This window comes from Thiocapsa marina 5811 (assembly GCF_000223985.1).
Taxonomy (GTDB): domain Bacteria; phylum Pseudomonadota; class Gammaproteobacteria; order Chromatiales; family Chromatiaceae; genus Thiocapsa; species Thiocapsa marina.
In genome coordinates, this window is the sequence record NZ_AFWV01000016.1 from 1 (window position 1) to 55,736 (window position 55,736).

The following is a 55,736-nucleotide window of genomic DNA, read 5'->3' on the forward strand; positions in this document are numbered from 1 at the left end:
GCTCGTCCAACAAACGGTTCAGATCGTCGCTCGCTTCGCTCGGACGATCTAACCTTATTCGTTAGTCGGCGACATCTCTTGGCCGTGAACGGTCACGAGCCGCTCCACGCTGTCGCGTTGCTCCGGCGTGGCCGCTCGGTCGAGCAGATGCTCTTTAGCCACCGACAGCATGCCGCCGGTCCCGCAGGCCGGGTCGTAGATGGAGATATGCCGCTCGGGGACAGGGATATCCAGCAGCTCCACCATCAGCCGGATCACCTCGCGCGGGGTGAAGTGCTCTCCGGCCTCCTCGCCGCTTTGCTCCGAGAAGCGCCGGAGCAGCTCCTCGTAGATGTAGCCCATCTCGAGCGGCGAGAGCTTGTCGGGGCCGAGCTCCAGCTCCTTGTACTGGTTCAGGATCGGGGCGAGCCGGTTGTTCTTGACCATCTGCCCGATGGTGCCACGGTAGTTGAAGTGCTCGATGATGTCGTCGACGTTGGGCGAGAAGCCGTTGATGTAGTCCCGAAAATTCTCTTCGAGGAGGGTGTGGTCTTCCTCGTAGACACTGCGCAGCGTCTTGTCGGTCCGGTTCCAAAACGGAGCGGTGCTGATCTCCAACCCCTTCACCAGCTTGGCGAGCGCGCGCTCGGTCAAGGTGGGCCGGTTGGATAACACCTCGGCCGCCTTGTCGTCCCGCCACTTGATCAGAACGCACTCCAGGCGACGGATGACGATGATCGGCAGAACAATGTTCTGGTACTCGTAAGCCTTGAACTTGCCGCGAAGGCGTTCGGCCGACTTCCAGATGTCGCCTGCGAGATTGTCGAGCTTGGGTTTGTTGAGGGACAGCGACACCGAGATGACCTATGGGGTGGGTTTCGAACAATGGGGTAGAGAACGGGGTGCCGAGGTTCAGGCCCGTCGATCCCAGAGTCCCTCAATTCTGCCAGGTTTCACCTTGCATCGGGGAACGCGATAAAGGACAGAGTGCGTGTCGTTCCTTGGGAGCATCCGGAAACGCGGTATTTCCTGACCAAAGGCACCGAAAGGAGAAATCGTTGAATCGATCCGATCGGACGGACCCGCCCTCGACGCCGGCGGACGGCGATTGCCGCGACGACTTGACAGCGGATAAATCGCGCCATAACCTTAATAACAACGATTCGCATTTGTAAACCGACTCACGCGGAGTGACGGCCATGCCGAGAGAATCCCTGTCCGAGAGCCCGAGTCAACGCGCACAGTCCGCCGCCGCGATGCACGCGGACCTGCCGCGGATCGACAGCAACGCCCTGCTGCGCGGGAACAACCTGTTGTTGATCGATCACGCAGGCGATCGTTACATCCTGAGGATGACGCGAAACAACAAACTGATCTTGACGAAATAGGCGAGCGGGAGAGTCATGCCGAATTGGACCGACGGCGACTCTTCCACCAGAGCGCCAATCCGGTGAGACCTATGATGTAGCCGATGCCGCCGAGGATGTCCTGGAGACGGACCCGATCCTGCGCGGCGACGAGCTGCTCGCGCAACGGGCGAATCTGGCGCGCAACGGCGCGCTCGATCGCCGACTCCAGAGCAGGATCAAGGTCCACAGCCGACCTTCTCGCAGCGGTAGATGCGTCGGGGTCGGCGATGACGGACACGGGGATCTGATCGGGGTTTGCACCGTCGCCGACGACCGTTCCCTGCGAACCGAATCCCGCCGCCAGCTCGGCAGCCGAGACGCGCCACTCGGCTTGGTGGCCATCGCCCGTGATGGCTCGGATCAGATGATCGACGGGGGCCTGCGCGGAGTAAACGAACCTGCCCTCGCCGTCCGGCGCCAGCTCGGCCAGCTTGGCCCCGTCTGCGTCCAGGACCTCGATCCGCGCCCCCGAGGCGGCACCGCCGCCGGCGAAGTAGGCCGATCCACCGATGCGCGGGCCTTCGGCAAAGGCAAAGACCTGAAGCTTATGAGCCAGCGCAGGCGAACCCAGCATCGACAACGCGATGGTGGCGGCAAGGCGAAGGGTGCCGCGTCTCGATGGCATCGCGCTCCGTGCGGATTTCGCCGTCCCATTGCCCGGAACCGCAATCCTCATCAGCGCATCTCTCGCGTATAGATCCAGATCAACGCACCCAGCTCGACCGGAACCTGTTCGCCGTCCGGATTCTTCATCGGCTCATCGCCCTCGAGCAGCGCGGCGAATCCCCACCAGCCGGCTCGGGGCATCGCATAGCTGAAGACGCCGTTCGCATCGGCCTTGATGACCTGCGTGATGTAGGGATCCGCGGGCGGCGTGATCGAACCGTCGTTGCGCCACTCGACCTCGACCTCGGCAAAAGGGACCGGCTTGCCGTCTCGTTTGACGATCCCTTGAAAGAGATTCCCGGCCCAGAGTCCGTAGGGACGAACCAGCGGCTCGATCTCGACCGGCAGACCGACATCCGAGTCCCAACCCTCCTCCGCGCCGAAGGCATCGACGACGACCTTGGTGTAATGGACGATCATTGCCCTCTCGGCCTGCTCCCAGTAAGGCGCGGGCTCCAGATAGAAGACGTAGTCCCCCGGCTGCTTGATCCTGTAGTCGAGACGGTAGGTCCCCTTGCCGTCGATCACCTGCTCCCGGAGGCTCGACTTGAGGTCTTCCCGCCCCCCCGGGCTCAGGACCCCGACCTGAACCGGCTCCCCCATCGCCATCAACGGACCCCCTTCCATGGGATGCGTGAAACGCATCTCCAGCGTCAGCGCGTTGCCGCTCGCGGCGTCGACGATATCCGTCGACGGGATGAGCTCTTGGAAGTGTGCATGTGCAACGGCCGCGCCCATGAGCGCGATCGCGAGAGAGACCCGGATCGGGCGAGATTGGCTGGACAAAGGCGTCATGATGGACTCCGGCGATAGTTTGCGGATCAACGCTCGTCTAAACCGCGCCCCGCGAGATGCACACCCTGAGGTGCTTTCGGCCCCGCCGTCCAGCAACTGGCTGAGCGCGACGCGGTTCAGTAGATTGCTCTTGGACTCATGAAACCGCGTCGACTCCGGCGCTCGTTGATGTCCGCAAGGTGGAATAACCCGACAAGAGGACATGACGCCACCGGACGCTGTTTCATCACGGTTTCATCAAAGCTCCGCCACCAGACGCAGTCCGAAGATCCAGCCCTCGATGTCCTCGCCGCTGTCGTAGGCGTCGGCCATATACTGAACGTCGGCGGTGAGAGCGAGGAAGTCGTTGGCGGCGAAACGGTAGTAGATTTCGGCCACGTTGGTGTTGGCGATCCCGGTGTTGGCGCCGTCGAGGTAGCCGTAGGCGATGCCGACGTTGTCGGCTTCGCGGCCCCAGAGACCGCCGCCGATGTTCAGGCCGCCGGTGTAAAGCCCGCGGTAGTCGAGAATGTCCTCATGATCGGTCCAGCTCATGCGCAGGAAGGCACCGAGACGATCGCCGAGGGCCTGGTCGAAGGACAGCCCGTAGCCCATCAGATCGGTCTTCTCCGGGGTGTCCTCGGCGGCGAGCGGCGACCCGTCCTCGGTCCCTTCCGGCTCCTCGCCGAGGGGCGCGCCCGGCTTGAAGAAGGCCGAGGAGGTGCCGGTGATCACGGCGCGATAGTTGCCTTCGCCGAGTGCGGTATCGAGACGATAGCCGAGCTGTGCGCCCCAGAAATTGTAGTTGTTGCCGTCGTCGTTCTCGCCGATGTTCAATGCCGCGGCGGTGATCTCCCAGTCCCCCAGTGCTAGCTCGAGCGCCGCGCCGGCGTCGTAGGAGGGCAGATTGAAGCCGCCGGAGTTCACGAACGCCTCGTTCATGAACTGGGTGAACTCGTCGTTGGCGTAGGCGTTCTCGTCGAGATAGCCGGTGGAGTCGATGATGCCGAAGGTGGCGCCGAGGGTGGCGTCCTCGCCCAGCGTGAAGGTGTGCTTGTACCAAGCCTGCAGCAGATAGTCGCGGCCGCGCCCGTTGATGTCCTGCAGATCGTCCTCGAGATCGACCGCCCAGGGCGCGAGCACGAAGGGCGAGACGGCGTTCAGGCCGTTGTCCACGGCGAAGCCGAGCAGGGCGTAGAGCTCGTCGCGCTCGCTCGGGCGAAAGCTCATCTCGAGCTGAAACGGCATGCCGCCGCGGCAGGTGTCTCCCTCCAGCGACTGCCCGGCCTCGTCGACCAATCCGCCGAGCCCCTCCTGGCACTGACCCGCCGCGCCCAACACCGCGCCGATCGAGAAGCTGTCGGTGACGTCGTAGGCATTCGCGGAAACGGCGAGAAAGGAGAGCGCAGCGGCGCCGACCAAGCGAATATCCATGCAATGGTTGTCCTTCAATTCAGGAATCCGGGGCTCGGGAGGTTTTGCGATTCGGGGGTCTTGGAACCTGAACCTGGCGGCCAAGGACGATGCCGCAGCCAGATCGTATGAAGGATTGTAAAAAGATATTACGGAGTGTTGTCAAGCATGGGGTTCGGCCCACCACGGAAGCGGCCAACCAGTCGAGGACGCGCGCCGCAGGTTTCCCGTTGACAAGGATCAACCTACCGATTATCTTTAATGCGAACGATTCGCATTAATAAACTATCAGAGAATCGGGTCGGGTATGGGGCTTGCCGAATCAAAAGCCGACCGCTCACGACATGTTCCACTCCGGTTCGATGCGGGACTCCCGTCAGCCAAATTCCGGACGCTTCGTCCGGATCGCCAGCGGGGCATTGTTCGACAACCGCTTGATGCCTCAGGAGACACACCATGCCCGTCGACTCCCCCTTGGTTTCAAACTCCGATCTCTCCCGACTCAAACCGGAGGATCTGGAGCTGCATCTCGGAGAGCTGATTCGCCGTTACGTTCGGCACCGGTCGGCCGATCTGGCCGAACGTGTCGTCGAATACATCGAGGCGCTCTACCTGCATCCGGATCTCGGGCCCGATGCCGAACGGTTTTGTGCCTATCGCCGCCTGGCGCGTCATTGGCGCTGGCTCGCGCAAGAGGCCGCCACCGTCGCGCATTGAGCAGACCTCGCGGGGCGAAACCGCCGACCTTCCCGAATCACTCGAATCACTCTAAGGAGCGCGCAATGCCGCCCTACATCGAGCTTGAGAACATGCCGAGCGCTGCCGTCATACCGGCGCTCTCACCACGCCCTCAACTGGAACAGGGACTCACCGCGCGCAACGTCCACTCCTGGACTGTGTTCCTCGGGGAGCTCGTCGCTGCCGGACGGATCCGGATCGGCACCAGCCTGCCTGCGGTCACATTGGAGCACCACGGCAACTGGCCGGGCATACACATCGAAGACTCATTCGGGATCGCGTCCGGCTGCCGGTTCACGCTTCGAATGGCGCTTGATCGCTGGTCCGAGATCGATCGTTCGAAAATGGATGCCGTCGGCCGAGACCGCCATTCGGATGTCTCCATCCTGGGTCGGGACGGTGCCCCCGTGCTCGATCTCGGTTTCGGCGAGGACCATAACGGGATCGCCTCCGACGTCCCGGCTCGATACGCTGCCAGGTGCCGGACCCCTTCCTGGTCCGAGCCGGCACCGAAGCGCAATGGCGACGCCGAGGCGCTCGATCACGATCCGGCTCGTGGATGGGCGGCGTCGCCGGGCAATGCGGCCGATGTCGTCGATCCCGACGAAGCGATGGGACAACTCCTGCTCAGTCCCGAAAGGCTGCGTGAACGCGGGTGCTTCAGCACCGTGGACGCCGCCCTCGTCCCCTGTTTCCTCGAAGCGCTCGCGGAGCAGGCGCTGCCGATTCGTATCGATACCGGAACCGCGGGGGTCGCTCACAGCCTCGACTGCACATTCTTCTGTCATCGACGCGAGGGCGCATGGCAGACCCTGAAGAGCGACTCGGCCCGCTTTCGAATCGACACATCGAAGATCGACTCGGCTTGGGTGTTGACGGTCTCCCAAGCGGCTCGTGAGCACTCCTCGCTCCGTCTCTACGATACGCGAGGACGATTGCTGGCGAAGATCGGGGCAGTACCCGGATTCGTCGCCATTGAGAATCCGATCTGGCGCACCCTCGTCAACGCGCTTCAAGACTAAACCGCGTCCAGAGCGAAATGCTGACTTTCGAGTCGATTCGACGTTTGGTGCATCCACAGCCCCTAGCGAGGACGCGGTTTAAAATAATATATTTTTTAATATCTTAAATCGCCCCCACTCCAGCGGTCAGCAGGTCTGCAGGGGCCGATCCCATCCAAAAACATCGCATACCGCGCCGGGCGCGGTTTAAGAGGGAGACTCCATGCAGCGGCTTATTTTAGAGGTCGCCGACCAGGCTTCACGACTCGCGATCTATGACTTCGAGAGCCAGGAGCTGCTCGCCGAGGTCGAAGGTGCTTCATGGCATCGCATGTTCGAGGAGCTGCGAATCGGCAACGGGCCGCCCAAACACCCCTGCTGCGCGCGACATTCCGAGGGTCCGACGGATGAAAACATCCAACAGGCCCGACGCGCACAGAGCAAGATCGCGCAGGCCCTCTTCCCGGAAACGGATGGGCTCGCGTCGCCGCCGATCGCACGCTCGCGCTCACTGCGCCCATTGATCTCGGCCACAGCTTCTGCGGCGACAGTGACTGTGCAGCCCGACCCGGCGAGCCGTTTGCCGACCCTGAAATCGACCGGGCGGCGCAAGCTCTGGGATGTCCCGCACAAGTACCATTGCCCGATAATCGGAACCTGTCTCACGGTGGACGAGCTGCGGCGCATCGCCGACCGGACTGCCCAGCGGCCCGATACGCCCTTGTCGGAGTTCGATATCCACGTGAGCTTTGTCGCGGCGGCGGCCGAGAAGAATCCGTTGTCGCTGGCGACACACAAGACACTGGAGAAGAAATTCACCCCGAGCGTTCGGCGCTATGCCAAGGCGCGCGACGCCGACGCGCTCCTGACGCTCTGGCGAGAATCGCTCGACACCGGGGAGGTTCCCGGCGGACTCTGGGCACTCATGACACACCCGCGTGCCGACATCCGGGTCATGACACGGGCATACGAGGAGATCCACATGCTGTCGCATCAGATCGGCGCCGGGCAGCGTGCAGATCTCAAGCGGCTCACCGAGACCCGCACCCAGCTCGAGCAGCTGCAACGCGATTTCGATCGCCTCTACACACGCACCCGTCAACAGGCGGACCTGCGCGAAGCGAGGATCCGCGCGCTCGAGACCGCTCTGGCGAGCCGCGAGAGCGACTATGCCGAGTCTCGTGCGCAGGAACAGGCTCTACGCGAAGAGCTCGACCTGTTGACGGGTCCGCGCCTGAAGGACAGGCTCAAGGCTCTTGCCGATCGCGTCGCAAACCTGGACGCGGAGCGCAAGCGGATCCGCGAGGAGAACAAGAGCCTTCGACACGCAGGCACAATCGCACGACAGGAAGCCGACGCGGCGGAGTGCGCCAGGAGTGCGGCCGAAGCTCAATGCCGGGCGACCGAGCGACTGCTCGAGCATCTTCTGTCGGATCGGTGCGACGGCTGTACGTCGGAGGCGTGCGTTCGGCCCAAGGATCTTGCGGGGCGACTGGTACTCTTTGTCGGCGGGCGCAAACAGCTCGTCGAGCAGTACCGGGCCATGGTGGCGGGCTGCAACGGTCGCTTCGACCACCACGACGGCGGCATGGAGGACAGCCAGCACCGGCTCGAGGCGATGCTGGCCTCGGCCGATATCGTCGTCTGCGCAACCGACTACGTGAGTCACGGCGCCTACTATCGAACCAAACGGTTCTGCAAACGCACCGAGAAGCCGCATGCCCTGCTGGGCAACTCGGGGCTGTCCTCGTTCGCCTTGGCGATCGAGAACTTTGCGGCCTGAAGCGATCGCCCGCCTCGGCGAGCGCCGAGCTGCTCCGGAGGGTTGCCGAATCGGGCGAGGCAGGACGCCTAGCCGCCCGGCGAGTGGTCTCGCGAGTCGAGGCAAGGGCCTCAGGGCATGTGGTCGAGTCCGATCTTCGAGCCGGCTCGGGTGTTGGCATCTCCCGGACGGAGTACCAGCGGGAGAATGACGACGAGCGTGCCGACGAGGAGCAGGATCTCAAGGGCATATACGACATCGTAACCCAGCCCGGGCCACGCAAGGTCTGCTCCGAAATCGCCTCGGTTGGCCATGCCCATGACGACGTCACGCAAGATCCCGCCGGCGGCGAAGGCAACACCCATCGCCGTCGCCTGGACGGCACCCCAGGCACCCAGCGCCAAACCGCTGAACCCGCCCTCGGCGAGCGCCATCGCAGCGGTCAAGGTTGCCACCATGAAGAGGCCTCCACCGAACCCGATCAGCCCGGCACCGGTTCGATAAAGCCAAACCGCATCAAGCGGAGCGGAAAGAATGACCGCAGCAAAGGCGAGGATCCCGATCAGGGCACCGATCGCCGCAATGCGATAGGGCTCGCTACCACGCCCCATCAAGCGCGCGGCCAACACGAAGGCGAGCAATGAACCGGCCGCCCAGATGGCGTTGAGAGCGGTCGTCTGGGAGACGCTGAGCCCGAGGATCTGGCCGCCGTAAGGCTCGAGCAGGATGTCCTGCATCGTGAAACCGAGCGTCCCGAGACCCACGACGACGAGCAATCGGCTCGCTCGACCGCCACGGGTAAAATTCCGCCACGTCTCCATGAAAGGCGGGCGCGGAACCGGATGTGCCGCACGCTGCTGGTCGATCGCCTCCTGCTTCCAGAGGGCGACGACGTTCAGAATAATCGTCGCCAGGGCGACACCCTGAATGACCTGAATCAGCAGCTCGTTGCTGAAGTTGGTGAGCAGCTGCCCGAACAGGAGCGAGCTCCCCGCCCAAGCGGCCAAGAGGGTGACGTAGAGCAATGCCACGACGCGCGGACGCTTCTCCGGCGGCGAGAGATCGGTCGCAAGCGCCAGACCAGCCGTTTGAGTCGTATGGAGTCCGGCACCGACCAGAAGGAAGGCAAGCGCCGCACCCATCTGACCGAGAACATTGAATTGGTTATTGACATCCGCGAGCAGCAGCAGGGCAAACGGCATCATCGCGAATCCCCCGAACTGCATCATGCTTCCGAGCCAGATAAAGGGGATGCGGCGCAGACCAAAAGCGGAATGGTGGTAATCGGAACGATGGCCGATGAGTGCGCGCAGCGGCGCAAAGACAAGCGGCAGCGCAAGCATCAGCCCGACCAACGAAGCGGGAACGGCAAGCTCGACGACCATCACCCGATTCAGGGTTCCTTGCAGCAGCACCATCGCCATGCCGACCGAAACCTGAAACAGGGACAAGCGCAGGATTCGGCGCAGCGGAAAATCGGCCGAAGACACATCGGAAAAAGGCAGTATCCGAGGCAGCAGCTCGCGCCAGGCTTGCGCCCAGGGATCGTCGTTACGACTCATGCCGGGATCAGCTCCACAGGTGATTTAGGCTCGGAAGGAAGAGCGATGTCGTCAAGGCGGGGGATTATCGCACTCGGAGCGTCAATGATCCACCATGCCCGGCAGGACCTCGAGGCGATATGCCCGAGCATGCCCCGTGCGGCTAACTGCAGGGCAAGGAGCTCCCGAAGATGGTGAAGGTGTTTCGACAGGGAAATAGGTTCGGAAGGGGTAGCAATCTCGACCTCGGCCGAAGGTTCACCGAGTATCGCGCTTCCGAAGGACGGGGCTGCGAGGTAGTGACAGCCCGCCCTTCGGCCACGATGGGCGCGCTTTGGAGCGCTGGCCCATCGTTACCGGGACTCATCGAAGAGAGTCCCGCCATGCGCAGGTATCAAGCCCAGCCGAATCCCATCTGGAACACGACGGCGTGCAGCACCAGCGCGATGATCAACAGCATGAAGAAGATCGGCATCAGCCAGGTTGCGGGGTTCAGAACCAGCCATACCTTCCAATCGTCTTCCGGGTTTTTCGGTTTTGCGATTTCGCTCATGATCTTGCTCTCGTCGAAGTCGGGTTAATTAGAACCAAGGATTGGCGGCGATAATGAACAGATGCACCAGCGCGGCAAGGCCGACATACGCGGTGTAGGTGATCTTGAACTGCTCCTGGAATTCCTTCGCTTGTTGTTCGGTCAAACCCGACAAGGATTGCTCGGCCATCGATGTATCTCCGATAGAGAGGTGTAATTAGGGCGCGGCCTCAAGAAGGCGGCAGCCAAGTGTCTTATTGCGCAGGCGCTTCGACAGCGACCGGAGCAGCCGGCGTCCAGGCATTGCCCGGCAGCGAGAAGGCATAGACGTGAACGGCAAGAGCGATAACCAGCAGCGCGGCGAACATCGGGATCAGCCAGGTTGCGGGGTTGAGCACCAGCCAGATGCGATAGTCCTGCTCAAGAGGTTTGTAGTCGAATACGTTCATGGGTCTCTCCTCTTAGAACCAGGGGTTGGCGGCAATGATGAACAGATGCACCAGCGCGGCAAGGCCGACATACGCGGTGTAGGTGATCTTGAACTCTCGTGAAACTCTTTCGCCTGCTGCTCGGTTAAACCCGAAAGGCTTGCTTGCTCAGCCATGGTTTAAGCTCCGTCGTGAGAATGAGTAATTGCGCCGCCGATATCGATCGGGGTGCACATCGCGTGGCACCGACTACCTCCACGAAACACGCTTGCGTTCCTTTGACCCGGAACGTTCGGACTGACTTGCTGCCCGCCCGCGGCTCGGCCTGTGCGAGCTGATATGGCGAGGTATTGGCGATCTTGAAGAACTGGATCTCAGCGTCCTCGCCTTCCCGTTCAATCACGACCAACTCGGTTCCCAGCCCAAGCCCCTGATCGGCAGCGAACTCCAGAGCGAATGCCTCGGGCGTTTCCGCCTCGCCCTTGGCCTCCCAAGATTTGGGCTTATCCGGCCAGGTTCTCTTTGCAGCATATTTCACAGATGTCTTCTCCCGACAGACCGACGTTGAATCCGGAAGGCGCCGCGGATGGGCGTCTCCCCAAAGACTGCGGGGAATTGTATGGCTGGACCCCACGCTTGTCACCGACCCGCCGCGCGGATCGTCGCCGCCGATTTCGGGCGGGGATCCTCGCGCAGGGCCGAGAAGGCACGGAGGGCGCCACCGACGAGAGGGTGTCCGTTCCTAAACCGCGCCCGGCGCGGTATGCGATGTCTTTGGACGGGATCGGCCTCGGCAGACGTGACGACTCTTGGAGCCGGCGCGGTTTAAGGCATTAGAAAATGTTAAATGTTAAACCGCGTCTTACCGAGACCGAGGACGTCTCCAGAACCAAATGCAAAATGGAAACGGCGCATGTCGCTCCGGACGCGGTTTAGGCGCCCCGGAACACCCGCGAAGAATCCGGTTCCGCTTAGGCCGGACCGCTTAAGCCGGACCGACGTCGTGCATCTGAGATTGGAGGTAGTTCTCGAGCCCTACCCGCTCGATCAAGCCCAATTGTTGCTCGAGCCAGTCGGCATGGTCCTCCTCGGTGTCTCTGAGAAGTTGGAGCAGAACGGTACGGGTTTGGAAATCCTTGTGCTGCTCGCAACAGGCGATGGCCTCCTTCAACGCGGCTGCGACCTCGTACTCGACCTGGAGATCGTTGGCCAACATCTCCGGCACACTCGAGCCGACGTGCAGACCGTCGCGCTGGCTCAGATCGGGCGTCGCCTCCAAGAAGAGCATGCGCCGGATCAACAGCGAGGCGTGCTCCTTCTCTTCCGTCGCCTCGTGCTCGATACGCGCGAACAGCTTGGCGAAACCCCAATCCTCGTACATGAGCGAGTGGATGAAATACTGATCGATCGCAGCCAGCTCGTTGGAGAGCAGGCGCTGAAGATGGGCGATGACTTCAGGGTTACCTTTCATGTTTGGGTCTCCGGGGCTGCGGTGGTCAGATGGCCGACTCGAGATAGTTGGGCAGTCCGACGCTCTCGATCAGCGACAGTTGGGTTTCGATCCAGTCGATCCGCTCCTCGCTCGACTCCTGGATCTCTTCGAGATGGTGCCGGCTCACGAAATCGCCCTGCTGCTCGCAGTGGGCGATGGCGTCGGCAAGTGCTGCGCGGTAACGCAGCTCCATCGTAAGATTGCCGTGCAGGATCTCTGGAACATCCTCTCCGATCAGTAGCTTGCCGAGATCTTGGAGGTTCGGCAACCCTTCCAGGAAGAGGACGCGCTCGACGATCTTGTCGGCCTCTTTCATGGTCTCGATCGAGGCGTGATAAATCCGTTCCTCCAGCCTCTTGAAGCCCCAGTTGCCGAGCATCCGCGCGTGCAGGAAATACTGATTGATTGCGGTCAGCGCTTCCTTGAGCACCGCGTTGTGATGCTGATTGACGGAGGGTTGGGATTTCATCTGAGCTCGACCTTTAATCGATGAATGAAGAGGTGCCAAAAGACATCTTGACACAAATACGAATCATTCCTATCCTTTTTTTACCAACGAGAGTCACGGGGAAGTCTCATGTACGTGTGCGTTTGCCAAGCCGTAACCGAGCGCCAGATCATCGCGGCGGCGGAGCGAGGGACGGAACGACTCGCCGATCTGAGGAAAGAGTTAGGCGTACCGGGCGACTGCGGTCGCTGCGGGAGCTGCGCGAGAGCATTGTTGCGCAAGGTGATCGAGAGCCGCCGATCGGGATCCGGCACAGCCGCTGCTTTCTCGTGATCCCGACGACCGTCCAACCTTGCGCTTAGAGTGCTTCTCACCCCATGCCAAACACCGACCCCTCGCACCCGCTTCAGACTCGACCGCGTAGCGAACGCTTATGGGTCGCTCTGACGCGAATCGGCCGCGCTCTGCCGCCGAGTCGGAGACAGCAGCGATGGTTGCTGATGAAGCGGTTTGTTCAAAACGATCGCGAGCAGGAGCGCAATTAGCCGCGCCAGGGAGGAGGTAACGTCGAATCGCCTCGCTTCAAGGGCTCGGCGCCGAAACCGAAGATCTCCGACGCTGCGAGGGCCGCAAACGGCACGACGTCAGGGAAGTCTGCGATGCGTGGACAGACGCAGCTTCGCCGCGTTGACCGACGGGGAATACCGGCGCAGCGCGCGCCGCACCGGAATTGCCGTTTTATCCAGTGACGGCGACGCGATCGCGTCGCCGTTCGCCGACAACCTCGCCCCCGAAACCGGGTCCAGAGTGCAATGGGGCACTTTCATCTTGTGTCGGACTCGAGGATTTGTCCGATTTTCGTAGTGACGCGGTTTAGAATTCAACAATTTTCAATCTGTTAAACCGCGCCAGCTCCGACACCTGTCGGAGCTGGCGCGGCCAAGCCGATCCAACAAACAACGCATACCGCGCCGGGCGCGGCTTAGTTCGAAACGGGTAACGCCGAGAGATCGGGCCGCGGCGTCTCCGCCGTCTCTACAGGCAGGATCGGATATTCGATCGTCGGCTGCTCCCCGGTCAACGCGTGCAGGAAGGCGACGATCCGAGCCGCCTCTTCATCCGAGATCTCGGTTCCGAGCTGCGCGGTTCCCATCAGCGCGACGGCCGCCCCCAGATCCCAAACCGCACCCGAATGGAAATACGGCGCCGTCAGAGCGATGTTCCGAAGCGGTCCGGCACGAAAGACGTACTCGTCGGACACCGTATTGGTGACCTGGAAACGGCCCTTGTCGCCCGGCGGAAGGATATCGGCACCCGGCTTCGTGATAAGACCGAACGGGAAGTAGTCTTGCCCCCCGAAGTTGACGCCGGAGTGGCAGGCGCTGCAGCCCTTCTCGATGTAGAGATCGAGACCCTGCTTCTGCTCGTCCGTCATGGCCGCGTCGTTGCCCTCGATCCAATCATCGAAGGGCGATCCGGGCGTGACCAAGGTCACCTCGAACGCCTCGATCGCCTTGGCCATGTTGTCGAAGGTCACGGGGTCGGGCTCGTTCGGGAACGCCTTGGTAAAGCGCTCGACATATTCGGGGATGCTCTTGAGCGTCACGACGACGTTTTCCGGCTTGTTCGCCATCTCCACTCCGGCCTGAACCGGCCCCTTGGCCTGGGCCTTCAGGTCCTCGGCCCGACCGTCCCAGAACTGCGCCGCGTTGAACACGGCATTCAGCACGGTCGGTGAATTCCTCGGGCCGGTTTGCCAGCCGTGACCGACCGACGTCGGGAGGTTGTCGTCGCCGCCCATGCCGAGGTTGTGACAGGTGTTGCAGCTGATGACCCCGCTTGCCGAAAGACGCGGATCCATGAACAACATACGTCCGAGATCGATCTTCTCCCGCGTCACGGGATTGCCGGCCACCTCGGGCACGCCTGCGGGGATCGGGAGAAGTCCCGCGGATTTCGCCTTCTCGCGCAGAGCCGAATCGTCCGCCGCAACCAGGGTCGCAACGAACCCCATCGAAACGGCCAAGGCGATCATTGTCTTCTTCATCGTGAATGTCCTCTCCAGGGTTTAGAGTCGCCGGGGGGCGCGTCGCCATTGTGGATCTCGGGGCATTTGCCGCAATCGATCGCAACCAAGGGCGGACTGACCCGACTCGGCCGGCGTTCCGGCCGTTTGTCGCGGCAACGTCGACGATCGCCTCTCGGGGCTTGGAACGGCCCCGTCGGGGCTCGGCACCGAGACCGTGATCGCGCTCCGAACGCGGTACTCGGGGCCAACGTCGTCTTTTTCGCTCCGCGTCGCGGCGGAGTCTAACGCCATTGCGGTAGGCGACAAAGTCGGACGCCGGTCCGACGTCGGCCCGAACCATCTCATCACCCACAACCAAATCGCGTTATCATCCCGCCGCTGCACCCCGAGTCGAAGACACCTCGACTCTCGCTTGCGCACGATGTCCAGGCGCGGTCTCGATCTCGAATCGGTCGTCTTCGGGGGACCGGGTCGTACCGCCTCTTCAATCATCAAATCCCGGCCGCATTCAAAGCCTCCTTCGGTGGCGGCCAACCCGGCCACGACGTCCGACGAGCCCCGTGAGACATTCGAGCAACATCCTCATCCCCGTGCTGATCGCCCTCTTGACGGTTGCGGCGTGGGCCCTGCTCAACCGGCCGGCGGAGGAGCCGCCTTGGCCCAATCGCATCCAAGGCTTCTCGTTCGCACCCATGCGTGCGCACAACGATCCGGCGTTCAAGAACTTTCCGACCGTCGAGGAGATCGACGAAGACCTGGCCCTCCTGCAGGGTACCGTCCACGCCGTACGCACCTACACCGTGGAAAGCACGCTCGCGGCAATCCCGCGCTTGGCCGCGGCGCGCGGCCTGAATGTGACGCTCGGCGCCTGGATCGGGTCGGACTCAGACGCCAACGAGGTCGAGCTCGCCCGTTTGGGCGAGATACTGAGCAAGGGTTATCGGAATCTCGTTCGTGTGATGGTCGGCAACGAGGCGATCCTCCGTGAGGACGTCTCCGTCGCCGAGCTGACCGCCTACCTGGACCGTGTCCGCAAGATGACCTGGCTGCCGGTGAGCACGGCGGAGCCGTGGCATGTCTGGTTGAAACATCCCGAGCTCGCGGAACACGTGGATTTCATCACCGTCCACTTGCTGCCCTACTGGGAAGGCGTCCCCGTCGACGACGCCGTAGACTATGCTGTCAGCCGCTTCAACGAAGTGAAAAAAGCCTTTCCGACCAAAGATGTCATCATCGGAGAGGTCGGCTGGCCGAGCAATGGTCGGCGCAATCGGGGTGCCGAGGCGTCGCTGACAAATCAAACGCGGTTTCTGCGCCGCTTCCTTGCGCATGCCGAGCAGGCAGGCTACGTCTACTACGTCATGGAGGCCTTCGACCAGACCTGGAAGGCCAGGATCGAAGGTGCGACAGGCGCCTACTGGGGTGTCTACAACACCGACCGAGAGCCCAAGTTCGTCTTCACTCAACCGGTGGTGCGCATCCCGCACTGGCAAGAGCTTGCCGGTCTCTCGGTCGTCATGGGCATCCTGCTCCTGGTCTTTCTTTATCGGGACAGCTCGAGCCTCTCAAGCAAAGGCAAGGGCTTTCTCGCGCTTGTGATGTACGGCATCTCGACCGCGGCGGTCTGGATCGTCTACGACTACACCCGGCTCTACATGACGCCGGCTACGGCCATCGTCGGCATCCTGCTGCTCGTCGGCGGGGTCGGCGTGATCGTCCTGATCATGGCCGAGACGCACGAATGGGCGGAGGCGTTGTGGCTGCGGCGGTGGCGGCGGCCGTTCCCCTTGCGCTCGGTACCGGACGAGGAGCTGCCGTTCGTCTCCATCCACGTGCCCGCCTACAACGAGCCGCCCGAGCTCCTGATCGAAACGTTGGACGCCTTGGCTGGGTTGGACTATCCCGGGTACGAGGTCTTGGTGATCGACAACAATACCAAGGATCCCGCCGTCTGGGAGCCGGTCGAGGCACATTGCCGGCATCTGAATGAAACCGACGGCCAGCACTTCCGATTCTTCCATGTGGATCCGCTCGCGGGCTACAAGGCCGGCGCTCTGAACTATGCGCTGCGCGAGACCGACCCGCGTGCCGAGGTCATCGCCGTCATCGACGCGGACTATAGCGTGCAGCCGCTCTGGCTGAGGCACCTGGTGCCCGCCTTCCAAGACCGCGAGATCGCCATCGTGCAGGCCCCGCAGGACTATCGCGACGCCGATCAGAATGCCTTCAAAGCCATGTGCATGGCCGAATATCGGGGCTTCTTCCACATCGGCATGGTCACCCGCAACGAGCGCAACGCCATCATCCAGCACGGCACCATGACCATGATCCGCCGCCCGACGCTCGATGCGGTCGGCGGCTGGGCCGAGTGGTGTATCACGGAAGACGCAGAGCTCGGGCTGCGACTCTTCGAGGCCGGCCACAAGGCGCTCTATATCCCCTGCACCTACGGGCGCGGCCTGATGCCCGATACCTTCGCCGACTTCAAGAAGCAGCGTTACCGCTGGGCCTACGGAGCGGTGCGCACCCTCAAGCACCACCGCCGCGAGCTTTTGGGGATCCGCAAGACCACCCTCTCGGCGGGCCAACGCTATCACTTTGTCGCCGGCTGGCTGCCTTGGTTTGCGGACGGCTTCAACCTCCTGTTCAACTTTGCGGCACTGGCGTGGTCAGTCGCGATGGTTATGTTTCCTCTTCAGGTCACGCCCCCTTACCTGACGGTCGCCGTGGTGCCTTTGGTATTGTTCGGATTCAAGATGTCGAAGAGCTTCCTGCTCTATCGGCGCCGGGTCACCGCCACGCTTCGCCAGAGCTTCGCCGCCGGCTTGGCCGGACTCGCCCTTTCGCACACCATCGCCCGCGCCGTCTTCGGCGGTTTATCCTCGGGGGGACTCGGTTTCTTCAGAACCCCCAAGCTCGCGCAGGCCCCCGCCTTTATAAGAGCGCTGGCCGATGCGCGCGAAGAAGGTCTTTTTGTCATCGCCTTCTGGCTTGCGGCCGGCCTCGTCATGCTCCGAGACGACGCCTACATGCTGGACGTACGAGTCTGGGTCGCAGTCTTGATCGTCCAATCGATCCCTTATCTGGCGGCCGTCGTGGTGTCCTTGATCAGCGCGGCGACGACCTTGCCGGCAAGCCTGGTAGGGCCAATGCCGGCGATGACGGGCGCGGGATCGACCGCCAAGATCGAGACCGGACGATAGAGCAGGCGTTCGACCAACGGCGGGGTGAGCTTTCGGGCTTCTCCGTCGCTGGCCGCCTGCCTTCACCCTTCACCCTTCAGCGGTTCGATCTGTTGGCAATGTGCGCGTTCCACCTCCACCTGCCTGAGCGCAAACGTCCGTTCCCATCCGAAAACATCGCATATCGCGCCGGGCGCCGTTAGCCGACTCCGCTTCCGCCCTCCACTTATCCGAGCAACAGCAGACCGGGATCGAAGAGCGACTCGGGTTTTCCCTAACATTAGGGTTTACCCTATAGGTGATTTCCCCTATACTCGCGGCCAGGTTATCAACTGACCGGCATCCGATGCGGCCACAGCTGCATGAGCCGGCCGATTCAAACTGGTTTGCCTTATGAATAAAACGCTGATCTTCGCCTCTCTCGGGGTGTTTCTTCTTGTCTCCGGTCCCGATGCCGAGGCTCGCGTGAAGCCCGGATTCGAGCAAAAGGGCATCGCGTCGTACTACCACGACAGCCTGCATGGCCGGAAGACCGCGAGCGGTGCGATCTACAACAAGAACATCCCCAGCGCAGCACACAAGACCCTACCCCTCGGCAGCAAGGTCCGCGTGACCGACACCAAGACCGGCAAGAGCATCGTCGTGAAGGTCAACGACCGCGGTCCCTTCGTGAAAGGCCGCATCATCGATCTCTCCCGCAGCGCCGCACGCGAGCTGGGGATGATCAAGAAAGGGCTGGCGAAGGTCGAGGTCGAGGTCCTGAGCGTACCCAAGCCAAGCGGCTCCTGATCCAATCGCGTCCGCCGCGTCACTCCCAACGAAACAACCAGGCCGCCAAGGTCAGGAAGAGGAGCGCGAGACCGGCCAGTAAGCCGATTTGGGGAAGCACCTGCAAGACGCCGGCGCCGTCGATCATGACCGCCCTCGCAGCGTCCACGACATGGGTCAGCGGCAGGAAACCGGACAGGATTTGGGCCGCGCCGCTGGCCCCCTCCATCGAGAACCACACGCCCGACAGCAGCAGCATCGGCCAGGAAATGAGGTTGAGCAGACCGTCTGCGACCTCCTCCGTGCGCAGGCGTGACGAGACGATCAGCCCGAGGCTGATCAGACAGAGCGCGCCGGCTACATAGACCAGCAGCAGCGCAAGGTAGGAGCCGCGCATCGGGAAGTCCAGCAGAAGACTGGCCCCGATATAGACCACGAGGCTCGCACCCAGAACCACCAGCAGGCGCGAGAACACCTGCGCGGTCAGAAACTCCCAAGGACTCAGCGGCGTTGCCTTCAAGCGACGCAGCACGCCGTTCTTACGGTAGCGAACGATCACCCAACCGACGCCCCAAAGACTGGAGAACATGATGTTCATCGCCAGCACACCGGGCAGCACCCAGTCGACATAACGCAAGGCGGCACCGCTCACGGCCATTCGCTGCGGGGTCGCCCCCGCGGATGCGCCCTGATCGCCGTCCGATCGAATACCGAGACCTTGCGCGCCGAGCAAGAGACGCTCGACGAGGTAGCCGTTGGCCGAATCCGAATTCACCCAATAGCGCGGTGACTCGTTCGGATCCACCAGAAGATCCAGCTGATGGCGCTCCACCTTCCCGATCGCCGCAGCCGGATCCGTCACCGGGATAAACTGGATGTGGCGGGTCTCCAGGAAGGGGAAGGCCGCGGCCGCCAGCTCGGCGCCGTCCGAGATCACGCCGACCTTGAAGACATCTCGCGAGGTGTCGGTGAAGATGAAGGCAAAGGCCAGCACCATCATGATCGGCATCAGGATATTCCACGACAGCCCGGCCCGATCGCGATAAAACTCGCGGTTACGCGCGATAAGGATGGTCAGGATACGGCGCCACATGAGATGTTCCGGGTGTTTAAACCGCGTCCAGAGCGAGACGCTGACTTTCGAGTGAGCTCGACGTTTAACGCATCCACGGCCATTCGTGGGGACGCGGTTTAAAATGATATCTTTTTAATGCCTTAAACCGCGCCGTCTGCTGCGGTCGTCGAGTCTGACCGAGCCAATCCCATTGAAAAATATCGCGTACCGTGCCGAGCGCGGTTTAAGAGCGCAGATCATGTCCGGTCAGTTTCAGAAAGAGATCCTCCAGATTCGGCGTCGCCACCCGCAGATCCGTTAGATCGGCGCCGATGCGTTCGATCTCGGCCAACATCGGCGGGACCTCTTCGGCAAAGATCTCGATCCGACCGTCGCGCCGATCCGCACCCGCCGGCAGTGCGACACCGCTCGGCCATGCCGTCTCGGGCAGGCGGATGACGGTGGCCGGGAAATGATCCCGCACCAAACGTGCGGGCTGACCCTCGGCGATGATGCGTCCGTGGTCGACGATCGCGATCCGATCGCAGAGCCGCTCGGCCTCTTCCATATAATGCGTGGTCAGAACGATGGTCTTGCCGCGCCGGCGCACGGTCTCGATCAGGCCCCAAAAGTTGCGTCTCGACTGCGGATCCAGACCGGTTGTCGGCTCGTCGAGAAACACCAGATCCGGGTCGTTGACCAAGGCGATGGCCAGCAGCAGGCGCTGGCGTTGGCCGCCCGAGAGCTTACGCGTATCCCGATCCAGGATCTCCGCGAGATTGCAGAGCCGGATGAGCTCCTCGCGGTCCGCGGTGCGTCGATAGAGGGTCGCGAACATCGCGAGCGACTCGCGAACCGTCTGAAAGTCCTGCAGCGCGGTCGCCTGAAACTGGATGCCCACCGATTCGCGATAGGCGCGATCCAGCGGCCGACCACGATAAAGTACAGTGCCCGAGGTCGGAGTCTGGATCCCCTCGAGCATCTCCAAGGTCGTCGTCTTTCCGGCCCCGTTCGGACCCAAGAGGCCGAAACACTGACCGGCTTCGACACGAAAACCGATACCGTCCACGGCGCGCACGCCAGGATAGACCCGGACCAAATCATGGGCTTCGAGCAGGCTGTTCACAGGCGCAGAGTATACGCCGTTCGTCCCGGACACGGCGGGAAGAGAGCGGACCCCGTCGGACGCCACCTCCGAGCGCATGTCTCCGGCCGAACCAGCGTCGCATCGACCTGGAGCAAGGCGCTCGCCGCCCTCATCGTCATGCTCATGCCCGTGCTCATGCCCGTGCTCATGCCCGTGCTCATGCTTAGTGCCTGCGCCTCGCCCGACATCATCGAATCAAACCGCCCGAGCCAGCGCTCGCCCGAGCTCGGCTCCGACCATGCGTGGATGGACGACGGCTATCGTCTGCCCTTGCGTGTCTGGACCGGCGCCGAGCCGCCGCAAACGATCGTGCTCGGACTGCATGGCTTCAACGACTACGCGAACGCCTTCGCGCCCTTGGGTCGGGCCCTTGCCGCCGCGGGGATCACAACCTACGCGGTCGACCAGCGGGGCTTCGGTGCCGCCGCCTTGCCCGGTCGTTGGCACGGCAGCGAGCGTCTCGCCGCGGATTTGCGCAACCTCGTCGGTCTGCTGCGTGCGCGCCACCCCGGTGCCCGTCTCTATGTCGCGGGCGAGAGCATGGGCGGTGCGGTCATCCTGACGGCAACGGCACAGGGGCCGCTGGCGGTCGACGGTGTCATCCTGATCGCTCCCGCCGTCTGGTCGCGCGACACCATGCCCTGGTATCAACGCCTCGCCCTGGACGGTGCCGTACACACGCTGCCTTGGCTGAAGCTGACCGGCGAAGGTATCCGTCTGCGCCCGTCCGACCACATCGAGATGTTGCAGGCTATGGGCGCAGACCCGTTCGTCATCAAGGCGACCCGGGTCGATGCACTCTGGGGGATCACCGACCTGATGGATCGGGCGCAAGCCGCAGCTGGCCGGCTGCAGACCCCTGCACTGCTTTTATACGGCGAGCATGACGAGATCATCCCCAAACATGCCTTTTGCCGATTTCTGGCGAAACTACCCGAGACGGATCCGGGTCTGACCTTCGTTCTGTACGAGCACGGCTGGCACATGCTCCCGCGCGACCGCCAAGGTACTCGCGTACGCGCAGACATCGCCGCCTGGCTCGAGGATCCGACGATCCCTCTGCCGTCGGGCGAAGCGACAAGCCTGCGCGGCCCTCGGGCGAGCGCATTTTGCGGCGACTCCGGGCTGCGCTGACGCTCGTGCAGGCACGGCCCGCGACAGGGAGGTGACCGCGACCCGAAGCTCAACATCCGGTTCGGCGGCGAAAAGTTGCGCCTCGCACGGCTCGGCACAACCTACGACTGAACCGAGAGTCGTTACTGACACGAGCCGCGCCGGGGACATATCATCACCGGCGAAACAGACCGATAAGAAACCAATCACCACCTCGATTATTCCGAGCGGAGATCCACTATGGCCTTCACACGTCGTCGCTTTACCCAAACCATGATCGGCGCACTCGGCGTCGCAATGCTGCCGCTGCGCCCCGCCGCCGCCAACCTGGTCGAGGGTCGCGACTGGCGCGCCGTCTCGCCGCCGCAGCCCGGCGCGGCTCCCGACAAGATCGAGGTCCTGGAGTTCTTCTCCTACGGGTGCCCGCACTGCATGGACCTGAACCCGGTCATCAAGCCTTGGGCCGCCAAGCTGCCGGAGGACGTGACCTTCCGCCGCATCCCGGTGACCTTCGGCCGGGCCGCGTGGTCCAATCTCGCCCGACTCTTCTATGCGCTGGAATACAGCGGCGACCTGGATCGACTCGACCAATCGATCTTCGAGGCGCTGCATCACGACCGGACCAAGCTCTTCACGGAGAAGGATGTCCTCGCATGGGTCGCGAGCAAGGGCATCGACGTCGCAACCTTCGAGCCCCTGTTTAACTCCTTCGCGGTCGAGGCTCAGATCAAACGCGGCGACACCCTGGTCGAGCGTTATCGCGTCGATGCGGTGCCCATGATCACCGTCGGCGGTCGCTATGTGGTGGTGGGCCAGCAGGCCAAGGGCTTCCCCGACATGCTCGCGATCGCCGATGATCTGATCCTGATGGCACGCGAGCAGACCGCGCAGAGTTGACCGAAACGCCGCACCTGATCGTTCTGCCTGGCGCCGAACAAACGGGGATCTCCTCGAGGTGACGCCGTGACCGACGCCCCGGAGCCCTCTCGATCGGGGCACAAATTCAAGGGGGAGGAATCTGCCTTGACGGTTGCCGAGACGGCTCGGCCGAACACCGAGCGCGTCTCGACCGGACTAGCCGGTTTGGACTGCGTCCTCGATGGTCTGCGTACCGGCGACAACGTCGTCTGGCGAGTCGACGACATCGAGGACTACCGCGGCTTCGTCGAACCCTTCGCAATCCGGGCGGTCGCGGGCGGGCGCGCCGTCGTCTATCTGCGCTTCGGCCGCCATCCACCCCTGGTCGCCCCGGGACCCGGCATCACGATCGTCTCGATCGACGCCCTGCGCGGCTTCGAGGCCTTTACCCGCCGTGTCTATCAGTTGATCACCGACTATGGCCGCGGCGCCTTCTACGTCTTCGACTGCCTTTCCGACCTGCTCTGCGCCTGGGCCACCGACCTGATGGTCGGCAACCTCTTCCAGGTCATCTGTCCCTATCTCTATCGGCTCGATACCGTCGCCTATTTCGGGCTCCTCTCGCGGGATCACTGTCATGCGACGATCGCGCGCATCCGCGAGACCACGCGCGTCATGATCGACGTCCGACGCGCGGACAACGCCTGCTACGTGCAGCCCGTGAAGGTGTGCGAGCGCCAATCGCCGACCATGTTCCTGCCGCACGCACACGAGGGCGAGACCTTCCGCCCGGTGATCGACAGCAGCGCGGCGACCCGCCTCTATGCCGATCTCGCGCGCCGTCACAGCCGGACCGCACACCGGCAGCTCGATTATTGGGACCATCTTTTTCTGGATGCCGCACAAGCCATGAACGGGACCGACGACGCCGAGCGCCGCCGCGAGGTGCTCGAGCGGCTCTATCCGGTCCTGATCAGCCGCGACGCGCGCATCATCGCACTCGCCCGCCGCTATCTCGATCTGCCGGACCTGATCGAGATCCGTGCGCGGATGATCGGCAGCGGCTATATCGGCGGCAAGGCGGTCGGGATGCTGCTTGCCCGGCGGATCCTGCTCGAGAACGACCCCGAGCGCTGGGGCCGACATCTCGAGCCGCACGACTCCTTCTTCGTCGGCGCGGACGTCTACTACTCCTACCTGGTGCACAACGGCTGGTGGCCCAGGATCATGCGCCAGCGCACCGTGGCCGGCTATTTCAGCGAGGCCCGGTCACTCCACGAGGAGATGCGCGGCGGCCAACTCCCCGAGGAGGTCCGCGCACAGTTGGAGCGCATGCTCGACGACTTCGGCCAGTATCCGATCCTGGTCCGCTCGAGCAGCCTGCTCGAGGACGGCTTCGGCAACGCCTTTGCCGGCAAATACGAGAGCCTCTTCCTGGTCAATCAAGGTTCGCCCGAACAACGCCTCGAGCAACTGGAGTCCGCAATCTGCCGCGTCTTCGCGAGCACCATGAGCGAGGACGCACTGACCTATCGGCACCAACGCGGGCTGGCCGACCTCGAGGAGCCGATGGCCCTATTGTTGCAGCGCGTCTGCGGGCGCTATCACGGGCGCTGGTATTTCCCGGATGCCGCCGGCGTGGGCGTCTCGCGCAACACCTTCGTCTGGGACGAATCCATGGACCCGAGCGCCGGCATGGTCCGTCTGGTGATGGGGCTCGGCACGCGTGCGGTCGACCGCATCGAGGGTGATCACGCCTGCGTGGTGGCGCTGGACCAGCCCCACAAACGCCCCTTCCGAGATCGCGAGGACGCCGCACGCTTCTCGCAACACGATGTCGACGTGCTCGATATCTGCGACAACCGCCCGCGCACGCTCGCCCTGCGTCATCTGACCGAAGCGGCGCAACTGCCGCTGCGCTGGTGCGGCGAGATCGACCGCGAGGCCACGCAACGCGCGCGCGAGCTCACCGGTGCCCCGCCGGTCTGGCGACTGACCTTCACGCCACTGCTGCGAGAGACCGCCTTCGTCCCCCTGATGCAGCAGCTGCTCAGGACGCTCGAAACCGCCTACGCCTATCCTGTCGACGTCGAATTCACCGTGCATCTCGCCGCCGACGGAACGCCCTCCTTCAGCTTGGTCCAGTGCCGCCCGCTGCAAACGCTCGGCCTGAGCCCGCGCGTCGAGCTGCCGCGCAAGGTGCCGAGTCGGCGACTCTTCTTCGCCACCGACGGACACTTCATGGGCGGGAACATCGACCAACCCGTCGCCCGCGTCATTCAGGTCGAGGGTGCGCGTTACAGCGCCCTGACGCGCGTTCGGAAGTTCGCCGTCGCCCGGCTGGTCGGACAGCTCAACCGTCGGATCAGCGATCGCGATGCCTGCCCCACGCTGCTGATCGGACCCGGCCGCTGGGGCACCAGCACACCCGAGCTGGGCGTACCGATCCGCTTCGCCGACATCAGCCGCGTCGCCGTCATCGTCGAGGTTGCCGACCTCGGCGACGGCATGGAGCCGGATCTCTCCTTCGGATCGCACTTCTTCCAGGACCTCGTCGAGTCGCGGATCGCCTATGTCGCGCTCTTTCCGACCCGCAACAAGGCGCGCTACAACCCCGGCTGGCTCAGCGCCCTGCCGGCGTCGGCGCGCCTCCCCCTCGACCTCGAAGACCCGCCGGACGAGGCCGTCGCACAGGCACTCACGGTCTACGACGTGCGCGAGACCGGCCTGCGCGTCGTCGCGGATGTCTTGCGCCAGCGGTTGTTCTGTTATCAGGCGCGGGAGTGAGCGTCTCTGTCGTCGGCGCGGCCTTGGGCCTTGTGCGGCGACGCCGACTCGAGTCGGCTCTTCGCTGGACCGGTCATCGGTGCCGGAAACACCTCGCGGTTGGAGTGTGGGCGGACATCGTTTCTAATCAGGCCTCCACATGATGACCTTCAGGCTCCGACCATGCGAACCATTTAATACATTAAACTGTTCCAGCTCAGACAGTTATCGGACGTGACGCAGCCGAGCGAAGCCAACAAACGACGCATACCGCACCGTGCGCAGTTTAGATCAACCCCATCGCCGACATGGCGTGCCCGACCTTCAGGAAGCCGGCGATATTGGCCCCGACCACATAGTTGCCGGGGGCGCCGAACTCCTCGCTGGTTTCATGGCAGCGACGATGGATGGCCACCATGATGGTCTTCAGCCGCTGCTCGGTGTAATCGAAGGTCCAGGAATCGCGGCTCGCGTTCTGCTGCATCTCGAGCGCGCTGGTCGCAACCCCGCCGGCATTGGCGGCCTTGCCCGGTCCGAACGCGATGCCGGCATCCTGAAAGACCCGAATGCCCTCGGGCGTGGTCGGCATGTTGGCGCCTTCGGCGACCGCGATACAGCCTTGCTCGATCAGCGTTTTGGCATCCTTGGCGGTCAGCTCGTTCTGGGTCGCGCAGGGCAGCGCCACCTGGCAGGGGATGGACCAGATGCAGCCGTTCTCGAGATAGGTCGCGCTCGTCTTCTCCTGGACATAGGCGGTGAGACGTCGGCGCTCGACCTCCTTGATCTGCTTGAGCAGACCCAGATCGATCCCGTCTCGATCAACCACCACCCCGTTTGAATCCGAGCAGGCAATGACCCGGGCGCCGAGCGCCTTGGCCTTTTCGATGGCATAGATGGCCACGTTGCCGGAACCCGAAACCACGCAGGTCTTGCCGACGAGCGAATCGCCCCGGATCTTGAGCATCTCCTCAAGGAAATAGATCGTCCCGAAGCCGGTCGCCTCGCGACGGGCACGGCTGCCGCCCCAGCTCAACCCCTTCCCGGTCAGGACACCGGACTCGTAGCGGTTGGTGATGCGCTTGTACTGACCGAAGAGATAGCCGACCTCGCGTTCACCGACACCGATGTCGCCCGCCGGTACGTCGGTGTGATCGCCGATATGACGATACAGCTCGGTCATGAGACTCTGGCAGAAGCGCATGATCTCGCAGTCGGACTTGCCCTTGGGGTCGAAGTCGCTGCCGCCCTTACCGCCGCCGATCGGCAGTCCGGTGAGCGCATTCTTGAAGATCTGCTCGAAGCCGAGAAACTTGATGATCCCCAAGTAAACGGACGGGTGGAACCGCATGCCGCCCTTGTAGGGACCGAGCGCGCTGTTGAACTCGACCCTGAAGGCGCGGTTGATCTGAATCTGTCCGCGATCGTCCTGCCAGGGCACACGAAAGATGATCTGACGCTCCGGCTCGCAGATGCGCTGGATCATCTTCTGCTCGGCGAATTCGGGGTATTTCACCAACACGGGACCGAGTGTCTCGAGCACCTCGCGCACCGCCTGATGGAACTCGGTCTCGCCGGGATTGCGGCGCAAGACATCCTGATAGATGGGCTCCAGCTTCTCGTCGAGACCTGCGACCATGGTGAGTGCTCCGAAACCGCTCCTGTCGACCGATCGACCGGCAGGCGTCCGACGTCAGGTGATGCGCGATAGGACCGCGTTGTGTCAGGCGCCAACATAATGCGTCGGCGATCGGTCCGCAATGTCCAGTCGGCGCGCTCTCGCGCGAATGCGGCGCCAATCCTCTTTGCGCGCGGCGCGGAGCGCCAGGTGAGGTGCAACACCGCGGAGCGGTGTCACAAGAACAGGTAGGCGATATCGCGGAGCAGTTCTCGAGCCCGCAGCCGTCAGCCGTCAGACCAACACCGGTTCCGCGTAGCTCGTGACACCCGCTCAGCGGTGTCACGCATCCCCTGGCGCTCTGCGCCACGTCCGCCGCGATTCAGCTCATCACGGGACGAACGATCGGCTAACATACACGAAATGATATACTCATGGAGCACCCATGGCCCGGACACGCTATCGGTTCGCCTCGCCTGATCAACCCCATTTCATGACCAGCACCGTCGTCGAATGGCTGCCGATCTTCACTCGCCCCGAAACCGCGCAACTGGTATTCGACTCCTGGGCATATCTGCAGGCGCATGAAGGGCTGCGTATCTACGGCTTCGTTGTGCTGGAAAACCACCTGCATATCGTGGCTCAGGCGCCGAACCTACCGGATGTCTGGCGGCGCTTCAAATCGTACTCGGCCCGCACGCTCATTGATCTGCTTGAGGAGCAGGGCGCAAGACGGCTCTTGGATCGCATGGGGTTCACGTTCAAAGCGCGGCGCGGCGATCGCGCGTATCAACTCTGGCAGGAGGGGTCACATCCACAATGCATCGAGGGTGAAACCATGTTGCGACAGAAGCTGGAATACATCCACAACAATCCGGTCAAGCGAGGGTTTGTGGATGATCCCGAGCATTGGTGTTGGTCAAGCGCTCGTTCTTATGCGGGACGCGCAGGGGTGGTGGACGTGTACCGGGATTGGTGAGCTGGTCTCGGGGCGCGGAGCGCCAGGGGATGCGTGACACCGCTGAGCGGTGTCACGAGCTAAGCGCTCGTTGTTACGCGGGACGCGCAGGGGTGGTGGACGTGTACCGGGATTGGTGAGCTGGCCTCGGGGCGCGGAGCGCCAGGAGATGCGTGACACCGCTGAGCGGTGTCACGAGCTAAGCGCTCGTTGTTACGCGGGACGCGCAGGGGTGGTGGACGTGTACCGGGATTGGTGAGCTGGCCTCGCGCCGCTGAGCGCCAGGGGATGCGTGACACCGCTGAGCGGTGTCACGAGTTACGGGCTGGTGGCTGGGTGGCTGGGTGGCTGGGTGAGTGGCTGGGTGGCTGGGTGAGTGGCTGGGTGGCTGGGTGGCTGGGTGGCTGGTGGCTGGTGGCTGGTGGCTGGTGGGATATCGCGTAACCCACATCCCCATTCTTGTGACACCGCTCCGCGGTGTCGCACCTCTACTGGCGCTCCGCGCCACGTGCCTAAAATCAGGAGTGTCTCAAGCAAGTCTCGCGGAGTGTCGGCGTCATCCCACCGGCATACGCGGCGGCGCGGTGCGCCGGATCAGGTCGATGTCGTCCTCGCTCAGGCGGTAGGCCTGACTCACCAGACCGGAGAGACGGCGTTCGAGAGCGCGGATCTCGGCGGCGCGCTGTTGCATGGGACCGGCGTAGCAGGCGTGGGTGTCGGTCAGCTCGCCGATGCTGGCGGAAGTCAGCCTGGGCGCACCCTTGGGTCGACGCTTGCGGACCTCGGCGACAAAGGCTTCGCCGCTCAGGTTGGCGAACCCTTCGAGCTGTTGGCCCGGTTTCTCGACAGCGAATTCGTAGCGCAGCCAGTTGAGCAGCTCGCAGGTTTGGGTGCGGGACTCGGTGGCGCGGGCGAACAGCGTGGCGACCTTGTCCTCGGTCTCGGCGCGGAGCTCCGGTGTGGGCTCGGCGATGGGGAGTGATGCCATGAAGGTTCCGAACAGACGCAGCGCCTCGTCCTTGCCGTGCCGCGCAGCCGTCCCATCAGCGCCTCGACCTCGGGCGATTCCAGGCTCCAGGGGCCGGCGTCGTATCGGCTCCAGGGCACCGGATAGGTGTGCTCGTGGACATAGTGCTCCAGCGACAGCTCGGTGGAGCGGTCGCGCGGAACCGGGCAGACGCTCACCATGGGCGGCTCGGCCGGAACGGCCGCGGTCCGCGGCCCCGCGCCCGAACCGCCGCCGTCGTCCGCCCCGTTCTCCGATGGCGCGGATCTCGGCCGGGCGACGATGATGCAGGGGAAGGTGTCCGCATCCTCGAAGATGGGCGCATGGCCGAAATCGAGGATCTCCTCCAGGACGGCGCGCTCGCTGAAGAGACGTCGCAGCGGCTCGCCGTAACCGGCGCGCAGCCACTTGTTGGTCACGATGTAGCTGAGCGCGCCGCGCGGTCTTGAGCCAGAGACTCAGCTTGGTGATCTCGACGGATTCCGGGTTGAGGTCGACCCCGAAGACCTTCCAGCCTGCTTCGACATTGCATCACATGGCCCCTGATCGTACAGTTACCTGTACAGTAGCGAGAGGCAATCCGCATGAATACGATGACCTATACCGAGATCCGACGCAGGCTGGCCGAGACGATGGAACGGGTCTGCGACGACCATGCCCCGATCATCGTCACCCGGAAGAACTCTCGTTCGGTGGTCGTGATGTCGTTGGAAGACTTCGAGGCCCTCGAGGAAACGGCTTACCTCTTGCGCAGCCCGACCAATGCACGCCGCCTCCTGGAGTCGATCGCGGAGCTCGAAGCCGGCGGCGGAACCGAGCGAGCGCTCGCGGAATGAGGCTCGTCTTCTCCGAGCGCGCATGGGAAGATTATCTCTATTGGCAGGGCGCCGATCGCAAGATCCTCCTTCGGATCAACAGACTCATCGGCGACATCCAGCGAGCGCCCTTCGCTGGCTTGGGCAAACCCGAGCCGCTCAAGCACGGTTTGGCAGGCTATTGGTCACGACGTATCAACGACGAGCACCGTCTCGTCTACAAGGTCGAGGAACACACCCTGCTACTGGCACAGTTGCGTTACCACTACTGACTCTTGCCTGGCGAGCATGGTCGATCGACGGAACGCGTGGCGCGGAGCGCCAGGGGATGCGTGACACCGCAGAGCGGTGTCACGAGCTATATATCCACTTTCGCGAGCTATATATCCACTTTCGCGAGCTATATATCCACTTTCGCGAGCTATATATCCACTTTCGCGAGCTATATATCCACTTTCACGCGCCATATCCCCACTTGCGACACCGCGGAGCGGTGTCGGTAGTCAAAGGCATTGACGCTCCGCAAAGGGTTGCGGGCATCGGGTGTCGCCATCTCACAGTGTCAAATCGATCCCCGACACCAGAAGACCGGGCAGCAGCGCGCTGTCGGTCGAGCGTCCGTCGTAGGTCTCGGCGGAGAGCAGCAGCTCGCGCTCCCGGGTCAGGTCTTCCAGGCGATCGCCGAGCAGGTGATAGAGGCTGTCGTCGAAGCGCATGACCTTCACCGGGGCAACGATCTCGCCGGCTTCGACCCAGTAGGTACCGAAGCGGGTCATGCCGGTGACGCGGCAGTCGTTGGGGTCCGACCAGTTGCAGTACCAGAGGTTGCCGATCCACAACCCAGTCTCGAGGTGACCCGGGACATCGGCCGTATCGAGCGTCCCTGCATCCAGGCCGAGCGAGCCGGGCGCATCGCTCGCGGCGTTGACCGTCTCGCCGTATTCCTTGCCGGAGCGGGCATCAACCAGGCATTCGGCGAAGCGACCGCCTTCGACCAGAGCAACCCGCGGGGGCGTGGGAAAGCCCTCGGAGGTAAAGCGGGGTGCGAGGCCGCGATCGTGTTCCTCATGAATCCCGATGCGCGGGTCGAAGCTGCGCTCGCCGCGTGCCATCTTGAGCAACGGTGTTTGATGCGTGCGATGGCTCTTGAGGTCGAACCCGCCCCAACAGAGCATACCCATCAGCTCGGCGACGGCGCTCGGCGCCAGATAGGCCCGGTAGCGCCCCGGCTCCAGGATGCGTGCCGGACGAGACATGACGTGCAACCCCTCGCGCATTGCCGCGAGCTTGGCGCGCAGTGTCGCGGGATCCCAATCGAACCCGCTATAGGCGGATTTGACCGCCTTGTCCGCCTCCAGGTAACAGCTCCAATCCAGGTTGAAGCTGGCGCTTGCGTGCCAGTGGCGATGCCCGATCGAGCTTGCGAGCCCCTCGGCGAGGTCACCGCTGGCCCAGATTCCGACAAGGTCCATCCCGTCGGCGGCCGCGACGAGCTCGCCGATGGACTCGGCGGCGGGCGGAAACCGGGCGTCGCCGCGACGGTCGCTTTCGGACCGCTCCGAGGAATAGCTCAGATAAGGATCGTCCGGGACATGGCCCAAACGCTCGCGCAGCCGCATGAGCAACCGCCGCGCGCGGACCTGATCTTCGGTCGGATCGCCGCTTAAGTCGCAGCCGCCCTCGACCTGCCGGGAACCCTCGATCAGGGTCAAGTCCAAGGCCGTCGAGCGCACATGACCGGCCTGACGGACGCGGTTGCGGTTGAGTCGCACGAAGTCCGACGACTCGTTTGCGAGGTTGGAAAAGAGGATCTCGGCACCGTGCAGCTCGGCGTTCAGATGGTCGGCCAAGGCGAAAAAGGCATCGGCGTTCATTCGCCACCTCCGAAGACCGCGACGTCACGAAACAGACAGGGCGGCGCCGCATGGCCCACGTAGACGGATTGATTCGGCTCGCCCTTACCACAGTTGCACACCCCGCGGATCTCCAGGCTCTCCGGCCCGCCCACACCGTCGAGGCTGCGCCAGAAGCTCGCCGAGATGCCGCGATAGCCGGGGTTGCGGACCAGCCCCTTGAGCTCGCCGTCCTCGATCAGCCGACCCAGCTCGCAGCCGAACTGGAACTTGTTGCGGCTGTCGTCGATCGACCAGGAGCGGTTGGTGTCCATCAGTATGCCTCGCTCCACTTGTGCGATCAGATCGGCGAGACTGCCCTCCCCCGGCTCGAGGTTGATGTTGCCCATGCGATCGATCGGCGGGCGATCCCACCCGCTGGCACGCGTGTTGGACGTACCCGGCAGACCGGCGCGCGCCTGGGACAAGGCTCCGCCGAGCGGACGCTCCAGGATGCCGCGTCGGATCAGATACTCGCGTGTGGCGGGCGCGCCCTCGTCGTCGGCGACACCCGAGACGAGCTCCATCGGCACGGTCGGATCGAAGGTGACATTCAGCAGCTCCGAGCCGTAGCGATAACGTCCGAACATACCCGGCGTGACGAAGCTGGTGCCGGCATAGTTGCGCTCGTCGCCGAGGATGCGATCGAGCTCCAACGGATGGCCGATGCTCTCGTGGATCTGCAGCACCATCTGACTCGGCAGCAGCACAAGATCTCGTGTGTCCTGCGGACACTCCGGGGCATCCAGGAGGGCGAGCGCCTCCTCGGCCACACGCGGGGCGTCCTCGAGCAGACGCACGGCGACAATCCGCTCCAGCCCACCCTGCTGCGAGCCATCCGAGCCGCCGCCATGCCTGCGCTGAGTCTGGCTCCCTTCATTGGCGACCGCGACCAACCCCGGATGCACATAGTCCAGGACCTGGGAGACACGCCCCCCGTCGCTCGTAATCAGAAGCTGCGACACCCGGCGGCGCGCCAACCAGGCCGACCAGTCGACAATGCGATCGTCGATCGGCAGCGCAGCGTTGGCCGCCTGCAGGATGTCGAGTTTCTCGCCGATCGGAAGCGTCGACCAGGGTTCCTCGATCGGCGTGCGATAGTCTGCACGGGTGCTGCTGCGCGGATACAGGCCGGCCTCGAAGAGCCCGAGCCGGGCATGCACGCGAGCCCAACCGCCAGCCCGCTCGGCGGCGGCACGCAACCCGGCGGCGCTCAGATCGCTGCTCGCGCCGTAGCCGATGCCGCCGTCCTTGACGAGGGTCACCATGGCGCCCGAGCTGTAGGTCAGCCGACTCGGCTCTACCACGCCCTGACGAACCTCGAGATGATCCTGCTCTTCCTCGACCAACCGCAACGTCCAGTAATCACAAGCCGGCGCCCTGCTCGAGAAGAGATCGGCGATGTCGAAAAGGTGCTGCATACTGAGATCCTGCCGTTTCAGAATCGAATGACGGCACTCTGGTCGAGCGGCGCTCCCGCTGTCAACCGTGCGACGAGCGCTCCCCGGCCTGTCACCGTCCCGATCTGCGGCCGCAAGGCCGCTCGGGTTCGACAGCGCTGCGATGCGCCTCGATCCGATGGTGATAACATCCGCACGGCAGCATGAGGAGACGCCTGGATGCGACAACAGGATCGGGGGCTTCCGCCGGCCAAGACGTGCAGGGAATAGCCTTTCGGACGGAGCCCGATACCTCGGACGTCTGTCCCGCACCGGCCGGACACGCCCGCCGGTTTACCACGTCAACTGCCCAGTCGAGGATGATGACTCAATTCAATCGTCGGCGATCCGATCAAGGCTCCACCGATCCGAAACAAGATCAGCGCACGCGTCTCGGTGCCCGGGGACTCGCCCTGATCGGCGGCGCGACGCTGACAGGCGTCGGCATCCTCTTGTGGGACCTGAACGCGCAGGTACGAGCGCTCGGGTCGAATCCGGAGCTCTGGTCCAACTTCGTTCGAACGGGCCTACCGACGCAGACCGCTCTGCTGCTCGGCACGGTCGTCGTCTCCACGGCGGCGTCGATCCTCTGGTGGATCCTGAGAAGTCGCGAAACGGGGCGCGAGATCGCTTTTCTGAGCGAAAGCCGCGCGCGGAATCGGGCGATCGTCGACAACATGGCCGACGGTGCCGTTCATATCGACGGGGCCGGCCGACTCGTCGCCATGAACCGCGTCGCCAAACGCATGTTCGGATACGACACCGCCGAGATCCGCGGCAAACCCATGTCGGTGATCTTCGCCGAGCCCTATCGCCGAGAGTACGACGAGCGGATGCGCGAGGCGCGCACGCTCGGCGACGCGCACGCCCTGACCGAGATCCGCGAGATCGAGGGACAGCGCAAGGACGCAACGGTCTTCCCGCTCTACCTGGCAATGAGCCGGGTCGATATCGGCACCAGCCGCGTCTTTACAGCCGTCGTGCGCGACCTCACCGAGACCCGCCGGCAAATGGACGCGCTGGCCCGCGCGCGCGACGAGGCGCTGTCCGCGGACCGGGCCAAGAGCGAGTTCCTGGCGATGATGAGCCACGAGATCCGCACCCCGATGAACGGCGTCCTGGGCATGCTCGAGCTCCTGCGCGACAGCCAGCTCAGTCACCAACAGCAGGACTTCATCGCCACCGCCGAAAAATCGGGCGGTCTGCTGCTCACGGTCATCAACGACATCCTGGATTTCTCCAAGATCGAAGCCGGCAAGCTCGATCTGCAGGAGATCGAGCTGGATCTGCGCAACACCGTGGAGGAGATCACCGGATTGGTTGCCTCGGGCGTGCGTGCGCGACCGATCGAGGTCGCGAGCTTCGTTCACTCGGACGTGCCGCGACTGCTGGTGGGCGACCCCTATCGCATCCGACAGATCCTCATGAACCTGATGGGGAATGCCGTGAAGTTCACCGACTGCGGCGAGGTGGTGGTGCGCGTCGGTTTGGATCGACAGACCGCGGAGGGTTGGGTGGTTCGATTCGAGGTCTCCGACACCGGAATCGGGATCGATCCGCAGACCGTCGCAACCCTGTTTCGTCCCTTTACCCAAGCGGACGCCTCCACGACACGCCGATTCGGCGGCACCGGATTGGGTCTGGTCATCTCCAAACGCCTTGCCATGCTGATGGGTGGCGACATCGGCGTGGAGAGCACGCCGGGCGTCGGGTCGCGCTTCTGGTTCACGCTGAGCTTGAAGAGCGCGGAATCGGCACCCGTGTACGAGGAAACCGACCTCAACGGCATCCGCACCCTGATCGTCGACGACAACGCCACCAACCGTCTGATCCTGGAAAACCATCTTGCGCGCTGGGGCGCGCGAACCGAATGCGCGGAAGACGGACCGCAGGCCTTGGAGGCACTTCAGCGCGGCCTCGAGCAGGATCGGCCGTTCGATCTGGCGATATTGGATATGCAGATGCCGGGTATGGACGGGATCGAGCTGGCGCATCGGATCAAGGGCGACGATGCATTCGGCGCGACCCGGCTGATCATGCTCAGCTCGCTCGGCTATCCGGGGCCCGAGGCGCGTCGAGTCGGGATCGAGGTGACCCTCCTCAAACCGGTCCGCGAGATCCTGCTGCACGATGCAGCCGCCAAGGTCTTGGGAATGTCCCGTCCGGATGCCGGCATCCTACCCGTCACCGCGAAGCGCCCGACTCGGCGGTTCGATGCGCGCGTCCTGGTTGCGGAGGACAATGCCGTCAATCAGAAGGTCGTAACCATGATGCTGCGCCGCTTCGGCATCGAGCCCGGAATCGCACCCGACGGTCAGGCGGCCATCGAGGCCGCCGCGCAAGTGCGGTTCGACCTCATCCTCATGGACATCCAGATGCCGAAGCTCAGCGGCCACGAGGCGACGCGCCATATCCGCGCAACGGAGCGGGACCGCGGCGACGGCGAGCATATCCCCATCGTCGCCATGACCGCCGGCGTCTCCGAGCGCGATCGCGAAGACTGTTCCGCCGCGGGAATGGACGACTTCATCTCCAAGCCCGCACAGATCGCCGAGCTCGAGGCCGTCCTGCTGCGCTGGTTACCGGGCCACATCGTCGGACCGATCAGTCATCTCCCCGCTGCAGACAGTGCATCCCGACGGATTGATCCGCGTCATCGTTGAGATCACGCGTCCCGCCCGACGCGAGCTGCATGTGACAATCAGGCGCGGAGTCCGGCCGGGATGTCGATACCCTTGCCGAACCCAAGCGACTCACCCCGAGACGCCGAGCACTCAATGCTGCGGATGCGGCTCGCCCGGTGCGGGATCGGTCCGGGCGGTCGCCCTGTCGATGTAGGCCAGCAGCGGCTCCGCCTCCTTGCGCTTGTCCGGATCGATTCGGATCGCTTCGTCCAGAGCAGCGCGGGCGAGGTCGTAACGCGCGCTGTGCAGATAGGCCACGGACATCCCGACGAAGGCGTTCGCGCTGTTGGGATCCAGTCTGACGGTCTCGCGAAACTGCTCGATGGCGCCGGAATAGTCCTGCTTCATCAGGAGCGCCCCGCCGAGACGCAGCCGCGCCAAGGCGGAGCCCTGATCGGTCGCGACGGCCTCGCGCAGGACGACGACGGCGGCATCGAGCTCGCCGGCCTGAATCTTCGCCTCGCCGTCTCGGATCAAGGCCTCGGCATCGGCGGCAAGTGTCGCCGACGAGGCCAACAGCACTGCAAGAAAGACGATCGGAATCGCACGCATGGGTCACTCTCGGATGTTGGGCGCTCCCGGACTGGGGAGCGGAGGGTTGGGACCGGAAGGGGATTCGGATGATCGGCGAGCGGGGGTGGGCACGGCGTTGCCTGCTCCTGTAGGGGCGAATTCATTCGCCCCTACAGCCGAGCGTCGGCGTCTTACTTCAAAGACCCCTCGCCGTAGCGCGCCTCGAAGCCCTTGCGCACCACCTCTAGCTGCTCCTTGCTCATGCCGTTGAAGTACCAGTCATGCCCGTCGATGGGCTGGAAGTATTCCTCCAGCAGGGCGACCGCAAACGCGTCGTTGCCGTCCTTCTTGACCACCACCTCCTTCAGCTCAGGGATCCACTTGAAGTAGGTGTGCTGGGCGACCTCGTACATGCCGTGCCACCAGGTGTAATCCGGTCCGCTCATGGACGCACCGTGACGCGCGCGACGACCCTCGTGATGCCAGATCTCCCACCAGGTCCACTCGATCTTCTCGTCGAAGGGCGCACCCGTGATGTAGCCGCCGTCCTTGAGTCGAACCATCATGGCCGCAATGGGAATGGCGAACTTATCGTTGTAGAGGTCGACCACGTCGTCGAACTGTTTGTAGTGACCCGTGATCACGCTCTCGGCATGACAGCCGAAGCAGACCTTTTCCATCTTGGCGCGGCGGTCCTTCCAGGTCAGTACCTCGACCACGGTCGATCCTTTGGCCTCGTCTCCGACCGCGGGGATCTCTTGACCCTCGGGCACATCGAACTCCTGCCCGTTCTCGAGCTTGACCAGATTGATCTTGGTCGAGATCGGCGGACGCAGCGTCCAGGAGATGCGCTCGCCCACGTTGTGGGTCGACCCGATCCCCGGTCCGGCGCTCATGTGGCAGGTCGCACAGGTTGGCGCTGCCGAGTAATCGACACCCGCGACCCACTTGCGTGAATCCAGGTTCATCTCGTCGACCTTGGCGCGGTAGATGATGCCGTGCTTGGACTCGTTGTAGACCTCGATCTGCGGATGATCCGGTCCGACATGGCACTTGCCGCAGGTATCGGGCGTGCGGGCTTGCGCACGCGAGAAACGATGCCGACCGTGACAGGCCGTGCAGGAGCCGAGGCTGCCGTCCGGGTTGATCCGGCCGATACCCGTGTTGGGCCAGGTGCCGGGCGTCGGTCGGCCCTTGTTCTTGCCTTCGGTGTAGAACTCCAGCTCGCCGCCGTGACATTGTTTGCAGCCGGCGTTGACCGCGGCAGGACCGCCGATGACCTCGCCGAGCAGGTTGTCCAGGGACCCGAGGATCTGACCGGCCTTCGCGTGATGGGAGCCATCCATCTCTTCGAACTCGGTCTGGTGACAGGTCGAGCAGTTCTTGGGCGTCACCACGATGGAGATGAACTCCCCCTCGTGCTTGAAGGCATCGATCGCACCCTCTTCACGCTGATGGCAATCCAGACAGTTCACGCCGGCCTGACCGTGCGCGCTGTGGTTCCACTCCCAGTAGAGGCCGGGGTTCTCGGTCATATGACAATCCACGCACTCCTCACCGCGTGGATCGCCCCAGTCGACCCCTGCCTCTCCGCTTGGACGTGCGGCATCGACGGTCGTTGCCAAGGCAAGAAGCCCGATGGCGAGACCGAATCGGGTGAGATCGACCCGACCCGGACCCGCGGGACTCGGTCCGCGAGGATGTTGCTTCATAGTGCACTCCGGATTCTTTGTTATGGATCCCGTCCCGGGGACAGTCGCGAGGTCGCACGTTGACGACACTCGCCCGATCGACCGACACGCCGAAACACCACGGACGCGCATCGGCCTTGGCGATCATCCCTATCGACCCGGACGATGCCGAGGGGATCTCCGGGCGGCCTTGATGCAGGTCAAATTTCGCCGGCGGTTGATGGATGATTGATCTTTATCAATGCCCCTGCCCTTGATCGGACTTTCGTCGGGGAGACCATCGCTGCGGCGCGACAGACGTGTCGAGACCGTTCGTTGTCGTAATCGACCATCGATCTACAACGACAACGACAACGACAACGAAAATAAACTCGGGCGATCTCGGAATCTCTTTACTGCACCAGGGCTGCGTGGCGGATGCCGGGCGGCCGAACCGACCGATCCGCCTTGACTTGAATCAAGGCCGAGCCCTCGGGAGTCGTTCAAGGTGCCGCGAAAACAACAATGATCCTCCGGTCGCAACCCTCCACACGGTCGCAACCCGGAGGCCTGTCGACCCAAAGGAGAGAGTGCCATGCCAGTATCCACTTGGAGCCGCGCCCTATGCGTCTGTCTCCTGATCGGGATGTTCCCGAGCCTGCCGCTCCATGCCGAAGAGGTCCGCTCCGAGAGCATGCTCGCCAACACCTGCGCCGGCTGTCACGGCACGCTCGGCGCCAGCGCCGGCGAGGTCATGCCGACCATCGGCGGGATGGACAAGGGCTACCTCGTCGAGGTGCTCACCGACTACAAGACCGGTCGGCGACCCTCGACCATCATGGGTCGCATCATGCAGGGCTACGGCGACCGGGAGATCAGCGCGATCGCGAGCTTCTACGCCGCGCAGCCGTGGGTCTCCACCGACCGTGTGGCCGTCGCGGATCAGCTCGCCGAGGCGCCGGCCTTGCATGAGCGCTACTGCGAGAGCTGTCATCAGGACGGCGGGCGCTCGCAGGATGCCGAATCGCCTCGCATGGCCGGGCAGTGGGCGGGCTATCTGCAGTACGCCATGCAGGCCTGTCGCGACGGCGAGCGCTGCCACCCGCGCAAGATGAGAAACCGCGTCGCGGAGCTCTCGGATGCGCAGATCGCGGCCCTCGCCCATTTCTACGAGAGTCAGAAGTAAACCGCGTCCAGAGCGAGAGGCTCATTTTCGAGTGGGTTCGACCTTTGGTGCAGCCACAGCTCTTAGCGGGGACGCGGTTTAGAATTATATATTTTTCATTAACTTAAACCGCGCCGACTCTAGCGGTCCTCAAGTCTGCCGGGGCCGATCCCATCCAAAAAATCGCATACCGCGCCGGGCGCGGTTTCAGAGGATCGACAGGATGAAAACACTGACCCGTAGAACCTTCCTTCACGCCTCCGCGCTGTCCACGGCCGCCGTGCTCGGCGGCCCATCGCTCGCCGTCCATGCCGCAACCCCGCCGAAGGCGCGCGTGGTCGTGGTCGGCGGCGGTTACGGCGGCGCCATCGCGGCCAAATATCTTCGGATGTCGGACCCGGACATCCGCGTCACCTTGATCGAAAAAGACTCGGCCTACGTCTCCTGCCCGCTCAGCAACGAGGTGCTCGGCGGCGAGCGCGATCTGGCCAGCCTCACCTTCGATTACCGCGGCCTGACCCGGCGCGGGATCGCCGTGATGCAGGACACCGTCATCGAGATCGACCCGGCACAACATGTCGTCAAAGGTGCCGGCGGCAACCGGTACAACTACGACAAGTTGATCGTCTCGCCCGGGGTGGATTACGACTGGGCGGCAATCGAAGGCATGTCCGAGGCGGTGGCCGAACGCATCCCGCATGCCTGGAAGGCCGGCAAGCAGACCCAAATCCTGCGCAGACAGTTGGAGGCGATGGAGGACGGCGGCGTCTTCTACATCGTCGCACCGCCGAATCCGTTCCGCTGTCCGCCGGGCCCCTACGAGCGCGCGGCGCAGGTCGCGCACTATTTCTCGACCCACAAGTCCAAATCCAAGATCGTGATCCTCGACGCCAAGGACGCCTTCTCCAAACAGGGCCTCTTCCAGGCCGGTTGGCAGGAGCACTACGGGGACATGATCGAATGGGTCTCGGGGGCGCAGGGCGGGATCATCGAGGCGATCGATCCCGAGACGCGGACCTTGATGGGGTCGTTCGAGGAATTTCGGGGCGACGTGATCAACCTGATCCCGCATCAGAAGGCCGGCGCACTCGCGCAAACCGCCGGACTTGCGAATGAATCGGGCTGGTGTCCGGTCGATCAGCGAACCTTCGAGTCGTCGATCCACAAGGACATCCATGTGATCGGCGATGCCTGCATCGCCGGGGCCATGCCGAAATCGGGCTACTCGGCCAACTCGCAGGGCAAGGTCTGTGCTGCTGCCGTCGTCGCCGCGATCAACGGCGACGCGCCACCTGCGCCGTCATACGTCAACACCTGCTACAGCATCATCGCACCCGAGCACGGCATCTCGGTCGCGGGTGTCTATCGGCTCGACGACGGGCGCATCGTGGACATCCCCGGTGCGGGCGGGGTCTCGCCGGCCGACGCGGACGCCCGCACGCGCGCGCTCGAGCAGCAGTTCGCGCTGGACTGGTTCCGTAACATCACCTCGGATATGTTCACCTAAACCGCGTCCGGAGCGACACGCGTCGTTTTGATTGTGCGTTTGCCTTCGGAGTGATTCTCGATCCCGGTGAGACGCGGTTTGGAATTTAAGATTTATTAATACCTTAAACCGCGCCAGCTCCGACGGTTGTCGGAGATGGCGCGGCCAAACCACTCCAAGAAACGACGCATTCCGCACCGGGCGCGGTTTACGTGTGATGCGACAGCACGGGGGAACATCATGACTCCAGCACACCCGAGCCCGGCGACGCTCCACCTTGCACTGCTCGGCCTGATCGGACTTGCACTGCTCGGGCCGTCGACGGCAGTGAACGCGCAGCCGGAGGTTGACCCGGCGAGCGCACCGCAAGTCGACGCGTCGCGTCTTCAAGCGCTGGAGCAGCGTGTCGCGGACCTGGTGCGACGTGTCGAACGCCTGGAATCCGCGCCGAGCGCGGGGGCCTCGACGCCGTCGACATCCAAGGCCGGCGAGATCCACTGGACCTTCGATGCCGCACTGAGCCGGAGTCCGTTCAACGTGACGCACCAGAGCTTCGATCGAGGATCCGGACGCTTCGACATCTTGCTCAAGGTCGTGGAGCCGCTTGCGGATCCACTCCCTTGGCAAGTGGCGACCGGCGCAGAGGTACCCGTCGTCGCCCGAATCGGACTTGCGGACGGCACCGCAAGCGAGGGCCTCGTCTTTCGCCTGGCCCGCGGGCCGCGGCTCGAGCCGGGCGCCATCCTCCACCTCGAGGCCTACGTCCCGATCGAGCAGGCCGGGGCGATCAGCGGCCTGTCGGTCGGCATGCGTCGGGAGTGAGCAGGCTCGGGATCCGGACGACGCCTCGCGGCAACCGGCCTAAACCGCGCCCGGTGCGATATGCGTCGTTTGTTGGATTGGCTTGGCCGCGCCAGCTCCTACAGCCGCCGGAGCTGGCGCGGTTTAGGGGATTAAAAAATATAAACTTTTTGAACCGCGTCTCCACAAAGATCGGAACACCCTTAGGCCCGACACAAAATGAAAACGACACATGTCGCTCTGGACGCGGTTCAATGCGTGCCGAGCCGACGCGTTTTCACGAGATCGCCGCGATAGTCGACGAAGTCCATCATGTGCGCCCCGAGACGCGCGGCATAGTCCTGCGGTGACGGCGTATCGTGGGGGTCGATGCTGCGGTCGTGGGCCAGATCCGGCTCGACCATCTCCACGGTGACATAGGCAAGCAGCCCCTCGGCGATCAGATTGGCGGCCTCGCATTGCCACTGAGGGCGCTCTCGATCCAAGAGCGCCTGTTGGTCCTCGCCGAGGGTGCCGGCGCGCAACGCCGTCCAGCTATCGATCAAGAGCCTGATCAGCTCGTCTTCGTTTGATTCAAAGTCGTTCATCGTGCTCCGAGGTATGAGCTGTTCGGGGCTGCCCCCTCGTGCCCGGATCCGCAAAGCCGCCGGAGCCGGCCGCATCGGTATCGAGCGTCTTTCGCGGACAGCTGTTTTAAGACGACCTTCAGGGCCCGTCAGACCCCCGCACCCACCAAGGCCGGTCCCGCGGCGGCGATGACGACCGTCGCCAAACCCAGGCCCAGATTCACGGCCATCAAGCCGCGGATCCACCCGAAGGCCGACGCGGCCTTCGGCCATTCGTCCGCGGCGACGCTGCGTTGCATCCGGCGAAACGGGATGAAATAGATTGCGGCAAAGATCAGCGTCATGATCAGGGCGATCCCCATCATGGCGTGGACGTAGAGCCCGGCCTTGGCGCCCATGACCCCGAGAAACACCCAGAGCCCGGTCAACCACAGGACCGCGATCGAACCCCAGACCCAGGGGAAGAAGCGCTGAAAGACGCCAAGTGCGACGCGTAGGCGGGGCTGAGGATCCAGCGCCTCCTTGAGCGTGGGACGCAGGGCGAAGTGGGCAAAAAACATCCCGCCCACCCAGACGAGGCCGGCAGCCTGATGCAGCGCGATCGGGATTGCGATTTGGAGATTCATGGTCGGTATCCTGGTGGTCAGTCAATCGGTCCGGTCGTTGGATCGAGTACGAGACAAGGGCGTCACCGCGCCGCTGCGGCGCAGGGCAATCAATTTGAACCGCGCGGCGTTGGACTGGGGAGGAGAAAGGCTCCACCCAAAGGCTCAATCCCCTGCGGCATCCGGGTCCATCAGCACATCGGTCCTGCCCAGGGCCGCGACCCGCGCGACGGGCAGATCCGCGCCGCGACGCCACGCCGCGAGTGCCTCGCGTTTGCCGGCGCCAGTCACCAGGATCAAACGCTCGGGAGCAGCCGCAAGGGCCAAGGGGGTCAGGGTCACGCGATCCGGCGGCGGTTTCGGTGCCTCGTGAACGGGTGCCGCGCGCACGTCCGTGGAGATCGCATGACCGGGGAAGAGGCTCGCGGTATGGCCGTCCTCGCCCATGCCCAGCAGGATCAGATCGAAGGGTATCCGATCCGCGATCAGGGTGTCGTAGCGGTCCGCCGCCGACTCTGCCCCCAACTCCGCGGGAATCCAATGCAGATTGTCCGGCGGGATAGCAACGCGCTCCGTTAGGGCCAATGCGATCGCGCGACTGTTGCGGTCCGGGTCCTCGGGCGGGAGACAGCGCTCGTCGCCGAGAAAGAGATGCCAACGCGCCCAATCCTCGGAGCCGTGGACTAAACGCTCGTAGGCGGCCAACGGGGTACGCCCGCCGGCCAAGACGCACAGAAATCGCCCGCGCGCATCGATTGCGCGGCCCGCCGCGTCGCGGATTCGGCGGGCCGCGTCCTCTGCCACCGCCTCGGCCGATTCGAAACGAATGAAGTGGATCATCTGCTCGCTCATGGCACTTTGCACGCTCGGACCAGTAAACTGACGGCGTTTCCTCACCTGACCGATACCGCCCGTCACAACCTTATGAAGATCCTCTTGATCGACGACTCCAGAGTCACGCGATACGCCTTGCGCATCGAACTGAAGAATCGCGGTATCGATGTCGACACCGCCGACTCCGCCGAGGCCGCCTTGGAGAGCCTCAAGAGCCGCGTTCCGGACGCGATCCTCATGGATCATATCATGCCGGGTTTGAACGGCTTGGAAGCCGTGGAGATCATCCGTGCAGACCCGCACACGGCTCATGTACCGATCGTGCTCTGCACCTCGCAGGAGGACAGCGACTTCGCCGAGGCAGCTCGGAAGAAGGGCGTCCTCACCGTCCTGCCCAAATCGCTCGCGGCCGAGCGGCTCCCCGATGTCATCGAATGCGTGCGCGCGGCGATCGAAAGCGGCGCGACGACCCCGCGCGCTCGCCCACCACAGGCCGTCGAATCCGTCACCCCGGCACCGCCCCCGCCCGAACCCTCGAGCGACGCTGCGCTGATCGCCTTGATCGACGAGCGTCTGGAGGCCGGCTTCAACAGACGGTTGACGATGCTCGTGGAATCGCTGCGACGCGACCTCACCGAGATCCTGATTGCCGAGACACGCCACCTCGTCGAGGAACGTCTCGACGAGGAGCGTGCCGCAAGCGCCGCCGCACCGTCCTCGGCAAGCCGGCAGGATCTTCGCGATCTCGAAGCACGCCTGATCCGCGAGATCCTCCCGGACCTGATCGGAGATCACATCGCCGCATCCCTCGCACGCCAGCGCCCCGAGATCGTGGAGGAGCTGCGGCAATCGCTCCCCGCCGCGATGCAACAGCAGAGCGGCACAAGCGACGGGGCCGGCAGCGGCGAGCCTGGCCCTTCGCGGCCGCAAGCCGGGTCGCGCCGCGGCGCCTCCGACATGGAGCTCGCGGAGGCGGCAAACCGTCTGCGCGACATGGCCACGACAGCGCTGCAATCGCTGCGCTCGGCGATCAAGCGTCACGACCGCTGAGTCCGCCCCCCTCGATACAAGCCGCCGCCGACCGATGGATCCCGGATCCAGCGGTTGGCCGCGTCGCGCCGCGGGCGAGGCTTTCGCGCCGTCGAGGATCTTGCTCAGCCGACGGATCCGGGGTCGATCAGGCGTGCGGCTCCTCGTCGTCGCGTTTGACCTCGCGAGAAGGGTCATCGTCCGGGCGATGCCGATCGCGTCGCGAGGCGATGAACTGGGAGTAGATCAACCAGGCGGCGAGCGCCATGAATCCGTAAAATTCAATTGCCTTTAACCCATTACCGTCCATTCTGTGTTCCCCGATCAAGGTGGCGCGGGTTCGTTGAAGCGACCCGCGACAAGCCCGTTGTCCAGCGTCGCATCTGCGCGCCCGTCATCGCCCCCGTCACCTCGCGTTCATCCGAGTCTTTTACTATGCTGGCACGACCGACGACGGACACACGGAGAACCCGATGACGACAAGCACCCTCTCCACGACCGAGATCGCCGCCAATCCCCTGTCCTCCGAGCTCCTGACCAGGATCGATGCCTACTGGCGCGCCTGCAACTACCTCGCCGCCGGCATGATCTATCTGCAGGACAACCCGCTGCTGCGCGAGCCGCTCGCCGAGGGCCATCTGAAGAAACGACTGCTCGGTCATTGGGGTGCAAGCCCCGGCCTGTCCTTCATGTATGTCCACCTCAACCGCATCATCCGCGAGCAGGCGCAGGAGGCGATCTTTCTCGCCGGTCCGGGCCACGGCGCGCCGGGCGTGCTTGCCCCGGTTTATCTGGAGGGCACCTATTCCGAGATCTACCCCAACAAGAGCGAGGATGAAGAAGGCATGCGCGCCTTCTTCAAGCAGTTCTCCTTCCCGGGCGGCATCGGCTCGCACTGCACGCCCGAGACACCGGGCTCCATCCACGAGGGCGGCGAGCTGGGTTACTCGATCTCGCATGCCTTCGGCGCCGCCTTCGACAATCCGGACCTTCTGGTCGCCGTGGCGGTCGGCGACGGCGAGGCCGAGACGGGCCCGCTCGCAACCTCCTGGCATTCCAGCAAGTTCCTCAATCCCATCCGCGACGGCGCGGTGCTGCCGATCCTCCATCTGAACGGCTACAAGATCAACAACCCGACCCTGCTCGCACGCATCCCGCGCGAGGAGCTTGCCGAGCTGATGCGCGGCTACGGCTGGACGCCCTACTTCGTCGAGGGCGACGACCCGATGCTGCTGCACCAGACGATGGCGGCAACGCTTGACGCATGCCTTTCGCGAATCCGCGGCCTCCAGCAGGAGGCACGCACGAGCGGCGAAGCGACGCGCTGCCGTTGGCCCATGATCGTGCTTCGCACGCCCAAGGGCTGGACCGGCCCCGCGGAGGTCGACGGCAAGAAGGTCGAGGGCTTCTGGCGTGCGCATCAAGTGCCTCTGTCGGGCATGCACAACAACCCGGCGCATCTCGAGCAGCTCGAAGGCTGGATGCGCAGCTACAAACCGGAGGAGTTGTTCGACAGCACCGGCAAACTGATCCCGGAGCTGCGCGCGCTTGCGCCCGAGGGGACGCTGCGCATGAGCGCCAACCCGCACGCGAACGGCGGTTTGCTGCGCAGGGCACTACGAATGCCCGACTTCCGCGAGTACGCCCTGGATGTCGCCGAGCCGGGGAAGATCCGCGCGATGAATACCAAGCCGACGGGCGCCCTGCTGCGCGACGTGATGGCGAAGAACATGGACAACTTCCGGGTGTTCGGTCCGGACGAGAACACCTCGAACAAGCTCGATGCCGTCTACGAGGTCTCCAAAAAGCTCTGGCTCTGCGACTACAAGCCGGAGGATGCCGACGGCGGCGAGCTCTCGCCGGACGGGCGCGTGCTCGAGATGCTCTCCGAGCACACCTTGGAGGGCTGGTACGAAGGCTATGTCCTGACCGGTCGACATGGTTTCTTCGCGACCTACGAGGCCTTCGTCCATGTCATCGACAGCATGTACAACCAGCACGCCAAGTGGCTGGCGATCTGCGAGGAGATCCCCTGGCGGGCACGCATCTCCTCGCTGAACCTCTTGATCACCTCCACCGTCTGGCGCCAGGACCACAACGGCTTCACCCATCAGGATCCGGGGTTTCTGGATGTCGTGGTCAACAAGAATCCGCAGGTGACCCGCATCTATCTGCCCCCGGACGTCAACACACTGCTCTCCACGGTCGACCACTGCCTGCAGAGCCGCGACGACATCAACGTGATCGTGGCCGATAAACAGAACCATCTCCAATACCTGGACATGGATGCCGCCATCAAGCACTGCACCAAGGGCATCGGGATCTGGGATTGGGCGAGCAACGATCAGGGTGTCGAGCCCGACGCCGTCATGGTCGGCTGCGGCGACATCCCCACCAAGGAGGCACTGGCCGCAACCGCGCTGCTGCGCGAGCACTTCGCCGACATCCGACTGCGCTTCATCAATGTCGTGGACCTCTTCCGCATGCAACCCGCGGGGGAGCATCCGCACGGGCTCAGCGATCACGACTTCGACAGCCTCTTCACCAAGGATCGGCCGGTGATCTTCAACTTCCACGGCTATCCCTGGCTGATCCATCGCCTCGCCTACCGCCGCACCAACCACAAGAACCTGCACGTGCGCGGCTACAAGGAAAAGGGCAATATCAACACGCCGCTGGAGCTGGCCATCGAGAACGAGATCGACCGCTTCAGCCTCGCGATCGACGTCATCAACCGGGTCCCGCGCCTGCAGGTCGCGGGTGCACATGTGAAGGAGAAGCTGCGCGACATGCAGATCGACTGCAGAAACTACGCACACGAGCACGGCATCGACAAGCCCGATGTCGATGACTGGATTTGGCCCTTCTAAACCGCGTCCGAAGCGACATGCTCATTTTCGAGTGAGCTCGACGGTTGATGCATCCACGGCCCTTAGCGGGGACGCGGTTTAGAATACTATATTGTTTAATCGCTTAAACCGCGCCAGCTCCGACAGTCGTCGGAGCTGGCGCGGCCAAGCCATTCCAACAAACGACGCATACAGCGCCGGGCCCGGTTTAACGCCCCATCGCTGCCCTGCCGACGAGACGCCGCCATGAACACCGCAGTCGCCCCCGAAACCGAGGCCCCGACCGAGGTCCCGGCCGCAACCCCCGAGCACACCCGCACGGGCATGTCGAAGGCGTCCCTGAAGCAGGCGTACATCGATAATCTCTTCTATATCCAAGGGCGTTTCCGCGAAGTCGCTACGCCGCACGACCTCTACATGGCCGCCGCCTTTACGGTGCGCGATCGCATGCTGGACCGTTGGGTGAAATCCGCCCAGGTCTACAAGACATCCCATGCGCGCACGGTCTGTTATCTCTCGGCGGAGTACTTGCTCGGGCCGCATCTGGCCAACAATCTGGTGAATCTCGGGATTTCGGAGGTCGCCCGGCGCGCGGGCGAGGAGTTGGACCTCGATTTCGAGGCCATCCTCGAGGAGGAGGAGGAGCCGGGCCTGGGCAACGGAGGGCTTGGTCGGTTGGCCGCCTGTTATATGGATTCGCTTGCCACCGTCCAGATCCCGGCGATCGGCTACGGGATTCGCTACGAGTTCGGCATCTTCGACCAGGACATCCAAAACGGTTGGCAGGTCGAGCGCAGCGACACCTGGCTGCGCAACGGCAACCCTTGGGAGATCCCGCGGCCCAAAATCAGCTTCCCGGTCAGGTACGGTGGACACACCGAGCATTCTCGCGATCAGGCGGGACGTTCCCGGGTGCGCTGGGTCGCGGACATGGTCGTGAGCGGCGTTGCCTTCGACACCCCGGTCCTGGGTTACGGCGTCGGCAACGTCAATCTGCTGCGGCTCTGGAAGGCGGAGGCACCCGAGTCGTTCGACTTCCAGGTCTTCAATGTCGGGGACTATTACGGCGCGGTCCACGCCAAGATCGAGGCCGAGACCATCTCGAAGGTGCTCTATCCGAACGACGAGCCCGAGGCCGGCAAGGAGCTGCGTCTGAAGCAGCAGTATTTCTTCGTGTCCTGCTCGATTCAGGACATGATCCGGCTGCATCTGAACACGGTCGGCCCCCTCGAGACCTTCCACGAGAAATTCGTTGCCCAGCTCAACGACACCCATCCGGCAATCGCCGTCGCCGAGCTGATGCGCCTGCTCATGGACGATCACGCGATGCCCTGGGATGCCGCCTGGGACATCACCCGCAACACCTTCTGCTACACCAATCATACCCTGCTGCCCGAAGCGCTGGAGACCTGGTCCGTCGCCCTCTTCGAGCGGCTTCTGCCCCGCCATTTGGAGATCATCTACGAGATCAACCGGCGCTTTCTCGACACGGTGCGCGTGCGTTATCTCGGCGACGAGGCACGGGTGGCACGCATGTCGCTGATCGACGAGACGGGCGGACGGCGGATCCGGATGGCGCATCTGGCCGTGGTCGGCAGTCGCGCGGTCAACGGGGTGGCCGCGCTGCATTCGGAGCTCATCAAGACGACCATCCTCAAGGACTTCTACGAGATGTCCCCGGAGCGCTTCCACAACGTGACCAACGGCGTGACGCCGCGTCGCTTCATCGTGGTCAGCAACCCGCGCCTGGCGGAGCTGATCACCGAGTTCTGCGGACATGATCGCTGGATCCGGGATCTCGACTGTCTACGCGACCTGGAGGAGCACGCCGAAGACCCCGCACTCCAGGCGCGTTGGCGCGAGGTCAAGACCGCCGCCAAGCAGGATCTAGCGCTTTGGCTGAGCCAGCACGGCGGCGTGGTCCTCGACCCGCAGACCATGATGTTCGACATCCAGGCCAAGCGCATGCACGAGTACAAGCGTCAGCACCTGAATGTCCTGCACATCATCCGCGTCTATCAGCGCCTGAAGCAGAACCCGAATCTCGGTATGGTACCGCGTGCCTTCATCTTCGGCGGCAAGGCAGCCCCCGGCTACTACATGGCGAAGTTGATGATCAAGCTCATCAACTCGGTCGCCGAGGTCATCAACAACGACCCGCAGGTCAACGGGTTTATTCGCGTGGCATTCATGGCGGACTTCAACGTCAAGAACGGGCAGCGGCTCTACCCGGCCGCGGATCTCTCCGAGCAGATCTCGCTGGCCGGCAAGGAAGCATCCGGCACCGGCAACATGAAGTTCTCGATGAACGGTGCGCTCACGGTCGGTACGCTCGACGGTGCCAATATCGAGATCCGCGATGAGGTGGGCGCCGAGAACTTCTTCTTGTTCGGCATGACCGCCGAGGAGGTTCGCCGCAAGCAGGCCGAGGGCTACCGGCCTTGGGACTACTATCACGGCGACGACGAGCTCAGATCGGACATCGACCTCGTCACCTCGGGACTCTTCTCGCACGGCGACACCAACCTCTTCCGCCCGTTGGCCGATCACCTGATCAACCAGGATCCATTCATGGTCTTGGCCGACTATCGGGCCTATCTGAACTGCCAGGACAGGATCAGCGAGGTCTACGACCGGCCCGCCGAGTGGGATCGCATGTCGATCCTCAACGTCGCACGGATGGGAAAATTCTCCTCGGATCGCTCGATTCGAGATTACGCGGAGCGGATCTGGGGGATCGAGCCGAAGCCGATCGGTATCTGATCCTCATCGTTCGGACCGTCGGGCGTGATTCCCGAGCAGAGGGCCTCGGCGACGCACCATGCGAGCGAGCCGCAAAACACTTTTGATCTCATTGTGTTCGGAATAAGGCAGCGAGGCGTCGAGGGATCTGCGCTGTTCCCTCATTGATCTAGGACAAAAAAAACAGGAACAGACGAATTCGCCGATAGTAATGATTCGGACACCTGCGCATACTGCCGCGAACACGCGAAGCCCAGATGAAGACGACGAGCAAGGATCATGGAGATGCTCAGGAAGGTCGCCGACGTGCCGTATGGATTGCATTGCTGCACGATAGACCGCTCGCCACGCCCTAGCCGGTCATCGCGTTCGGCACCCTCGTTCCGGGTGGCGTCTTGCGCGGATCGAGCTTGTGTGCACGGGACGGTCGCGGAGATTCCGGATCGGCGCAGATCGCTCGATACCCGACTGCCGAGCGGCGCAGCCGACGCCGCCCGAAGGCACGACCGTCATCACCCCCGCTCCATCTCGACTCGCAACCAGCTCCGAGCAAACCCCGGCAGAACCGATTCCCGAGACGGCGGCGCCTCGCCGACATCGCAGCGGCTGCGCCGGCTGTGGCCGCGCGACAAACAATCTCGCACGGCGCCCTTCAGGGCACACGATTCGCACACCCAAGGATTCAAACCACCAACAAAGCAAGGAGCAAGGCGATGAACGCAACACCCAAGACACTCGTCGACATCACGGTCTTGATGGACGCACTCGACAATGAGCAGGAAACGGACAACGCATCGAACCTCATCCTCTCGCTCGCCGCCAAGAACCATATTCAAGGCTTTGTTTGCGCCGCGGCCATCGACCCGCTCCACACCGAGCTTGCGCGCAGCCGAGGCGCGGCCTACGCACGATCGGCGCTCCAGCGCATCTGCTCGATCCTGACGATCGCTCCGGTCGATGCCGCGGTCATCGACGGCGCAATGGGGCTCGGCTGGCGGTACCTCGATGATGCCCTCACCTTCGAGAGTGCACGCCGGATCGGACTCGACAACCTCGTCACTCTCAACGGCCCCGATTTCGACCATCCGTCGGTCCACGTTCAGGCGCCCGAGGAGTTTGTGCAATCCATCCAATGCAAACCTTGAGGTTCAAAAGGGCTGGCGCACCGTAACTGCACGACCTGATCCGGATCCACGAAGCCGAGGGGCCCGAGCCCCCTCACTCCGAGCAATCGCTGACCGCCAGCTCGCAGTCCGCGGAGCCGGTCTCGCAGAAGTCCAAGCAGGTGAACAACCGTCCTTCAAAGGCGGCATCGACCGCGACATGCCCGGATTCGGCACGCACGTCGAATCCGGGCTGCGTGGGTGGTTGGTGTTGCACGAGCGCAAGACGATCGGCCGGATAAGACACATCCAACACGACCTGCATGGGGTAGTAGCCGTCGAGAAAGCGGCGCATATAGGGCCCGTTGCGCAGCCGGTAGCGCCCGTCGCCGAGCGCGAACAGGGCTCGGCTTTCGGCGCGGATGCAGAGCGTCGCCTCGGGCCCGATATCCGTGAGCTGGACCGAATGACCCTCCACCCAAGCACGCCCGATCCCCTGCGCGCTGACCACCTCCAGAGCGCGGATCCGCTCGGCGCTGAAGAGGATCTGTGCCGCGCGGACCGCGTCGAGGTTCTCGTGGCATTGGCTCAGCTCGATCCAACCCTCGCGCAGACTCTCTGCTCCGATGCGGATGTGATTGACGTGCCGATGGGTCTCGGCGGCACGCTCGTGACCGACGAACCGAAGCTCGCCGTCACTGACCGCCGCGATACGGGCCTCGAGGTCCATCTCCGGCCATTCCGCTTCATCCGGGAATGCGGCCTCGTCGAACGCATCTTCGGCACACGAGGGTCCGGGCGCCGCTCCCCACGAGACGATTGCGGCGAAGCAACTCAGCGGCGCGAACGAACGAGCGCGCGCGCGGATCCGTGATTCGGTGGTCGGGTTCATGCGTCGCAACATGCTCGCTCCTCATCGCACGGGGATGTCGAAATAGGTGTCGGGATAGGGCTCGTCGACCAACGTGTAATGCCACCATTCCTCGGCAAGGTTGCGGAAGCCCTCCTCGCTCATGGAGGATTTCAGCAACAGGCGATTCGCCATCGCCTCACCCGTGATGGTCGGATTCAGTGTATGTGAGAGCGGACTGAAGCAATCGAAACCCGTAGCGGATATCGAGCACGACATCCGGAATGACATCGCGGATGTCGACCAAGTCGGGCTCGACGATTACGGATGACTCGGCAAATACCGCGATCGAGACCGACGTCAAGACCGATGTCGTCAGCAAACCACTGGCCAACCTCGGAAAAAGAGCCTTTCGCATTCCCTCACCCTCAACCACTCTGTAAGATTCGCCGGCATGCCGGGCGGCCAAGCCCCATCGCGATGCCCGCGCGTCCGCGTTGCCCCTCATCCGGCCCCTCTCGGCTTGACCTATCCAGTCCGGCCGGACGATCGGGGATTCGATCACTATACTGCTCAAGCATGCGCGACCGACATTCGGCGAGAGACGATGCACCGTACGACATTACTGCGGCAACGCCTGCTTCTCCTCTTTCTAGCCGGCATGCTGTTCCTGTTCTCGCCGCTCGTGCTGCAGTTCGAAACACTCGGGCGCTGGCTCGGGATCCCCGCCCTCTTCGTCTATCTCTTCCTGACTTGGGCGGCCTTGATCGGCGCCGCGGCCTGGATCGTCTCGCGGACACGCGATTGAGCCGCGCGGCAACCGACCCATGATCAACGGCCCCCTGATCATCGGCATCTCCTTCGCGTACCTGGGTTTGCTCTTCGCGGTCGCCTATTGGGCCGACCGGCGCGCCGAGCAGGGCCGATCCGTCATTGCCCATCCGACAGTCTATGCCCTCTCGCTCGCCGTCTATTGCACCGCTTGGACCTTTTACGGCAGCGTCGGGCGCGCCACCCAGAACGGCTTGGGTTTTCTCCCGATTTATCTCGGACCGACCCTGATCGCGCTGCTTTGGGGTTCACTCCTGCTCAAGATGGTGCGGGTCAGCAAGGCCGAGCGCATCACCTCCATCGCCGACTTCATCGCCTCGCGTTACGGCAAGAGTCAACTCCTCGGCGGACTCGTGACCATCATCGCCGTGATCGGCGTCGTGCCCTACATCGCGTTGCAGCTCAAGGCGATCGCCTGGAGCTTCACCATCCTGTCGCATTATCCGGAGGTCCGAATGCCGGTGCACGGCGATGGACCCTTTTGGGGCGACACCGCCTTCGTCGTGGCCCTGCTGCTGGCCGCATTCACCATCCTGTTCGGCACCCGTCATCTGGATGCGAGCGAGCGCCACGAAGGACTCGTCGCGGCGATCGCCTTCGAGTCCATCGTGAAGCTCGTCGCCTTTCTCGCGGTGGGCCTCTTCATCACCTTCGGCCTGCTGGGACTCGGCGGGCCGGTCCTTCCGCCGCTCGAGGACAGCGCTGAGCTGAAACCCTTGCTCGAGCCGAGCGTTGCGCCCTTCGCAGACTGGTTCGCGATCTCCGTGCTGGCCGGTCTGGCGGTCGTGCTCCTGCCGCGCCAGTTCCAGGTCGCGGTCGTGGAGAACAGCGACGAGCGCCATCTGCGCCGCGCGATCTGGCTCTTCCCGCTCTACCTCCTGCTCATCAACCTCTTCGTGGTCCCGATCGCGATCGCGGGTCTCCTGACCTTCCCGGACGGCTCGGTGAACGCCGATACCTTCATGCTGACCCTGCCGATCGCCTTCGAGCAGCCCTGGCTCGCGCTCTTGGTCTACATCGGCGGTCTCTCGGCAGCGACGGGCATGGTGATCGTGGAGACCATCGCACTCTCGACCATGGTCAGCAACGACCTGGTCCTGCCCTCACTCCTGCAACGCTGGCGCCGCCGTCCGCCGGCCGCGGACCTCGGGCGTCTGCTGCTGACCATCCGCCGCGGCGCCATCGTCGTGATCCTGCTGCTCGGCTTCCTCTACTACTGGCTGGCCGGCGAGGCCTATGCCTTGGTCGGCATCGGATTGATCAGCTTCGTCGCCGTCGCTCAGTTCGCACCCGCGGTGATCGGTGGTCTCTATTGGCGGGGCGGAACGCGCGAGGGCGCACTCGCGGGCTTGTCGGCGGGTTTTTTGGTCTGGATCTACACCCTGCTCCTGCCCTCCTTCGTGAAGTCCGGTTGGCTCCCGCCGGCATTCATGGAATCGGGTCTCGGCGGGGTCGACCTCCTGGCCCCGACGGCGCTGTTCGGACTCACCGGCTTGAACGAGATCACCCACGGTCTTTTCTGGAGCTTGACCGCGAACACCGGCGCCTTTCTCTTCGTCTCCTCGCTGCGCGCACCCAATGCCGCCGAGGCATCGCAGGCCGGGATCTTCGTCGATGCCTCGCGGCGCACCGCGCTCGCAAGCGCACCCCTGTGGCGCGGGAGCGCGGAGATTACGGAGTTGATGACACTGGCCGAGCGCTTCCTCGGATCGGCGCGCACCCGCGCGGCCTTCACCCAATACGCACACTTGCGCGGACTGGACTCGCCCGACGCGCTCCCGGCCGATGCGGAGACCGTCTATTTCGCCGAAACGCTCCTCTCCGGGGCGATCGGCGGCGCCTCTGCGCGCGTGATGGTCGCCTCCGTGACCGACGAGGAACCGCTCGGCCTCGACGAGGTCCTGAACATCCTCGACGAGGCATCCCAAATTCGCGCCTACAGCCGCCAGCTCGAGCAAAAGTCGCATGCCTTGGAAGCCGCGACCGAGGAGTTGCGCGCGGCGAACATCCGGCTTCAGGATCTGGACCGCATGAAGGACGATTTCATCTCTTCGGTCACCCATGAGCTACGCACGCCGCTCTCCTCGATTCGCGCCTTCTCCGAGATCCTCTTCGACGATCCCGACATCGATCTCGAGCAACGCCGACGCTTCCTCGGCATCCTGGTCAGCGAGACCGAGCGGCTCTCGCGCCTGGTCAACCAGGTGCTTGACCTCGCCAAGATCGAATCCGGCCATGCCGATTGGCGCTCGGAGGTGGTGGAGCTTCAGACGGTCATTCACCAAGCCGTGTCGGCCACCGAGCAGTATGTCGAGGAGCGCGGATGCAGCATCCGTCTCGAGCTACCCGGCGAGTCGGCCCTGGTCTGGGGCGACCGCGACCGCATCGTGCAGGTGCTGGTGAACCTCTTGTCCAACGCCGCCAAGTTCGCCCCGACTGGATCCGGCGAGGTCTGGATCCGTCTCGCGTCCGAGGGCACCGACTGGCGGGTCTGTGTCGAGGACAACGGCGACGGCATCCCCGAGAGCGACCTGGAGCTGATCTTCGAGAAGTTCCATCAGACCGCACGCGGCGGAGCCAAGCCCGGCGGGACCGGACTGGGTTTGCCCATCAGCCGTCGAATCATCGACAATCTAGGCGGCCGCATTTGGGCGGAAAGCACGCCCGGAAAAGGTGCTACCCTCTGTTTCGACCTGCCTGCCCATCCGGGGAATCCAACGGACCGAAGACCTGACCATGAATAAGCGGATCCTGATCGTCGATGACGAGCCCAACATCGTCATTTCGCTCGAATTTCTGATGATGCGCGAGGGACATGAGGTCCGCGTGGCGCGCGACGGCGAGGCCGGCTTGGCCGCGGTGCGGACCCATCGCCCGGACCTCGTCGTGCTCGATGTCATGATGCCCAAACTGGACGGTTTCGCCGTGCTCGAGGCGGTGCGCTCGGATCCCGATTTGGCCGGAACCAGGATCCTGATGCTCACCGCGAAGGGACGCGAGGCGGAGCAGAACAAGGGGCTCGCCCTCGGTGCAGACGCCTACATGTCTAAACCCTTCTCGACCCGAGACCTGGTCGACAAGGTCAAGGAACTGCTCGATCGTACCTAACGAGGACGGAGCAACAGCATGCCCGAGACCGATCACCCTGCGAGCGAACTTTCGGATCTCCTGGCCGCGGGGGGA

53 protein-coding genes and 2 pseudogenes (1 of these 55 running past the window's edge) are annotated in these 55,736 nt (G+C 63.7%); 25 read left to right on the forward strand and 30 right to left on the reverse strand.

Going from position 1 to position 55,736, the window contains the following annotated elements:
* Positions 1-54: 54 nt before the first annotated feature.
* Positions 55-834 carry a type I restriction-modification system subunit M gene (locus THIMADRAFT_RS20290; RefSeq protein ID WP_007194978.1) on the reverse strand — a complete coding sequence of 260 codons (780 nt, stop codon included), beginning with the start codon at positions 832-834 and terminating at the stop codon, positions 55-57.
* 344 nt (positions 835-1,178) lie between these two features.
* Between THIMADRAFT_RS20290 and hemP the strand changes: the two genes are divergently transcribed.
* A complete protein-coding gene (hemP, locus tag THIMADRAFT_RS20295) occupies positions 1,179-1,367 on the forward strand; it encodes a hemin uptake protein HemP (protein ID WP_007194979.1) in 189 nt (62 codons plus the stop codon).
* 13 nt (positions 1,368-1,380) lie between these two features.
* Here hemP and THIMADRAFT_RS20300 read toward each other — a convergent pair whose 3' ends face one another.
* The 3 genes from THIMADRAFT_RS20300 to THIMADRAFT_RS20310 all read right to left on the reverse strand — a co-directional run bounded on the left by THIMADRAFT_RS20300 (position 1,381) and on the right by THIMADRAFT_RS20310 (position 4,262).
* Entirely contained in the window at positions 1,381-2,013 is a 633-nt protein-coding gene (locus THIMADRAFT_RS20300; protein WP_007194980.1) for a hypothetical protein, read from the reverse strand.
* Between the two features lie 50 nt (positions 2,014-2,063).
* Entirely contained in the window at positions 2,064-2,849 is a 786-nt protein-coding gene (locus THIMADRAFT_RS20305; protein ID WP_007194981.1) for a DUF4198 domain-containing protein, read from the reverse strand.
* A gap of 237 nt (positions 2,850-3,086) precedes the next feature.
* A complete protein-coding gene (locus tag THIMADRAFT_RS20310) occupies positions 3,087-4,262 on the reverse strand; it encodes a carbohydrate porin (RefSeq protein WP_007194982.1) in 1,176 nt (391 codons plus the stop codon).
* Positions 4,263-4,697: 435 nt separating this feature from the next.
* Here THIMADRAFT_RS20310 and THIMADRAFT_RS20315 point away from each other — a divergent pair, with 435 nt between their 5' ends.
* The 3 genes from THIMADRAFT_RS20315 (at position 4,698) to THIMADRAFT_RS20325 (ending at position 7,763) form a co-directional block, all read left to right on the forward strand.
* Positions 4,698-4,958, forward strand: coding sequence for a hypothetical protein (locus THIMADRAFT_RS20315; protein WP_007194983.1), 261 nt, complete (start codon positions 4,698-4,700; stop codon positions 4,956-4,958).
* Between the two features lie 65 nt (positions 4,959-5,023).
* The gene (locus tag THIMADRAFT_RS20320; RefSeq protein WP_007194984.1) at positions 5,024-6,001 is read left to right on the forward strand and encodes a hypothetical protein; all 978 of its coding nucleotides are present in this window, start codon (positions 5,024-5,026) and stop codon (positions 5,999-6,001) included.
* 202 nt (positions 6,002-6,203) lie between these two features.
* On the forward strand, positions 6,204-7,763 hold the full coding sequence (locus THIMADRAFT_RS20325) for a DUF2325 domain-containing protein (RefSeq protein ID WP_007194985.1): 1,560 nt from the start codon (positions 6,204-6,206) through the stop codon (positions 7,761-7,763).
* Between the two features lie 110 nt (positions 7,764-7,873).
* Here the strand turns inward: THIMADRAFT_RS20325 and THIMADRAFT_RS20330 are convergent, their stop codons facing one another.
* The 8 genes and pseudogenes from THIMADRAFT_RS20330 to bfr (THIMADRAFT_RS20355) all read right to left on the reverse strand — a co-directional run bounded on the left by THIMADRAFT_RS20330 (position 7,874) and on the right by bfr (THIMADRAFT_RS20355) (position 12,204).
* A complete protein-coding gene (locus tag THIMADRAFT_RS20330) occupies positions 7,874-9,304 on the reverse strand; it encodes a BCD family MFS transporter (protein WP_007194986.1) in 1,431 nt (476 codons plus the stop codon).
* 373 nt (positions 9,305-9,677) lie between these two features.
* Positions 9,678-9,836, reverse strand: a complete 159-nt coding sequence (pufA, locus tag THIMADRAFT_RS25915) for a light-harvesting antenna LH1, alpha subunit (protein ID WP_007194987.1) — start codon at positions 9,834-9,836, stop codon at positions 9,678-9,680.
* Between the two features lie 28 nt (positions 9,837-9,864).
* Positions 9,865-10,005 (reverse strand): light-harvesting protein, encoded by a 141-nt coding sequence (locus THIMADRAFT_RS20335; RefSeq protein WP_007194988.1) that lies wholly within the window; start codon positions 10,003-10,005, stop codon positions 9,865-9,867.
* A 64-nt stretch (positions 10,006-10,069) separates the two neighbouring features.
* Positions 10,070-10,264 (reverse strand): light-harvesting antenna LH1, alpha subunit, encoded by a 195-nt coding sequence (gene pufA, locus THIMADRAFT_RS20340; protein WP_007194989.1) that lies wholly within the window; start codon positions 10,262-10,264, stop codon positions 10,070-10,072.
* 12 nt (positions 10,265-10,276) lie between these two features.
* Positions 10,277-10,419 (reverse strand): annotated as a pseudogene (locus THIMADRAFT_RS28060) (light-harvesting protein).
* Positions 10,389-10,781, reverse strand: a complete 393-nt coding sequence (locus tag THIMADRAFT_RS24995; protein WP_007194990.1) for a hypothetical protein — start codon at positions 10,779-10,781, stop codon at positions 10,389-10,391. The pseudogene THIMADRAFT_RS28060 and the gene THIMADRAFT_RS24995 overlap by 31 nt, the downstream one beginning before the upstream one ends.
* Positions 10,782-11,228: 447 nt before the next feature.
* Positions 11,229-11,714: a bacterioferritin gene (gene bfr, locus THIMADRAFT_RS20350; RefSeq protein WP_007194991.1), complete on the reverse strand. Its 486-nt coding sequence runs from the start codon at positions 11,712-11,714 to the stop codon at positions 11,229-11,231.
* A 25-nt stretch (positions 11,715-11,739) separates the two neighbouring features.
* Positions 11,740-12,204 carry a bacterioferritin gene (gene bfr / locus THIMADRAFT_RS20355; RefSeq protein ID WP_007194992.1) on the reverse strand — a complete coding sequence of 155 codons (465 nt, stop codon included), beginning with the start codon at positions 12,202-12,204 and terminating at the stop codon, positions 11,740-11,742.
* Between the two features lie 108 nt (positions 12,205-12,312).
* On the opposite strand from bfr (THIMADRAFT_RS20355), the gene THIMADRAFT_RS25925 reads away from it, so the two are divergent.
* Complete coding sequence (locus tag THIMADRAFT_RS25925; protein ID WP_083829340.1) at positions 12,313-12,516, forward strand: (2Fe-2S)-binding protein; 204 nt, start codon at positions 12,313-12,315, stop codon at positions 12,514-12,516.
* Between the two features lie 311 nt (positions 12,517-12,827).
* Here the strand turns inward: THIMADRAFT_RS25925 and THIMADRAFT_RS28065 are convergent, their stop codons facing one another.
* Both THIMADRAFT_RS28065 and THIMADRAFT_RS20360 read right to left on the reverse strand, forming a co-directional pair.
* The gene (locus tag THIMADRAFT_RS28065) at positions 12,828-13,010 is read right to left on the reverse strand and encodes a hypothetical protein (protein WP_139052928.1); all 183 of its coding nucleotides are present in this window, start codon (positions 13,008-13,010) and stop codon (positions 12,828-12,830) included.
* A 155-nt stretch (positions 13,011-13,165) separates the two neighbouring features.
* Positions 13,166-14,230 (reverse strand): cytochrome-c peroxidase, encoded by a 1,065-nt coding sequence (locus THIMADRAFT_RS20360; protein WP_007194993.1) that lies wholly within the window; start codon positions 14,228-14,230, stop codon positions 13,166-13,168.
* Positions 14,231-14,772: 542 nt separating this feature from the next.
* On the opposite strand from THIMADRAFT_RS20360, the gene THIMADRAFT_RS20365 reads away from it, so the two are divergent.
* Positions 14,773-17,415: a glycosyltransferase family 2 protein gene (locus tag THIMADRAFT_RS20365; protein ID WP_007194994.1), complete on the forward strand. Its 2,643-nt coding sequence runs from the start codon at positions 14,773-14,775 to the stop codon at positions 17,413-17,415.
* Positions 17,416-17,787: 372 nt separating this feature from the next.
* Positions 17,788-18,183 carry a septal ring lytic transglycosylase RlpA family protein gene (locus THIMADRAFT_RS20370; RefSeq protein ID WP_007194995.1) on the forward strand — a complete coding sequence of 132 codons (396 nt, stop codon included), beginning with the start codon at positions 17,788-17,790 and terminating at the stop codon, positions 18,181-18,183.
* A gap of 19 nt (positions 18,184-18,202) precedes the next feature.
* Here THIMADRAFT_RS20370 and THIMADRAFT_RS20375 read toward each other — a convergent pair whose 3' ends face one another.
* On the reverse strand, positions 18,203-19,255 hold the full coding sequence (locus THIMADRAFT_RS20375) for an ABC transporter permease (RefSeq protein ID WP_007194996.1): 1,053 nt from the start codon (positions 19,253-19,255) through the stop codon (positions 18,203-18,205).
* Between the two features lie 205 nt (positions 19,256-19,460).
* Positions 19,461-20,342 (reverse strand): ABC transporter ATP-binding protein, encoded by an 882-nt coding sequence (locus THIMADRAFT_RS20380; protein WP_040733158.1) that lies wholly within the window; start codon positions 20,340-20,342, stop codon positions 19,461-19,463.
* Between THIMADRAFT_RS20380 and THIMADRAFT_RS20385 the strand changes: the two genes are divergently transcribed.
* The 3 genes from THIMADRAFT_RS20385 (at position 20,319) to THIMADRAFT_RS20395 (ending at position 25,121) form a co-directional block, all read left to right on the forward strand.
* Entirely contained in the window at positions 20,319-21,497 is a 1,179-nt protein-coding gene (locus THIMADRAFT_RS20385; protein WP_233490308.1) for an alpha/beta hydrolase, read from the forward strand. The two genes, THIMADRAFT_RS20380 and THIMADRAFT_RS20385, sit on opposite strands and share 24 nt — an antisense overlap.
* A 219-nt stretch (positions 21,498-21,716) precedes the next feature.
* Positions 21,717-22,373, forward strand: coding sequence for a thiol:disulfide interchange protein DsbA/DsbL (locus THIMADRAFT_RS20390; RefSeq protein ID WP_007194999.1), 657 nt, complete (start codon positions 21,717-21,719; stop codon positions 22,371-22,373).
* Between the two features lie 126 nt (positions 22,374-22,499).
* A complete protein-coding gene (locus THIMADRAFT_RS20395; RefSeq protein ID WP_040733161.1) occupies positions 22,500-25,121 on the forward strand; it encodes a PEP/pyruvate-binding domain-containing protein in 2,622 nt (873 codons plus the stop codon).
* Positions 25,122-25,386: 265 nt separating this feature from the next.
* Here the strand turns inward: THIMADRAFT_RS20395 and gdhA are convergent, their stop codons facing one another.
* Entirely contained in the window at positions 25,387-26,736 is a 1,350-nt protein-coding gene (gene gdhA, locus THIMADRAFT_RS20400; protein WP_007195001.1) for an NADP-specific glutamate dehydrogenase, read from the reverse strand.
* Between the two features lie 424 nt (positions 26,737-27,160).
* Here gdhA and THIMADRAFT_RS20405 point away from each other — a divergent pair, with 424 nt between their 5' ends.
* The gene (locus tag THIMADRAFT_RS20405; protein WP_007195002.1) at positions 27,161-27,694 is read left to right on the forward strand and encodes an REP-associated tyrosine transposase; all 534 of its coding nucleotides are present in this window, start codon (positions 27,161-27,163) and stop codon (positions 27,692-27,694) included.
* 535 nt (positions 27,695-28,229) lie between these two features.
* Here the strand turns inward: THIMADRAFT_RS20405 and THIMADRAFT_RS20410 are convergent.
* Together THIMADRAFT_RS20410 and THIMADRAFT_RS28645 are read right to left on the reverse strand one after the other, a co-directional pair.
* A complete protein-coding gene (locus THIMADRAFT_RS20410) occupies positions 28,230-28,661 on the reverse strand; it encodes a hypothetical protein (RefSeq protein ID WP_007195003.1) in 432 nt (143 codons plus the stop codon).
* Between the two features lie 389 nt (positions 28,662-29,050).
* Positions 29,051-29,098, reverse strand: a pseudogene (locus THIMADRAFT_RS28645) (hypothetical protein); the annotation flags it as partial.
* A gap of 165 nt (positions 29,099-29,263) precedes the next feature.
* On the opposite strand from THIMADRAFT_RS28645, the gene THIMADRAFT_RS20420 reads away from it, so the two are divergent.
* Together THIMADRAFT_RS20420 and THIMADRAFT_RS20425 are read left to right on the forward strand one after the other, a co-directional pair.
* Positions 29,264-29,515 carry a type II toxin-antitoxin system Phd/YefM family antitoxin gene (locus THIMADRAFT_RS20420; protein ID WP_007195004.1) on the forward strand — a complete coding sequence of 84 codons (252 nt, stop codon included), beginning with the start codon at positions 29,264-29,266 and terminating at the stop codon, positions 29,513-29,515.
* Complete coding sequence (locus THIMADRAFT_RS20425; protein WP_007195005.1) at positions 29,512-29,766, forward strand: Txe/YoeB family addiction module toxin; 255 nt, start codon at positions 29,512-29,514, stop codon at positions 29,764-29,766. The genes THIMADRAFT_RS20420 and THIMADRAFT_RS20425 overlap by 4 nt, the downstream gene beginning before the upstream one ends.
* A gap of 282 nt (positions 29,767-30,048) precedes the next feature.
* On the opposite strand, the gene THIMADRAFT_RS20430 is transcribed toward THIMADRAFT_RS20425, so the two are convergent.
* Positions 30,049-31,368, reverse strand: coding sequence for a metallopeptidase TldD-related protein (locus tag THIMADRAFT_RS20430; protein WP_007195006.1), 1,320 nt, complete (start codon positions 31,366-31,368; stop codon positions 30,049-30,051).
* Positions 31,365-32,807 carry a TldD/PmbA family protein gene (locus tag THIMADRAFT_RS20435; protein WP_007195007.1) on the reverse strand — a complete coding sequence of 481 codons (1,443 nt, stop codon included), beginning with the start codon at positions 32,805-32,807 and terminating at the stop codon, positions 31,365-31,367. Before THIMADRAFT_RS20435 ends, THIMADRAFT_RS20430 begins: the two co-directional genes overlap by 4 nt.
* A gap of 338 nt (positions 32,808-33,145) precedes the next feature.
* Between THIMADRAFT_RS20435 and THIMADRAFT_RS20440 the strand changes: the two genes are divergently transcribed.
* A complete protein-coding gene (locus THIMADRAFT_RS20440; protein ID WP_007195008.1) occupies positions 33,146-35,488 on the forward strand; it encodes a response regulator in 2,343 nt (780 codons plus the stop codon).
* Between the two features lie 111 nt (positions 35,489-35,599).
* Here the strand turns inward: THIMADRAFT_RS20440 and THIMADRAFT_RS20445 are convergent, their stop codons facing one another.
* Positions 35,600-36,061 carry a tetratricopeptide repeat protein gene (locus tag THIMADRAFT_RS20445; RefSeq protein ID WP_007195009.1) on the reverse strand — a complete coding sequence of 154 codons (462 nt, stop codon included), beginning with the start codon at positions 36,059-36,061 and terminating at the stop codon, positions 35,600-35,602.
* A gap of 152 nt (positions 36,062-36,213) precedes the next feature.
* Positions 36,214-37,734: a multiheme c-type cytochrome gene (locus THIMADRAFT_RS20450; RefSeq protein WP_007195010.1), complete on the reverse strand. Its 1,521-nt coding sequence runs from the start codon at positions 37,732-37,734 to the stop codon at positions 36,214-36,216.
* A gap of 553 nt (positions 37,735-38,287) precedes the next feature.
* On the opposite strand from THIMADRAFT_RS20450, the gene THIMADRAFT_RS20455 reads away from it, so the two are divergent.
* The 3 genes from THIMADRAFT_RS20455 to THIMADRAFT_RS20465 all read left to right on the forward strand — a co-directional run bounded on the left by THIMADRAFT_RS20455 (position 38,288) and on the right by THIMADRAFT_RS20465 (position 41,165).
* On the forward strand, positions 38,288-38,878 hold the full coding sequence (locus THIMADRAFT_RS20455) for a c-type cytochrome (RefSeq protein WP_007195011.1): 591 nt from the start codon (positions 38,288-38,290) through the stop codon (positions 38,876-38,878).
* A 202-nt stretch (positions 38,879-39,080) separates the two neighbouring features.
* Positions 39,081-40,364 (forward strand): NAD(P)/FAD-dependent oxidoreductase, encoded by a 1,284-nt coding sequence (locus THIMADRAFT_RS20460; protein WP_007195012.1) that lies wholly within the window; start codon positions 39,081-39,083, stop codon positions 40,362-40,364.
* Positions 40,365-40,583: 219 nt separating this feature from the next.
* Complete coding sequence (locus THIMADRAFT_RS20465) at positions 40,584-41,165, forward strand: hypothetical protein (RefSeq protein WP_007195013.1); 582 nt, start codon at positions 40,584-40,586, stop codon at positions 41,163-41,165.
* 230 nt (positions 41,166-41,395) lie between these two features.
* On the opposite strand, the gene THIMADRAFT_RS20470 is transcribed toward THIMADRAFT_RS20465, so the two are convergent.
* The 3 genes from THIMADRAFT_RS20470 to pgl form a co-directional block, all read right to left on the reverse strand.
* On the reverse strand, positions 41,396-41,731 hold the full coding sequence (locus THIMADRAFT_RS20470; protein WP_007195014.1) for a hypothetical protein: 336 nt from the start codon (positions 41,729-41,731) through the stop codon (positions 41,396-41,398).
* Positions 41,732-41,859: 128 nt separating this feature from the next.
* Positions 41,860-42,336, reverse strand: a complete 477-nt coding sequence (locus tag THIMADRAFT_RS20475) for a DUF4149 domain-containing protein (protein WP_007195015.1) — start codon at positions 42,334-42,336, stop codon at positions 41,860-41,862.
* A gap of 144 nt (positions 42,337-42,480) precedes the next feature.
* Positions 42,481-43,167 (reverse strand): 6-phosphogluconolactonase, encoded by a 687-nt coding sequence (gene pgl / locus THIMADRAFT_RS20480; RefSeq protein WP_040733111.1) that lies wholly within the window; start codon positions 43,165-43,167, stop codon positions 42,481-42,483.
* Between the two features lie 72 nt (positions 43,168-43,239).
* Between pgl and THIMADRAFT_RS25000 the strand changes: the two genes are divergently transcribed.
* Positions 43,240-44,199 carry a response regulator gene (locus THIMADRAFT_RS25000; RefSeq protein ID WP_007195017.1) on the forward strand — a complete coding sequence of 320 codons (960 nt, stop codon included), beginning with the start codon at positions 43,240-43,242 and terminating at the stop codon, positions 44,197-44,199.
* A 127-nt stretch (positions 44,200-44,326) separates the two neighbouring features.
* Here the strand turns inward: THIMADRAFT_RS25000 and THIMADRAFT_RS27185 are convergent, their stop codons facing one another.
* Positions 44,327-44,488, reverse strand: a complete 162-nt coding sequence (locus THIMADRAFT_RS27185; protein ID WP_007195018.1) for a hypothetical protein — start codon at positions 44,486-44,488, stop codon at positions 44,327-44,329.
* Between the two features lie 163 nt (positions 44,489-44,651).
* Between THIMADRAFT_RS27185 and THIMADRAFT_RS20490 the strand changes: the two genes are divergently transcribed.
* The 3 genes from THIMADRAFT_RS20490 (at position 44,652) to THIMADRAFT_RS20500 (ending at position 50,914) form a co-directional block, all read left to right on the forward strand.
* Positions 44,652-47,048, forward strand: a complete 2,397-nt coding sequence (locus tag THIMADRAFT_RS20490) for a phosphoketolase family protein (RefSeq protein ID WP_007195019.1) — start codon at positions 44,652-44,654, stop codon at positions 47,046-47,048.
* A 225-nt stretch (positions 47,049-47,273) separates the two neighbouring features.
* Positions 47,274-49,790, forward strand: coding sequence for a glycogen/starch/alpha-glucan phosphorylase (locus tag THIMADRAFT_RS20495; RefSeq protein WP_007195020.1), 2,517 nt, complete (start codon positions 47,274-47,276; stop codon positions 49,788-49,790).
* 692 nt (positions 49,791-50,482) lie between these two features.
* Complete coding sequence (locus tag THIMADRAFT_RS20500; RefSeq protein WP_007195021.1) at positions 50,483-50,914, forward strand: type II toxin-antitoxin system VapC family toxin; 432 nt, start codon at positions 50,483-50,485, stop codon at positions 50,912-50,914.
* A 73-nt stretch (positions 50,915-50,987) separates the two neighbouring features.
* On the opposite strand, the gene THIMADRAFT_RS25005 is transcribed toward THIMADRAFT_RS20500, so the two are convergent.
* Genes THIMADRAFT_RS25005 through THIMADRAFT_RS28070 form a run of 3 tightly spaced genes read right to left on the reverse strand, consistent with a single transcriptional unit; the run spans position 50,988 to position 52,086 of the window.
* Positions 50,988-51,776 (reverse strand): hypothetical protein, encoded by a 789-nt coding sequence (locus THIMADRAFT_RS25005; RefSeq protein WP_007195022.1) that lies wholly within the window; start codon positions 51,774-51,776, stop codon positions 50,988-50,990.
* A 9-nt stretch (positions 51,777-51,785) separates the two neighbouring features.
* Complete coding sequence (locus THIMADRAFT_RS25935) at positions 51,786-52,001, reverse strand: M15 family metallopeptidase (RefSeq protein ID WP_233490309.1); 216 nt, start codon at positions 51,999-52,001, stop codon at positions 51,786-51,788.
* Positions 51,922-52,086 carry a hypothetical protein gene (locus THIMADRAFT_RS28070; RefSeq protein WP_233490313.1) on the reverse strand — a complete coding sequence of 55 codons (165 nt, stop codon included), beginning with the start codon at positions 52,084-52,086 and terminating at the stop codon, positions 51,922-51,924. Before THIMADRAFT_RS28070 ends, THIMADRAFT_RS25935 begins: the two co-directional genes overlap by 80 nt.
* Before the next feature lie 243 nt (positions 52,087-52,329).
* Here THIMADRAFT_RS28070 and THIMADRAFT_RS20520 point away from each other — a divergent pair, with 243 nt between their 5' ends.
* The 4 genes in view from THIMADRAFT_RS20520 to THIMADRAFT_RS20535 are tightly spaced (at most 19 nt apart) and all read left to right on the forward strand, a layout consistent with a single transcriptional unit that may run on beyond the window.
* On the forward strand, positions 52,330-52,530 hold the full coding sequence (locus tag THIMADRAFT_RS20520) for a hypothetical protein (protein ID WP_007195025.1): 201 nt from the start codon (positions 52,330-52,332) through the stop codon (positions 52,528-52,530).
* A 19-nt stretch (positions 52,531-52,549) separates the two neighbouring features.
* Positions 52,550-55,297, forward strand: coding sequence for an ATP-binding protein (locus THIMADRAFT_RS20525; RefSeq protein ID WP_007195026.1), 2,748 nt, complete (start codon positions 52,550-52,552; stop codon positions 55,295-55,297).
* A complete protein-coding gene (locus THIMADRAFT_RS20530) occupies positions 55,290-55,661 on the forward strand; it encodes a response regulator transcription factor (RefSeq protein WP_007195027.1) in 372 nt (123 codons plus the stop codon). The genes THIMADRAFT_RS20525 and THIMADRAFT_RS20530 overlap by 8 nt, the downstream gene beginning before the upstream one ends.
* A gap of 18 nt (positions 55,662-55,679) precedes the next feature.
* Positions 55,680-55,736 carry the start of a DUF294 nucleotidyltransferase-like domain-containing protein gene (locus THIMADRAFT_RS20535; protein WP_007195028.1) on the forward strand. 1,416 nt of this gene lie beyond the right edge of the window, so 57 of the gene's 1,473 nt are visible here — the first part of the coding sequence; it begins with the start codon at positions 55,680-55,682; the stop codon falls past the right edge of the window.

Coding starts and splice junctions, on each gene's coding strand:
- hemP (WP_007194979.1), top strand. CDS start 1,179: ATGCCGAGAGAATCCCTGTCCGAGAGCCCGAGTCAACGCGCACAGTCC.
- THIMADRAFT_RS20300 (WP_007194980.1), bottom strand. CDS start 2,013: ATGCCATCGAGACGCGGCACCCTTCGCCTTGCCGCCACCATCGCGTTG.
- THIMADRAFT_RS20305 (WP_007194981.1), bottom strand. CDS start 2,849: ATGACGCCTTTGTCCAGCCAATCTCGCCCGATCCGGGTCTCTCTCGCG.
- THIMADRAFT_RS20310 (WP_007194982.1), bottom strand. CDS start 4,262: ATGGATATTCGCTTGGTCGGCGCCGCTGCGCTCTCCTTTCTCGCCGTT.
- THIMADRAFT_RS20315 (WP_007194983.1), top strand. CDS start 4,698: ATGCCCGTCGACTCCCCCTTGGTTTCAAACTCCGATCTCTCCCGACTC.
- THIMADRAFT_RS20320 (WP_007194984.1), top strand. CDS start 5,024: ATGCCGCCCTACATCGAGCTTGAGAACATGCCGAGCGCTGCCGTCATA.
- THIMADRAFT_RS20325 (WP_007194985.1), top strand. CDS start 6,204: ATGCAGCGGCTTATTTTAGAGGTCGCCGACCAGGCTTCACGACTCGCG.
- THIMADRAFT_RS20330 (WP_007194986.1), bottom strand. CDS start 9,304: ATGAGTCGTAACGACGATCCCTGGGCGCAAGCCTGGCGCGAGCTGCTG.
- pufA (WP_007194987.1), bottom strand. CDS start 9,836: ATGAGCGAAATCGCAAAACCGAAAAACCCGGAAGACGATTGGAAGGTA.
- THIMADRAFT_RS20335 (WP_007194988.1), bottom strand. CDS start 10,005: ATGGCCGAGCAATCCTTGTCGGGTTTGACCGAACAACAAGCGAAGGAA.
- pufA (WP_007194989.1), bottom strand. CDS start 10,264: ATGAACGTATTCGACTACAAACCTCTTGAGCAGGACTATCGCATCTGG.
- bfr (WP_007194991.1), bottom strand. CDS start 11,714: ATGAAAGGTAACCCTGAAGTCATCGCCCATCTTCAGCGCCTGCTCTCC.
- bfr (WP_007194992.1), bottom strand. CDS start 12,204: ATGAAATCCCAACCCTCCGTCAATCAGCATCACAACGCGGTGCTCAAG.
- THIMADRAFT_RS25925 (WP_083829340.1), top strand. CDS start 12,313: ATGTACGTGTGCGTTTGCCAAGCCGTAACCGAGCGCCAGATCATCGCG.
- THIMADRAFT_RS28065 (WP_139052928.1), bottom strand. CDS start 13,010: ATGAAAGTGCCCCATTGCACTCTGGACCCGGTTTCGGGGGCGAGGTTG.
- THIMADRAFT_RS20360 (WP_007194993.1), bottom strand. CDS start 14,230: ATGAAGAAGACAATGATCGCCTTGGCCGTTTCGATGGGGTTCGTTGCG.
- THIMADRAFT_RS20370 (WP_007194995.1), top strand. CDS start 17,788: ATGAATAAAACGCTGATCTTCGCCTCTCTCGGGGTGTTTCTTCTTGTC.
- THIMADRAFT_RS20375 (WP_007194996.1), bottom strand. CDS start 19,255: ATGTGGCGCCGTATCCTGACCATCCTTATCGCGCGTAACCGCGAGTTT.
- THIMADRAFT_RS20385 (WP_233490308.1), top strand. CDS start 20,319: ATGGGCTTCGAGCAGGCTGTTCACAGGCGCAGAGTATACGCCGTTCGT.
- THIMADRAFT_RS20390 (WP_007194999.1), top strand. CDS start 21,717: ATGGCCTTCACACGTCGTCGCTTTACCCAAACCATGATCGGCGCACTC.
- gdhA (WP_007195001.1), bottom strand. CDS start 26,736: ATGGTCGCAGGTCTCGACGAGAAGCTGGAGCCCATCTATCAGGATGTC.
- THIMADRAFT_RS20405 (WP_007195002.1), top strand. CDS start 27,161: ATGGCCCGGACACGCTATCGGTTCGCCTCGCCTGATCAACCCCATTTC.
- THIMADRAFT_RS20410 (WP_007195003.1), bottom strand. CDS start 28,661: ATGGCATCACTCCCCATCGCCGAGCCCACACCGGAGCTCCGCGCCGAG.
- THIMADRAFT_RS20420 (WP_007195004.1), top strand. CDS start 29,264: ATGAATACGATGACCTATACCGAGATCCGACGCAGGCTGGCCGAGACG.
- THIMADRAFT_RS20425 (WP_007195005.1), top strand. CDS start 29,512: ATGAGGCTCGTCTTCTCCGAGCGCGCATGGGAAGATTATCTCTATTGG.
- THIMADRAFT_RS20430 (WP_007195006.1), bottom strand. CDS start 31,368: ATGAACGCCGATGCCTTTTTCGCCTTGGCCGACCATCTGAACGCCGAG.
- THIMADRAFT_RS20435 (WP_007195007.1), bottom strand. CDS start 32,807: ATGCAGCACCTTTTCGACATCGCCGATCTCTTCTCGAGCAGGGCGCCG.
- THIMADRAFT_RS20440 (WP_007195008.1), top strand. CDS start 33,146: ATGATGACTCAATTCAATCGTCGGCGATCCGATCAAGGCTCCACCGAT.
- THIMADRAFT_RS20445 (WP_007195009.1), bottom strand. CDS start 36,061: ATGCGTGCGATTCCGATCGTCTTTCTTGCAGTGCTGTTGGCCTCGTCG.
- THIMADRAFT_RS20450 (WP_007195010.1), bottom strand. CDS start 37,734: ATGAAGCAACATCCTCGCGGACCGAGTCCCGCGGGTCCGGGTCGGGTC.
- THIMADRAFT_RS20455 (WP_007195011.1), top strand. CDS start 38,288: ATGCCAGTATCCACTTGGAGCCGCGCCCTATGCGTCTGTCTCCTGATC.
- THIMADRAFT_RS20460 (WP_007195012.1), top strand. CDS start 39,081: ATGAAAACACTGACCCGTAGAACCTTCCTTCACGCCTCCGCGCTGTCC.
- THIMADRAFT_RS20465 (WP_007195013.1), top strand. CDS start 40,584: ATGACTCCAGCACACCCGAGCCCGGCGACGCTCCACCTTGCACTGCTC.
- THIMADRAFT_RS20470 (WP_007195014.1), bottom strand. CDS start 41,731: ATGAACGACTTTGAATCAAACGAAGACGAGCTGATCAGGCTCTTGATC.
- THIMADRAFT_RS20475 (WP_007195015.1), bottom strand. CDS start 42,336: ATGAATCTCCAAATCGCAATCCCGATCGCGCTGCATCAGGCTGCCGGC.
- pgl (WP_040733111.1), bottom strand. CDS start 43,167: ATGAGCGAGCAGATGATCCACTTCATTCGTTTCGAATCGGCCGAGGCG.
- THIMADRAFT_RS25000 (WP_007195017.1), top strand. CDS start 43,240: ATGAAGATCCTCTTGATCGACGACTCCAGAGTCACGCGATACGCCTTG.
- THIMADRAFT_RS27185 (WP_007195018.1), bottom strand. CDS start 44,488: ATGGACGGTAATGGGTTAAAGGCAATTGAATTTTACGGATTCATGGCG.
- THIMADRAFT_RS20490 (WP_007195019.1), top strand. CDS start 44,652: ATGACGACAAGCACCCTCTCCACGACCGAGATCGCCGCCAATCCCCTG.
- THIMADRAFT_RS20495 (WP_007195020.1), top strand. CDS start 47,274: ATGAACACCGCAGTCGCCCCCGAAACCGAGGCCCCGACCGAGGTCCCG.
- THIMADRAFT_RS20500 (WP_007195021.1), top strand. CDS start 50,483: ATGAACGCAACACCCAAGACACTCGTCGACATCACGGTCTTGATGGAC.
- THIMADRAFT_RS25005 (WP_007195022.1), bottom strand. CDS start 51,776: ATGTTGCGACGCATGAACCCGACCACCGAATCACGGATCCGCGCGCGC.
- THIMADRAFT_RS25935 (WP_233490309.1), bottom strand. CDS start 52,001: ATGTCGTGCTCGATATCCGCTACGGGTTTCGATTGCTTCAGTCCGCTC.
- THIMADRAFT_RS20520 (WP_007195025.1), top strand. CDS start 52,330: ATGCACCGTACGACATTACTGCGGCAACGCCTGCTTCTCCTCTTTCTA.
- THIMADRAFT_RS20525 (WP_007195026.1), top strand. CDS start 52,550: ATGATCAACGGCCCCCTGATCATCGGCATCTCCTTCGCGTACCTGGGT.
- THIMADRAFT_RS20530 (WP_007195027.1), top strand. CDS start 55,290: ATGAATAAGCGGATCCTGATCGTCGATGACGAGCCCAACATCGTCATT.